The following is a 56,957-nucleotide window of genomic DNA, read 5'->3' on the forward strand; positions in this document are numbered from 1 at the left end:
GGCGTCGGTCGATATGACTTACGACTTCTGATCTCCGCCGAAGCTACTGACGCCATCGCGAGCAGGCTCACTCCCACAGTCGATCCGAGTTCAACCAAGCAACCCGGTCTCCTGTGGGAGCGGGCTTGCCCGCGATGGGGCCGCAAACCCGGTACAAAATCAACTGACTCACCCAATACCGCAGAGCGACTGACGTGGTGCCAAGTCAAATCATCTGCGGCAACTTGTCGAGCATCTTGTCCAGCGTGATCGGGTAGTCCCGCACCCGAATGCCCGTCGCGTTGTACACCGCATTGGCAATTGCCGCACTGACCCCGCAAATACCCAGCTCACCCACGCCCTTGGCTTTCATTGGCGATGAAACCGGATCGGTCTCGTCGAGGAAAATGACTTCCTGATGCGGGATGTCGGCGTGCACCGGCACCTCGTACCCGGCCAGGTCGTGGTTGACGAAAAAGCCCCGGCGCTTGTCGACCGCCAATTCTTCCATCAATGCCGCGCCGACGCCCATGGTCATGGCGCCGATCACCTGGCTGCGTGCCGAGGTCGGATTGAGGATGCGCCCGGCGGCACATACCGCGAGCATCCGCCGCACGCGGGTTTCGCCAGTGGCGCTGTCCACGGCGACTTCGACAAAGTGCGCGCCGAAGGTCGACTGCTGAAATTTTTTGCTTAGCTCGGCAAACTCGATCGAATCCTCGGTCACCAGTTCTCCGGCTTGCGCGGCCTCTTGCAGCGGCACGCGTTTATCGCCGGAACGGACTTCTCCTTCGGCGAACGTCGCATCGTCCAGGTTCACCGCAAGGCGTTGCGCAACGGCTTCGCGAAGTTTGATGCAAGCTGCATAGACGCCAGCAGTCGAACAGTTGCCACCGAACTGGCCACCGGAACCGGCCGACACCGGAAAGCTCGAATCGCCCAGACGCACCACGACCTTGTCGAGGCTGACACCCATCATCTCCGCCGCCGTCTGGCCAATGATGGTGTAGCTGCCGGTACCGATATCGGTCATGTCGGTTTCGACGGTGACGATACCTTGATCATTGAGCCGCACGCGAGCGCCGGATTTCACCAGCAAGTTGTTGCGGAAAGCGACGCCCATGCCCACGCCAATCAGCCAGCGACCCTCGCGCTGCGTACCCGGTTGCGCGTGACGTTTGCTCCAGCCGAAACGCTCGGCTCCGGTGCGCAGGCATTCGATCAAGTGGCGTTGCGAGAAGGGGCGTTGCGGATTGACCGGATCGACCTGGGTGTCGTTGAGGATGCGAAACTCCACCGGGTCGAGCTTCAACTTCTCCGCCATTTCGTCCATGGCAATTTCCAAAGCCATCATCCCCGGCGCTTCGCCCGGCGCACGCATGGCGTTGCCTTCCGGCAGATCAAGGGTCGACAGACGCATGGTCACCCGACGGTTTTCCCCGGCGTACAGCAACTTGCTGGGTTGCGAGGCCAGTTCGACTTTGCCGTCGGGCAAGCCACCGTTCCAGCCTTCGTGAGCCATGGCGGTGATCTTGCCATCGGCGGTGGCACCGATGCGGATGCGCTGGATGGTGGCGGGGCGGTGGGTCGAGTTGTTGAACATCAGTGGCCGCGCGAGCGCCACTTTCACCGGTCTGCCGGCCATGCGTGCACCGAGCGCCGCCAGCACCGCGTCGGCGCGGATGAACAGCTTGCCGCCGAAACCGCCGCCAATGTAAGGCGAAATCAGCCGCACATTCTGCTTCGGTATACCGAGGGTTGTCGCCAGATCGGTGACGGACCAGTCGATCATCTGATTGGAGGTCCACAAGGTCAGCTTGTCGCCGTCCCACGCCGCCATTGAAGCGAACGGCTCCATCATGGCGTGGGCCTGATCGGGCGTGGTGTAGGTCGCATCCAGTTGCACCGGTGCAGCGGCAAAAGCACCTTCGAAATCACCCTGCACGGTGTCGGGCATCTGATCCTTGGCTTCTTTGCCCGAATCGCGAGTAGCCGCGAGGTCGAACACGCCCTCGGCACGTACGTAGTTGACGGTGACCCGCTCGGCGGCGGCCCGTGCCTGTTCGAACGTTTCTGCCACCACCAGAGCGACGGCCTGGTGGTAGTGCTGGATGTCCGGCCCGGCAAGCAATTTCGCGGTGTTGTATTTGCCTTTGCCGAGCTTGCCGGCGTTGGCTGCGGTGACAATGGTGAGTACCCCCGGCGAAGCCTGGGCAATTTCAAGGTCCATCGAGGCGATGCGACCCTTGGCGATGGCCGAACCGATCACCACGCCATAGGCCTGGTTCGGTACGACGTCGTGATGCTCGTAGGCGTAATGCGCCGTGCCGGTGGTTTTCAGCGGGCCTTCGATACGGGTGGTGGCCTTGCCGACGACCTGCATTTGATCGATGGGGTTGGTGGTGGCTGGCGTGTCGAATTTCATGCGTGCTCCCTCGCTTGGGCCATCACCGCAGCGAGCGTGCGCTCGACCAGAGTCAGTTTGAAGGCGTTTTCGTGGGTGGGTGTCGCACCGGCGAGCAGCTTTTCGGTCAGTGCTTTCGCACCTTGTGGCATGGCCGACTCAGCGTTTTCGACACGCCATGGTTTATGCGCCACGCCACCGAGGGCGACGCGACCAGTACCATCTTTCTGAATGATTGCGCCGACCGAAATGAGGGCGAACGCATAGGAAGACCGATCCCGGACCTTCTGGTAAATGTGGGTGCCGCCAATTGGGGCGGGTAAGGTCACGGCGGTAATCAGTTCATGGACCGTCAGCGTGGTTTCGATATTCGGCGTGGTGCCGGGCAAACGATGCAGGTCGGCAATCGGAATGGCGCGTGTGCTGCCGTCAGGTTTTATCGTTTCGACTTGAGCATCGAGCGCGCGCATTGCCACGGCCATGTCGCTGGGGTGGGTGGCGATGCAGGCGTTGCTGACACCGATGATGCCGAGCTGTCGACTGACGCCGTCGATGGCTGCGCAGCCGCTGCCGGGCTGGCGTTTGTTGCAGGCCTGATGAGTGTCGTAAAAGTACGGGCAGCGGGTGCGTTGCAGCAGGTTGCCAGCGGTGGTGGCGACATTTCGCAACTGCCCGGAGGCGCCCGCGAGCAGGGCGCGTGCGAGCAAACCGTAGTCTTCGCGGATGCGCGGGTCGGCAGCGAGGTCGGTGTTTCTGACCAGAGCACCGATGCGCAGGCCGCCTTCTGACGTGGTTTCGATGCGGTCCAGGCCAATGCCGTTGACGTCGATCAGGTGCGTAGGCGTTTCGATGTCGAGCTTCATCAGGTCAAGCAGATTGGTACCACCGGCGATGAAACGCGATTCGCTGACCTGTGCGGCCAATGCCGCCGCCTCGGTCGGGGATTTTGCACGTATGTAGGTAAAGGGTCTCATGCGCTGACCTCTGCGACTTCGCTGATCGCTTCGATGATGTTGGAGTACGCCCCGCAACGGCAGATGTTGCCGCTCATGCGTTCCTGGATTTCACTGGCGATCAGCTTCGGTGGCTCGGTCAGGCTGGGGCTGGCATGGCTGGGAATGCCGTCGCGGATTTCCCCTAGCACCGCGACTGCCGAGCAGATCTGCCCCGGCGTGCAGTAACCGCATTGATAGCCGTCGTGCTTGATGAACGCGGCCTGCATGGGGTGCAGCTGTTGCGGGGTGCCGAGGCCTTCGATGGTGGTGATCTTCGAGCCCTCATGCATCACGGCCAGGGTCAGGCACGAATTGATCCGCCGACCATTGGCGATCACCGTACAGGCACCACATTGGCCGTGGTCGCAGCCTTTCTTGGTGCCGGTCAGATGCAGGTTCTCGCGTAGGGCATCGAGCAGGGTGGTGCGGGTATCGAGGTCAAGGGCGTGTTCTTTGTCATTCACCCAGATCTTCACCGCGGCTTTGATCGGCCGCGCGGCATTGGCGGCGGATGCCCGTGCAGAAATGAACGGTGGCAACGCCACGCTGGCCGCTGTCACCGCACCAACAATCAGGAATGTGCGTCGGGAAATCGTCATCAGGTCATTTCCTTTGCGTAATTTTTGCGTGCAGTGCCCTTCGGCACCTTTGCAGCCCTCATCAATAAGAGTGACCATTGAATGGATGAAAATGTTTATTCTTTTTTCGGCTATAGAGTCATGTGCCTGGTTCATGAATCCAGCAAAGGGCCGGAACGCGTTAAGATGGGCAGCCCACGCAAACCGTCCCGGAGCCCACGCCCGCAATGCCCCAGATCACGCACTTCAAAACCCCGTGCCCCGAGCACATCAATAGCCAGATCCTGCAGATGGTGGTCGACAACCTGACCGACATCAGCATGGTCGCGATACCGCCGAGCAACCTGCTGTACAACGTCTACCAGTACGCGATCGGCTATGAGGTGCACCTGTATCTGGAAGCGCTGAACGGGGCGAAAGGGATTGATGTGGAATTGATCGTCGCCACTGATCTGGACGATCCGGAACACGTCATCGGTTTCTTGCTGTACCTGCCGGTCAAAGACGATCCCGAGGCCTGCGGCGTGGCGTACATGGCGGTTCGGGCTGAGCATCGGCGCCAGGGCGTTGCGCGCCGGATGTTGCGGGAAATGGTCGGTCGCTATCCCTATGCCGAGCTGACCTGCGCTGTGGCCAAGGTGCCGTATTTCGAGGCGATGGGTTTCCAGGTGGTGGGCGTGCGCGCGACCCAGGTGCTGATGAACACCCGCGATCACGGCAGCGACGGCTTGATGGCGCTGCTGGATGTAGCGCCGATCTACAGCTCGCTGGAGGTGCGGCAGATTCACACGTACCTGCTGCAAAAACACGGAAAGCGGGCGATGGTCGATGCGGAGAAACAGCGGGACCGACATCTGGATCAGTTGACGCACAGGGCCAATGAATTTGTGCGTGGGCGATTGGGTGACGACGCGGTGCCGGCCAGTGGTCCGCGACTTCGGCTGGTATGACCACACCGCAATTCCCCTGTAGGAGTGAGCCTGCTCGCGATACCGGTCTTTCATTCAACACATGTGTTGACTGGTCTGGCCCCATCGCGAGCAGGCTCGCTCCCACATTGGGACTCAGGCCAACTTCACATTCATCGTAATCCGCGCCGTAAACACCTTCTTGCCTTCCACATCGTGAATGTCCACCGGCACCATCTTGTCGCCTTCGGTGCTCCAGTCCACCGCCTCGCCATCAGCCACCGCCGTCACATCGGTTTTGGCCTTGGCCAGGTATTCAACCGTCATGCCTTTCGGAATCCAGCGCGCACCGGCAGGGATGGACACGTCGGTCATCATCCCGGCGGCCAGCTCGGCGGCATTGCACATCGCAATCGCGTGCACGGTGCCCAGATGGTTGGTGATCTCCCTGGCAAACGGCACCAGCACGGTGGCTGAGTTTGGGCGCAAGTCCTTGACCAGCGGGTTGATGGTGGAGAAATAAGGCGCGACCTGACAGGCCATTTTGCTGAATGCTTCCGGGCCTGCGCTGTTGAACATGCTGAGGAACTGACTCATGTTGAAGTCTCTTCAGGGAGTTGGTTTGCGGAATATTGTTCCGTTACAGAATATTGTTCTGTTACGGAACAGTATTCTGTCGGCGCGAAATCTGTCAACCTGACGTCAGCCTCCACCATCGATTTTTTTGGACTGCACCGCGCATGGAAACTTCCGACCTACTCGAACGCTGCTACCCCGGCCGCCGCGCCGAACTCAAGCGCGACATTTTTCGCAAGGCCCTCAAACTGTTCAACGAGCAGGGGATCGAAGCCACGACCATCGAAATGATTCGCGCCGAGTGCGACACCAGCGTCGGCGCGATCTACCACCACTTCGGCAACAAGGAAGGCTTGGTGGCCGCGTTGTTTTTCACCGCACTGGATGATCAGGCCCGATTGCGCGACAGCTATCTCGCCGAGGCGCAGACCACCCAAGCGGGCGTGCAGGCGTTGGTGCACAGCTACGTGGATTGGGTCGATAGCCAACCCGAGTGGGCGCGGTTCCAGTATCACGCGCGATTTGCCGTGACCAAGGGACCGCTCAAGGACGAACTCGCCACCCGCAACAAAGCGCGCAACAAACTGCTTCTGGAGTGGTTGTTCAACCCCGAGCGCCAAGAGCAATTGGCGGGGGTTCCGGCTGAGTTGATGCTGTCGCTGATCATCGGCCAGGCCGACAGTTACTGCCGCGCGTGGTTGTCGGGGCGGGTCAAGGGCAGCCCGAAGGCTTATCGGGAATTGTTGGCGGAGGCAGCGTGGCGGTCGGTCGCCGCTACCGAAACCCAATGAAGATCCTCCCAATGAAACAGGGTGATTTTCAAAAGGTTAAAAAAGAGCCTCAAAGCTCTTTGATGGGGAGAAAGTGGAGCCTTTGAGGCTCAAGATGCGCATGAAGCAGGCGGTGAGCTTGATAGGGGTTCAATGCACTCACCACCTACGCAACGGCTTGGGCAAGCAAGCGGCTGCGCAGTTTCATCGTAGAAAGGTGGGGGTTTGCACTCAAGTACCGCTAGTCGCGTCCCCCCACAAGTGTCAGCTTCTGCGAGCTTGCTCACCCGGCCAACCGGCCTGTTTCAAGGCTTTGAGCAGCGTCTCGGCATCCAGCCCCGACACCGCGTGCCCGTTACCTTCCGTCGTTTCGGCGGCGAGCAGGGCGTTGATGATGGCTTCTTCCACCGCCTCGGTGGCCGCCAGGAACAATTCGCTGATGTGATCGTTATTGACCATGCTCAGGTTGCCGGTGGTCGGCGCGTTTTTGCTTTCATAGGCCGCTGGGGGTACGTGGTCGTTGCCGGTGGCGAAGGCGATGAAAATGTCGCCGCTGTGGTCTTCATTGCCACCCCCGGTACGGGCCAGACCGAGGCTGGCGCGTTGTGCCAGACGCGTACATTGGTGCGGCAGCAACGGCGCATCGGTGGCCAGGCAAACCACGATCGAACCCATGCCCGGATGCGGCAACGAGGCCCTGAGAAACGGCGAGTCGACCTGTTCCATGTAGCGCCCGACCGGGTAGCCATCGACGCGCAATTCGTTGCGGATGCCATGGTTGGCCTGGACGATGGCGCCGACGGTCCAGCCACCCTGGGCAGCGCTCAGCCGCCGCGAAGCAGTGCCGATGCCGCCCTTGAACTCATGGCAGATCATGCCGCTGCCACCACCGACATTGCCTTCGGCCACCGGACCGCCCACTGCCGAATGCACGGCTTCGGCCACATGCTCAGGCTTGACGTGAAAACCGTTGATGTCATTGAGCAAGCCGTCGTAGGTCTCCAGCACCACCGGCATGTTCCAGTAGAGTCGCCCGTCGTCCGGTTGCTGCTCACGGTCCACGGCGATCAGCGCATCACGCACCACGCCCAGGCTGTGGGTGTTGGTGAAGGCGATCGGGCTGGTCAGCAGACCGGCTTCGCGAATCCACTCAAGACCCGTGGCGTCGCCGTTGCCGTTGAGCACATGCACCCCGGCAAAACACGGTTGCTGGCTGGTGGAACCGGCACGGGGCTCGATCACGGTGACGCCGCTCAGGATGTCGCGACCGTTGGCGGTGCGACCGCGCACATTGCTGTGACCGACCCGTACGCCGGGCACGTCGGTGATGGCATTGAACGGGCCGGGTTGCAGTTGGCCGAACTGGATGTTCAGGTCGCGGGCACGTGGTTTCATGGGTTTTCTCATCTTCAAGTTCGTGGCAGAAAGTGGATCTAACACCCTGTAGGAGCTGCCGAAGGCTGCGATCTTTCGATCTTGATCTCAGGATCAAAAGATCGCAGCCTTCGGCAGCTCCTGCACAGGTCGGGGGTTATTGACCGTTTTTGATGGTGCTCCAGGCGCGTGTACGCAGGCGTTCGATCGCACGGGGCTGCGGTTGCAAAGTGAACAGCTTGGCGATCACCTCGGCGGTGGGGTAAATGTTCGGGTACTCGAGTACATCGGGCGACAGCAGCGCCGTGGCATCGAGGTTGGCGTTGGCGGTGAGCGCCAGTTGAGTGGCGGGTGCAATGACTTCCGGGCGCAGCAAATAATCGATGAAGGCCAGCCCCTGTTCCGGGTTGCTGCCGTCCTTGACCAAGACCAGATTGTCGGACCACAGCGGTGCCCCCTCGTCGGGAATGCTGTATTCGATTTTCACGCCCTTGGCGGCTTCCTGGGCGGCTTGCTTGGCACCGAACACGGTTCCGGACCATGCCAGGGCCACGCATATATCGCCGTTGGCCAGGTCGCTGCCAATCTTCGACGAGTTGAAGTAAGTGATGTGCGGGCGCAGCTTGAGCAGCAACGCTTCAGCTTTTTTGTAGTCAGCGGGGCTGCTGCTGTTGGGCGGCAGGCCAAGGTAGTGCAGGGCTATCGGCATGATCTCGGCGGGCGCGTCCAGAATCCCCACGCCACATTGACTGAGCTTGGCCAGGTTCTCTTCTTTGAACAGCAAGTCCCAAGAGTTCACGGGTGCCTGATCACCCAGGACCTCGCGAACCTTGTCAACGTTGTAACCAATGCCGTCGGTGCCCCACAGGTAGGGGATGGCGTACTGATTGTCCGGATCGTTCGCGCGCAGTTTCTCCAGGAGCACCGGATCGATGTGCTTCAGATTGGGTAGTTGACTGCGGTCGAGTTTCTGCAAGGCACCGGCCTTGATCAGGGTGGGCAGAATGAAGTTGCTGGCGACCACCACGTCGTAACCGCTATGGCCGGTCATCAACTTGGCCTCGAGCACTTCGCCGCTGTCAAAGGTGTCGTAAACGGGTTTGACCCCGGTATCGCGCTGGAAGTCCTTGAGGGTGGTCGGGCCTATGTAGTCGAACCAGTTGTAGACATGAACGGTGGGCTCGTTCGCTACCGCGGCCATGGTCCAGGTCGCCAGACAGGCGCCAAACCCCAGATTGAAATACGAGCGGTGACCACTCATGATGCGGCACTCCTGGCCTGCTGCGGCCGGTGATGTTCAGGAGCTTGCAGCGTATCGACCGGGGTGGCCGTTACCCATTCCCATCATGGGTTACTCGAAAGGGGTAGTGCGTGGACGCGTTGTTGAAAGAGTTGCCATTGCACCAAGGACTGGCGCGGGTATTTGGCGTATTGGGCGAAGACGGATTCTGGCGCGCACTGGTCGACACCCTGCGCTTGCTGGTGCCGCTGGACAACGCCTTGGTCGCGGTGATGCGACCGGGTCGAGTGCCGCGCCTGCTGATCGATTTCGACGCCAAGGGCAGCGGTGACGAGCACGAAGAACTGGCGGACTACCGCGCCGGCATGTACCTGCTCGACCCGTTTTATCTGGCCGTGTGTGCAGGTATCCATGACGGTTTGCACAGCCTCGATTCCGTGGCCCCGGACCAGTTCCAGCAGAGCGAGTACTACCTCAGTTACTTCCGTTCGGTGGTCGGTGGTGACGAGTTGCAGTTCATGCTCAACATCGACGGCGCAGTGCTCGGTCTGTCCCTGGGACGCTTGACACGCTTCAGCCTCGAAGAACAAGGCCGCCTGTTGTGCGTGCGCGACTGGGTGCTGGCTGCCATGCGCCGACACGTGCAATTGCTGCCACCGGAAGGGCCGGTCGCCGAAGCGGTGGCGGGGGATCTGGCAACCCTTTTGGATCGTTTCGACGCACGCCTGTCCGCGCGGGAAATCGAAACGGCGCGGCTGATTCTGCAAGGGTTCTCCAGCAAGGCCATCGCCCAGCAAATGGGCATCTCCCCGGAGACGGTGAAAGTGCACCGGCGCAATCTGTATCACAAGCTCAATGTGAACGGGCATGGGGAGTTGTTTGCGTTGGTGCTGCAACCGCGTTGAGATCAAGATCAAAAGATCGCAGCCTGCGGCAGCTCCTACAGGGGAATACAGTGTCCTGTAGGAGCTGCCGCAGGCTGCGATCTTTTGCTTTTCAGCTTTCGAGTTTGAACACCAACGCCTTCAACCCGCATTCCACATCGGCATCCGGAAACTCCGGCGGATTCTCCAGACGCTGTTCAAAGCGCAGACTCGGCGCTTCGCGAGTCACGCCGTCGATCAGGAAGTCGGCACCGAATGCGGGGTCGTTCATGCAGGCCAGTACAGTGCCGTTTTCAGCGAGTAGTTCCGGCAAGCGGCGCAGCACGCGCTGGTAGTCCTTGGTCAGCAAAAAGCTGCCTTTCTGAAACGACGGCGGGTCGATGATCACCAGGTCGTACGGGCCTTTGCCGATTACCTTGCCCCAGGACTTGAACAGGTCGTGGCCGAGGAAAGTGACCTGGCTCAGGTCATGTCCATTGAGCCGATGATTGTCGCGGCCACGGCTCAGGGCCGGGCTGGACATGTCGAGGTTGACCACGTGCGTCGCGCCGCCTTCGATGGCTGCTACCGAGAAGCCGCAGGTGTAGGCGAACAGGTTCAGCACCCGTTTACCCTCGGCGTTGGCTCGCACCCAATCGCGACCGTAGCGCATGTCGAGGAACAGCCCGGTGTTCTGCTTGCGACCCAGATCCACCCGATATTTCAGTCCGCCCTCGATGATGGTCATCTCTTCGATGACGTCGCCGAGCAGCCATTCGGTGGTGCTTTGCATCAGGTAGCGATGTTGCAGCAGCAAGGTGTGCGCACCGGATTGCGCCCATTGCGCTGACTGAGTGATCGTCATCAGCAACTGCTTCAGATCCTCCAGCTGCGCGGCTTCCGGCTCCTTGAACAACGCCACCAGCACCACGCCTTGCAGCCAGTCCACGGTCACTTGCTCCAACCCCGGCCAGCAACGGCCCCGGCCGTGGAACAGGCGGCGGGTTTCGGCGGGCGGTGTTGCCAGTGCCGTCAGCAGGTGGTCGTGAAGGGTGGAAAGGGCGTCTGCGTTCATGGGTCTGGGTCGGCAATTTGCGGGGGGCGGCATTTAACCATAGTTGCGCTTGTTACAGATCACACAAAACCCTGTGGGAGCGGGCTTGCCCGCGATAGCGGTGGATCAGACACCCTTTATGTTGAATGTGATGGCCTCATCGCGGGCAAGCCCGCTCCCACAGGTTTTGGAGTGTCCGGAGAGGGCAATTATCACGATTAATTTAACTTTACGTGAGGATTTGGCGATCTTCCGGCTCCCATACTCGGCTCCAACGAATAACAACAACCGGAGCCGGACATGTCGCAGTCAACTGCTTCACCCAAGGCCAGCCACCCACGCTGGCTGCGGCTCACCCACTGGCTGAACGCGTTGGCGGTGCTGGTGATGGTCACCAGCGGCTGGCGCATCTACAACGCCTCGCCGATTTACGATTTCAGTTTCCCCAAATCGATCACCCTCGGCGGTTGGCTAGGCGGCGCATTGCAATGGCACTTCGCGGCGATGTGGTTCCTGGCGATCAACGGCCTGATCTACCTCGCGTTCAACCTGTTCAGCGGACGCCTGAAACGACGCTTTTTCCCGGTTTCGCCCAAAGGCGTACTGCATGATCTGTGGGCCGCACTGCGCGGAAAACTCGGCCACGCCGACCTCAGTCATTACAACCAGGTCCAGCGCGTGGCGTACCTGTTCGTGATCGTCGACATCACCCTGCTGGTGCTCTCCGGGCTGGTGTTGTGGAAGTCGGTGCAGTTCCCGCTGTTGCGTGAATTGATGTGGGGTTATGAAGGCGCGCGTCGTGTGCACTTCTTCGCGATGGCGCTGTTGGTGGCCTTCGTGGCGGTGCATCTGCTGATGGTCGCGCTGGTTCCCAAAACGCTGTTGGCCATGATCGTCGGCCGCAAGGAGCACGTATGAAAAAGCCCATCCAAGGCTCCGGGCTGGACGAATCTTCCATCCTGACCGACGCCCGGAAAATCCTCGCGCCGCAGATCGAAGACCGCTCACGGCGCTCGTTCCTGCTGCGTGGCCTGACCCTCGGCGGTGTGGCGATGTTGTCCGGTTGCAACATCACCGACAACGACAGTGTCGAAACCGCGCTGTCGTCCATGTCGCGCTTCAACGACCGGGTGCAAGGCTGGCTGTTCAACCCCAACGCGATGGCGCCGACCTATCCGGCGTCAATGATCACTCGGCCATTTCCCTTCAATGCCTTCTACGGCATCGACGAAGCGCCAACGGTGGAGGAGGAGAGCTATCGCCTGGAAGTCACCGGCCTGGTCGCCGACAAACGTAGCTGGCGCCTCGAAGAACTGCGCGCCATGGCTCAGACCGACCAAATCACCCGGCACATTTGCGTCGAAGGCTGGAGCGCGATCGGCCGCTGGGGTGGTGTGCGATTCAGCGATTTCCTCAAGCGCATCGGCGCTGATACCGACGCCAAATACGTCGGTTTCAAATGCGCCGACGACTACTACACCAGCATCGACATGGCTACCGCGCTGCACGCGCAAACCTTGTTGGCGCTGACGTACGACGGCGCGGTGCTGCCACGCGAATACGGCTTCCCGATGAAGCTGCGCATGCCCACCAAGCTTGGCTACAAGAATCCCAAACACATTCAGGCGATTTTCGTCAGCAACACCTACAGCGGCGGCTACTGGGAAGACCAGGGCTACAACTGGTTCGGTGGCAGCTGATCAATCCCCGGAAAATTCACCCGTCCGTAACCTGAGCTTCAAGGAGTTTCATCATGAAAAAGTTGACCACCGTTGTTCTGTCCATGTGCCTGGCCGTTGGTGCCGCTAGCGTGTTCGCGGCTGACACCATGAGCAACGACAGCATGAGCAAGGATTCGATGTCCAAGGATGCCATGTCCAAAGACGCCATGAAGAAAGATGCGATGTCCAAGGATGCGATGTCCAAGGACGCGATGAAAAAAGACGAAATGAAGAAAGACTCGATGTCCAAGGACGGCATGAAAAAAGATGCCATGTCCAAAGATGCGATGAAGAAGGACGCCATGTCCCAGTAAACCCAAACACCCCGCGATCCCCTGTAGGAGCCGAGCTTGCTCGCGATGACGGTGTAACAGTCAACCTGTGTATTGGCTGACACACCGCCATCGCGAGCAAGCTCGGCTCCTACAGTTTTTTATCGCTCCTGAGGGGGTATGACCTGAACTCATACCCCCATGATTTTTTATGGTTACAGCCCCGCAAACCCCCAGTGTTAAAAAATCGCAAACCAGCTCATCAACAACAAAAAAGAGCGTTTGCAACCATGACTCATCATCACTGCCGCGTCTTCGCCAGCCACCTGCTGCGCTCTTCGATCCCAGACATTTGCCGCGCCAGGCCTTGTGCTTGCGTGTGCTGCTGATCACCCAAAAAACTCCCTGAAGAGTAACGACTCATGAAAGAACTCGACCTGTACATCGGTGAAGGCTTCGAAGGCCCGGGCGTGAACGCCGCGCACATCAACATCCTGATCGGCCCGCGCAACGGGCCCGCCGGGCAAGCGTTCGCCAACAGCCTGGCCTCGCCAAGCCAGGGCCATTGCCCGTTCATGGTGATCGCCCAGCCGAACATCCCGGTCAAGCCGATGACCCTTTACGTCAACAAAGCCGCGATCAGCAGCGACCTGCACGGCAATGCCACCTGGGGCGCGTCCCAGGCTGGTATCGCCAAGGCTGTGCTCGAAGCACTGCTCGACGGAACGTTGCCGCCGGAAGCCGAAGACGAGTGGGCCATCGTCACCGCCAACTGGGTCAATCCAGCCTGCGACGACCTCGATGCCGTGTACCTGAACAACTACAACGCCTGCCGCACCGCGATCCGCGCCGCCCTGACCGGCAAGCCGGAAACCGCGCAGCTCAAAGATGTGGTCAACCACATCAGCAACCCGTTCTACACGCCAAAAGCCTGAGGTCCGCGCCATGCAATACATCCGTTTGGGCAACTCCGGCCTTGAAGTTTCCCGTCTGTGCCTGGGCACCATGAACATGGGCACCCCGGACTGGAAACCGTGGATCTTCGATGAGAAGAAAAGCGAGCCGATCGTCAAGCACGCGCTGGACAACGGCGTGAACTTCATCGACCTCGCGGATTTCTATTCCGCCGGTGTCGGCGAGGAAGTGGTAGGGCGCATCGTCAAGCGTCTGGCCCGTCGCGAAGACCTGGTGATCACCACCAAGGTCGGCTACGGCACCCGCAGCGGCATCAACGCCAGCGGCCATTCGCGCAAGCACATCATGGACAGCATCGATGCTTCGCTCAAACGCCTGGACATGGATTACGTCGACGTCTTCATGCTGCACTACTTCGACGTCAACACCCCGGTCGAAGAGACCATGAGTGCGATGAACGACATCGTGCGCTCCGGCAAGGCGCGCTACATCGGCGTGTCGACCATGCTCACCGGGCAACTGGCAAAAATCCTCATGGCCTGCGAGCGCAACGGCTGGGTCAAGCCGATCAACATGCAGCTGCAACTGAACTGCGCCTACCGCGAAGAAGAACGCGAGATGATCCCGTTCTGCCGCGATCAGGGCCTTGGCGTTTCGGTGTTCAGCCCATTGGCTCGCGGCTTGCTGACCGGCGATGCAAAGTCGACCCGTAACCAGACCGACTTCTTCACCCAGCAAATGTACAGCGACGAAGCTTCCTTCGAAATCGCCCATTCGGTGCAACGCGTGGCCCGTGCGCGTGGCGTGTCCAACGCGCAAATCGCACAAGCGTGGGTGGCCAACCATCCGGGCGTGGATTGCATGCTGGTCGGCGCCGACACCACCGAACAATTCGACAGTGCCTTGGCGGCCCTGGAGACCAAACTCGACGCCGAAGAGCTGCATGAGCTGGAACGCAATTACACGCCGTGCGACGTGATCAACGATTACACCGCCGGCAAACGAATCCTGCGTTCGGCCCGACCGGGGCTGGAACGTTTCAACCTGACCGAGGCCGTGGCATGAGCGCGTTGATCCGTCACGGCAATTTCATCGATGGGCACTGGTTTACCGGCGAAGGGTCCAGCGTTGGCGCTACTTACCCGGTGCTGAACCCGGCCACTGGCGAGCTGATTGCCGACGTACAAAAGGCCGGTGCCGAAGAAACCAACCGGGCCATCGACGCCGCCAACCGCGCATTGCCGGCGTGGCGCAAATTGACAGCTAAAGAACGCAGCCAGCGCATCAAGCGCTGGGGTGAATTGATGCTTAGCAACCAGAAGGATCTGGCGACACTGCTCAGCCGCGAACAAGGCAAACCCCTGGCCGAAGCCATGGGTGAAGTGGTCTACGCGGCGAGCTTTCTGGAGTGGTTCGCCGAAGAAGCCAAGCGCGCTTATGGCGACGTGATCCCGAGCCACAAGGCCGATGCGCGGATCATCGTGGTCAAGGAAGCGATCGGTGTGGTTGCCGCTATCACCCCGTGGAACTTCCCGCTGGCGATGGTCACCCGCAAGGTCGGCCCGGCGCTCGCGGCCGGTTGCACGATGATTCTCAAGCCTTCGGAAGAGACACCACTGTCAGCCTTCGCTTTGGCGGTATTGGCGGAACAGGCCGGGATTCCGGCCGGTGTGTTCAACGTGGTGTCCGGCGACGCCGTGGCGATTGGCGGTGCGCTGCAAGCCTCCGGCGTCGTGCGCAAACTGTCGTTCACCGGTTCAACTCGCACCGGCAAGTTGCTGATGCGCCAGGCCGCCGACACCTTGAAAAAGGTCTCGCTGGAACTGGGCGGCAATGCGCCGTTCATTGTCTTCGACGACGCCGACATCGATGCCGCGGTGAAAGGCGCGATGGCTTCGAAATTCCGCAACACCGGGCAAACCTGCGTCTGCGTGAACCGCTTCTTCATTCAGGACGGCGTGTACGAAGCCTTCACCGGCAAACTCGCCGAAGCGGTGGCGGCGATGCGCGTGGGCAATGCGCTGGAAGGCGAAACCGAGCAAGGACCGCTGATCAATGCAGCGGCGCTGGCAAAGGTCGAGTTGCACGTGAGTGACGCGGTGGAGAAGGGCGCCAAGGTGCTTTGCGGCGGTCGCCGTCATGCGCTGGGCGGCACGTTCTACGAGCCAACCATCCTCGCCGAGGCCAGCAGCGAAATGCTGATCGCCCAGGACGAAACCTTCGGCCCGGTCGCCGCGTGTTTCCGTTTCAAGGATGAAGCCGAAGTGCTGCAACGGGCCAACGACACACCGTACGGCTTGTCGGCTTACTTCTACAGCCGCGACATCGGCCGCGTGTGGCGCATGGCCGAAGGCCTGGAAGCGGGCATGGTCGGGATCAACGAAGGGATCATTTCCACGGAAGTGGCACCTTTCGGTGGCATCAAGGAATCGGGCCTGGGTCGCGAAGGTTCGAAGTACGGTCTGGATGACTATCTGGAAATCAAATACCTGTTGATGGGTGGTCTCTAACACACGGCGTTCTCCCTGTAGGAGCAAGGCTTGCCCGCGATGACGGAGTATCAGTCGACACTTGTGGTACCTGACACTCCGCCATCGCGGGCAAGCCTTGCTCCTACAAAAAGCAAAGCGATCGGTTTCATTTCTCCGTCAATAACAACAATTGGAGACTTACATGTCCGTACAACCGGTAAAAATCGACGACCTGCCCATCGGGCGCTTTCACATCAAGATCGCCGGCCTGACCTTCGGCGCGCATTTTACCGACGGCTACATCCTCGGCCTGATCGGTATCGCTTTCACACTGCTGAGCCCGCAGATGCAACTGGATGCATTCTGGCAAGGCCTGATCGGTGCCTCGGCGCTGATTGGGCTGTTCCTCGGCAGCCTGTTTTTCGGCTGGATTTCCGACAAGGTCGGCCGGCAGAAAATCTTCCTGGTCAGCTTCGTGCTGATCACCATCGCCTCGGTGATGCAGTTCTATGTCGAGTCGGCCATGGCGCTGTTCCTCTGTCGCATACTGATCGGCATCGGCCTGGGCGGCGACTTCAGTGTCGGCCACGCCATGCTCGCCGAATTCGCACCGAAGAAACATCGCGGCGTATTGCTCGGCTCCTTCAGCGTGATCTGGACCTTCGGTTACGTCGCCGCGACTTTCGTCGGCACCGCGATGCTCAGCCTCGGCGACGATGCCTGGCGCTGGATGCTGGCGTCGTCGGCGATCCCGGCGGCGTTGATTCTGATCGCCCGCATCGGTACGCCGGAATCACCACGCTGGCTGGTTAATCAGGGGCGCATTGCCGAGGCCCGCGCAATCGTCAAAAAGTTTCTCGGCGACAACGTCGAACTCGACGAAACCCGCTCCACGGAAACCCGCTCCGGTTACGCGGTGCTGTTCAGCCCTGAATACCGCAAGCGCACGGCGTTCAACTGCCTGTTCTTCGTCTGCATCGTGATGCCGTACTTCGCCATCTACACCTTCCTGCCGTCGATCCTGCAGAAGATGGGCCTGGCCGAAGGCTTCGGCACTGAGCTGATGCTGAACATGCTGTTGATCCTCGGCGCGCTGATCGGCATCTGGTGCACCGTCAAGTTCACCCGGCGCGGGTTCCTGATCAACTCGTTCATCATCCTCGCAGTGGCGTTGTTTCTGCTGGCGGTGTTGCCGAGCAGTGCGGCGTGGTTGATGGTGTTGGTGTTTGGCTTGTTCACGTTGGTGTTGTCGGCGGTGAGCAACCTGGTCGGCGTGTTCCCGGCAGAGAGCTTCCCGACTGAAGTGCGCGCCAGCGGCATTGGTTTGGCCACGGCTGTGAGCCGACTGGGTTCAGCTGTCAGCACCTTTTTGCTGCCGGTGAGCGTGGCGGGCATCGGCCTGAGCCCGACCATGGGCATCCTCGCGGCGATCCTTGCGATTGGCGCGTTGCTGTCCTGGGCCTGGGCGCCGGAAACCAAATCGCTGACCTTGAGCCAGGCGTGCAAGGCGCAGAGTCCGGTGGAGGGTGGTTCGGTTTCCGTCGCGAAGGTCGCGCCGATCTGAAAGCCGCTTAGCCCCCTGTAGGAGCTGTCGAGTGAAACGAGGCTGCGATCTTTTGACTTTGATTTATGAAATCAAGATCAAAAGATCGCAGCCTGCGGCAGCTCCTACAGGGGATATCGGGGTGTCAGGGATTGCTGACTAAACCGAGCCACTCGGTAAACAACCGCACCTTCGACAACCCCCATTTGTCATTCGCCACATCCAGCCAATAACCATACGGCCCGATCACCTCGACAGGTGTGATCGGTAGCAGGCTGCCATTGGCCAGTTCCTTTTCGATCATCTGCCGGTCGATCACCGCCAGGCCGCCACCGGCCAGCGCGGTGTGGATCACCTGGTCCAGGGTGCTGAATTCCAGACCTTGCCCGGCGTCGACATCCTCCCGGCCCATCGCCGCCAGCCAGTTTTCCCAGACCTTCAGGCGCTTTCCGTTGTGCAGGATGTGTAGCAAGGGAAACTGTTGCAGGTCCGGCGGCTGACCGTCGATGAACAGCTCAGGGCTGGCCACGGCGATGTGCCGTTCCATCACCAGCAACTGACTGTGGCAATGGCTGTCCGCTTCGAGGCCGAAGCGAATGTGGCAGTCGATCTCGGCGAGGCTGTCGTGACTGGCCTGATGGGTCACGCTCAGGCTGATGTCGGGGTAGCGCTGGCAGAACGCGCGCAAGTGTGCCGACAACCAACGCGTGGCCCAGGTCGGCGGTGCGACGATCCGCAAGCGCTGACGCAGGTTGGGCACGCGCACCGCTTGCAGGGCACGCTCGATGTGATCGAAAGCATCGCTTAGATGAGGGGAAAGTGCGCTGCCGGCTTCAGTCAATGACAAGCCCTGAGGGGTACGGATGAACAGCGCCACGCCGAGGTAGTCTTCGAGCTGCTTGATCTGCCGGCTGACCGCGCCCTGGGTGACGTTCAGCCCCAGGGCTGCCTGGCTGAAACTGCGATGCCGCGCGACCTCTTCGAAGACACGCAGCATGTTGAGCGAGGGCAGTTGTCGCATGGGAGAGGGCTCGTTTTTGTCTTTGTGTTGTAGTGCCTATCTGACTATTGGCAAGGGGCTGATGCAAGTGTTGTTTGGGCTGACGCCATCGCTGGCAAGCCAGCTCCCACAGGGATCACTTAACCTGTGGGAGCTGGCTTGCCAGCGATAGCGATCTCAGGGGCACTAATGACCCGGATCAGAAGTAATAGCCAATGTTCATGTACAACTGATTCTCCCAATGATCCGTCCCGCCAGCCCCCAGACTCTGGGTGTAGCTGCTGCCGCCGATGTACGGATCGTTCTTGCCGAATATCCATTCAGTGGCGATCCACAGTTTGCTCAGGGAGAACGATGTGCCGAGGATCACCCGTTCCGAAGTCTCGAAGTCGCTGGCGGATTTGTCGAAGGCGCTGTAGTTCGCGTACAGCTTCACCCCGCTCACCTGATCGAACAGGTACTTGCCGGCCACGTCGTAACTGAGGTCCGCCACGTACAGATTGCCGCGGCTGGCAATGTTGTAGGTGCCGTCGTAACCGCCGAGGGTCACCACTTCGTCGCTGCCGGGATTGCGCGGCGACATCTGCTGCCGCGCCGCTTGCAACTGCACTTCCCACGGGCCGTTCTTGCCCAGGTAATGCACAGCCACGGCGTTGCGGCGGCCGTCGTCATTGGTGTCCCGATTCTGCAGGCTTGAAGTCAGGCCGGAGAGGCCGACCTCGGATTTCCACGGCCCCAGGTCCAGTGCCTTGGCCACGCGCAGCACCACGGTGTTGCGCTCCTCGTTGTCGCTGCCGTCGGCCACATAGCTGTCGGCTTCCGACACCACGCTGGAGTAAGTGACGCCATTGCTGGTGCCTTTGCCTTGCCACGCCGGGCGCAGGTAGTAACCGGCCTGAACGTTCCAGTCGCCCGATTGCTGGACGTATTTGGCGCCGACTTGTTGCACGTCTTCCAGGCCAATGACGTTGCCCAGGGTTTCGTAGAAGGTGCTGCCGAAGTAAGGCTGCAAACCGAACGGTACGGTGTTCAGGCCCACTTGCACCTGTTGCTCGGGGTTGAACTTGTAGCCGACCCACGCGAACTTGGCGAACTGGATATCGCCGTAATTCTTGGTGTACTGGTAGGGATAGGAACGGCCATAGAAGCGGTATTGGGCCTCACCGATCCAGCTGTCGGAGTTGTATTTGGCACTGAGGAACACCGTGTCCAGACCGAACTTCTGGATGTCGCGATCCGGATCGTAGTCCCAGCGGGCACGAACGGCGCCGCCGAGGTCAAGGTTGTCGGTGACTTGCACGGCCATGGCAGGGGCCGCAAAGGTGCAGAGTAGAGCGAGATACGAAGGGCTGAGGCGCAAAGAAGCGGGGAAGGGCATGTGGCAGCTCTCGGTTATTTTTTTATTAGAGATGCCGGCAAGTCTTGCGATCTGAGGTGCGTTGAACAAACGATTAAAAATCCGTTGAAACCTTCCTCGAACGCATGTTACTGAAAAAATCCTGTAGGACAATGTGCCGCTCCCATGTGATCCTTGCCGCCTCGTCACTGGTCCTGAGAGCCTTTCATGAAACGCAAAATGCCCGGCCTGAATGCGCTCAAAGCGTTCGAAGTGGCCGGTAGCACGGGCAGCTTCACCCGCGCCGCCGAGTTGCTAAACGTCACCCAGAGTGCCGTGAGCCGTCAGGTGCGGCAGCTGGAAGAACAGCTGGGCGAGAATCTGCTGGAGCGGCGCCATCATCACTTGGAGTTGACAAGCGCCGGCCGGGTATTGCTGCGGGCATTGCATCAATCCTTCGACAAGATCGAGCTGACTGTGCGCAGCATCCAGCAGAAATCTCACGCCAACCGCCTGCACATCAATGCGCCGCCGACCTTCACCAATCGCTGGCTGATGCCGCGTCTTGGGCGCTTGCGCGAGAAGCATCCGGAGCTGGAATTGAGCATCACCACCCGCTTGCAGGACAGCCTGGCGGAAACCAGTACGCTGGATTGCGCAATCCGTTTTGGCGACGGCGAATGGGATGGCCTGGACAGTTCGCTGCTGTTTCAGGAACGGCACATCGCGGTGTGCGCTCCCACGTTGTATGCGCGGGAATGGAGCGAGCAGGGCATCGACCTCAATCGCCTGACGCTGTTGCATGTGCTGGCTCGGGAAGACCAGCGTTACCTGACCTGGAAACACTGGCTGGACGCCGCGCGCATCAGCGGCGTCGACACCCAGGGCGGGTACGAATTCGACCTGCTCGACCTGGCCATTCGCGCCGCCATCGACGGCCTGGGCATCACCATCGCCGACTGGCACATGGTCGCGCCGGAACTGGCCAGCGGTCAGTTGACCCAAGTGCTCAACGTGCACGTCGAAGGCCATCAGTCGTATTGGCTGGTGACCCGCCCCGAGCAGTCGCTGCCGCAACTGCAGGTGTTCAGCCAGTGGTTGCAGGAGGAGATCTGGCTGGCGCAGCGGCAGTTGGAGCCTTCCACCGCCGCTACCTGAACACCACCAACCCCTGTAGGAGCCGAGCTTGCTCGCGATGGCGGCGGGTCAGCCGACATCTATGTTGGATGTCCTGACGCCATCGCGAGCAAGCTCAGCTCCTACAGGTAAAATTCATTTTTAGAATGTTACTCCGCTCAATAAATCGTTTGTCCAACACGCGCCGGACGCCAAGACTGCCCGGACTGGATAAAAACAACGATGGGCGATTCACATGCGACTCGAGCGAAACTTTGTTAACGGCCACTTCATCGAACCGGCCAGCGATGCGCTGATCGCGGTCTACAATCCTGCCACCGAAGCGTTGGTCGGCCACGTTTCGGCAGCGACCACCGACGAGGCAACAGCTGCCGTCGAAGCCGCAGCCGCTGCGCAGAAAACCTGGGGCAAACTCACCAGCATCGAACGCGCTGAGTACCTGCGTGCTTTTGCTGACGCACTTGAAGCCAACGCGGTGAACATAGGTGAGGCCCTGGCCGCCGAGTCCGGCAAGAGCGTCAGCGATGCCAGCAACGAAGCCCGTTACGCGGCGCAGATCACCCGTTACCACGCCGAGTGGGCGCGCCGCATCGAAGGCGAAATCATTCCCAGCGATAGCCCGAACGAAAACCTGTTCCTGCACCGCGAAGCGATTGGCGTGGTCGCCTGCCTGATCCCGTTCAACTACCCGGTTTACACCTTGCTGCGCAAAATCGCCCCGGCGCTGATTGCCGGCAACACCGTGGTGGTGCGCCCGAGCAACAACACGCCGACCTCTGCGTTCGAAATCGCCAAGGCCGTGCAGCAATCCGGTTTGCCGGCCGGCGTGGTCAACATCCTGACCATGGATCACGGCACTGCCGCCACGGTTTGCACCCATAGAGCCGTGGGCTTGATCACCCTGACCGGTAGCGTCAACGCCGGGCGCATCGTGCTCGATTACTGCAAGGCCAACATCGCCAAACCATCGCTGGAACTGGGCGGCAAGACACCGGCGATTATCGAGGCCGATGCCGATCTTGAAGCCGCCGCGAGCGCCATCGTCGCCTCAAAGACCACTCACTGCGGCCAGTTGTGTACGGCAGTCGAGCGGGTTTATGTGCAGGAAAGCGTCTACGAAAAATTCCTCGACCTGCTGAAAGCAAAAATCAGCGCCGTAAAATTCGGTGACCGCGTCACTGATGCGAGCCTGATGGGGCCGCTGGTCAACGCCAGTTCTCAGCAGAACATTCACGCCATGATCGAGCGCGCCATCGCCGACGGCGCGGTGCTGGAAAGCGGTGGTTTCATCCCGCCAGGCAAAGGCCATTTCTATCCGCCGACCCTGCTCAGCGGCTGCCGCCAGGACATGGAAATCATCCAGGAAGAAATCTTCGGCCCGGTGCTGCCGGTACTCAAATACCGCGACATCGACGAAGCCCTGGCCATGGCCAACGACCACCAGTTCGGCCTGTCTTCGGTGCTCTACACCGAGAACTACCGCACCGTGCAGAAAGTCGCCAATGCCATCGAGGCCGGCGAGTTGTACGTCAATCGCACCCCGGCCGATCCGTATCAGGGCTTCCACGCCGGCTGGAAACGCTCGGGCCTGGGCGGCGATGACGGCAAGCACGGCATGCTCGAATTCACCCAGACCCGACTTGTGGTGATGAAGTACTGATCCACCGGCAACACGCCTCACGTTGTACCCATAAAAACAATTAACACGGCCGCCCGGACCACCGGGCGCCAGAGGTCTACTCGATGTCCAAGCATGCATCCACTGCTGCCGCTGTTCAGGGTTCGAACGCGGGTACACAAAGCCACAGCGACAAGGGAAGTCGCTATTTCCAACTGATGCTGCTGGTGCTCGCCGCCGGTGCGATCTACCCGATCCTGTACCTGCGTCAGGTCTACCAGACCACCATGCTCGAAGTGTTCCAGATCAACCACAGCGAACTGGGTTATCTGTACTCGATGCTCGGGACGATTTTCCTGTTGTCCTATCTGCCCAGCGGCTGGCTGGCGGATCGCATTGCGCCGCGCTTCCTGATTTTCTTTTCGCTGGTAGCGACCGGCGCCCTCGGCCTGTGGTACTCCACCGCGCCGTCGATGACCGGTCTGATGATCATCTTCGGTTGCTGGGGCCTGACCACCGGCCTGACCTTCTGGGCCTCGGTGCTCAAGCGCGTGAAGATGATTGCCCAGCACTCCGAGCAGGGCCGCTTCTTCGGTATTCTCGATGGCGGTCGTGGTCTCGTCGAAGCCTTGCTGGCCACCGTTGCGCTGGGCCTGTTCGCCTTCGCCACTGAAACCCGTGGCGAATCGGCGGCCGAAGGTTTCAAGCACGTGGTCTACCTGTATGCCTTCACCTGTATCGCCATCGGCTGTGTGCTGGTGCTGATCAAGGACCCGAAGTCGATGGAAGAAACGGCGGCGGTGGAGAAAGGCAAGTTCAACCTGCTCAGCGACCTGACCACCCTGGTGAAAATCCCCGAGCTGTGGCTGGTCACCGCGATTGTGTTCTGCGGCTATCACATCTTCTGGGCCACCTACAGTTTCTCGGACTATCTGCAGGGCGGCGGAATGACCGCGGTCATGGCAGGCACCATCACCACCATCAAATTGTGGATGCGCCCGATTGGCGGCATCGGCGGCGGTTGGCTGGGTGACAAGTTCTCGAACATCTCGGTGCTGGTGGTGGCGTTGTTTCTCGCATCGCTGGCGATGGTCGGCCTGATCGTGTTCCCGGCGCTCAACAGCATGGGCTTGCTGATTGGCACGGTGATTTTCATCGGCCTGATGACTTACGCCATTCGCGGCCTGTACTGGGCGATCCTCGACACCTGCAACATTCCGCTGCGCATCACCGGCCTGGCCATCGGCATTGTCTCGGTGGTTGGTTACCTGCCGGACGCTTTCATTCCGTTGATCAACGGCTACCTCACCGAACATTTCCCCGGTGCCTTTGGTTACAAGCTGTATTTCGGCTACATCGCATTCGTTGGCTTGCTCGGGACTCTCGCGGCCCTGACCTTGCGCGCACGTATCAACCGTAAAACTTCGAACCGGACAGGTGCATAAGATGAAAATCGTCGCCCTTGAAACCCATATCGTCGCCGTACCACCGCCGCATATCGGCGGCATGTACTGGCTGTTCGTCAAGCTCAAGACCGACTGCGGCATCGAAGGCGTGGGCGAAATCTACGCCGCGACCTTCGGCCCAAAAGCCATGCTGCCGATCATCGAAGACGTGTTCGAACGCTACCTGCTCAACCATGACCCGCACCACATCGAGCGTTTTTTCCGCCAGGCTTATTCCAGCGGTTTCACCCAGCGCCCGGACCTGACCATGATGGGCGTGGTCAGCGGCCTGGAGATGGCCTGCTGGGACATCATCGGCAAAGCGGCGAACAAACCGGTTTATGAATTGTTGGGCGGCAAGGTCAACGAACGCCTGCGTTCCTACACCTACCTGTACCCGGTCAACAGCAAGGGCGAGTACGACTACGACGACCCCGACCTGGCCGCCGAGTGCGCCATCGAGAACATGAACAAAGGTTTCACCGCCGTGAAGTTCGACCCGGCAGGCCCGTACACCGCGTACTCCGGGCATCAGATCTCGCTGGAAGTGCTGGAACGCTGCGAAACCTTCTGCCGCAAGATCCGCGAAGCGGTGGGCGACAAGTGCGATTTGCTGTTCGGCACCCACGGGCAAATGGTGCCGTCCTCGGCGATTCGCCTGGCCAAGCGCCTGGAGAAATACGACCCGCTGTGGTTCGAAGAACCGGTGCCGCCGGGCCAGGAAGACGCCATGGCGCAAGTCGCGGCCAAGACCAGCATCCCGATTGCCACCGGCGAGCGCCTCACCACCAAGTACGAATTCTTCAAGCTGTTGCAGGCTGGCGGCGCATCGATTCTGCAAATGAACGTCGCCCGCTGCGGCGGCCTGCTGGAAGCGAAGAAAATCGCCAGCATGGCCGAAGCCTATTACGCACAAATCGCGCCGCATCTCTACAACGGGCCGATTGGCGCGGCGGCGAGCTTCCAGTTGGCGACCTGCACGCCGAACTTCCTGATCCAGGAAAGCATCATGACCTGGGGCGGTTTTCATGCCGAAGTCCTGACCAAGCCGCTGCAATGGGAGGACGGCTACATCATCCCGTCCACCGAGCCGGGCCTTGGCGTGGAGCTGAACATGGACGTGGTGCGAAAGCATTCGCCGTACACCGGCGAGCGTTTGCATCTGCAAATGGCACCGACCCCGGCGGATGTAAAAGACACATCGCCGGCCAAGGGCTGACACGAGAGGACGCATCCCCTGTAGGAGCTGCCGCAGGCTGCGATCTTTTGATCTTGCTTTTGAAAAATCAAAAGATCGCAGCCTCGTTGCACTCGACAGCTCCTACAGGGGAGGCGCGGTTTTTTTGTACAACGACTTACGCGGTAACCGTGCATGACATACGACTACATCATCGCTGGCGCTGGCGCCGCAGGCTGCGTTTTGGCCAATCGCCTCTCGGCCTCGGGAAAACACACGGTGCTGCTGCTGGAAGCGGGCGGGAAAGACAGTTCGCTGTGGTTCAAGATCCCGGTCGGCTTCGCCAAAATGTATTACAACCCGACCTTCAACTGGATGTACTACAGCCGTCCACAAAAACAGCTGAACAACCGTGAAATCTATGCTCCGCGCGGCAAGGTTCAGGGCGGTTCCGGCTCGATCAACGCCATGATCTACGTGCGCGGCCAGGCCCACGATTTTGACGACTGGGCGGCCAACGGCAACGACGGTTGGGGCTTCAAGGACGTGCTGCCGTACTTTCGCAAACTGGAAAACCATCCGCTGGGCGACAGCGAATACCACGGTAGCAGCGGCCCGATCAGCATCACCCCGATGAAGGGCCAGACCCATCCGATCTGCGATGTGTTCCTCAAGGGCTGCGATGAACTGGGTTATCCGCACAGTGACGACTTCAACGGACCGAAATTCGAAGGCGCGGGCATCTATGACGTCAACACCCGCAACGGCCAGCGCAGTTCCAGCAGTTTTGCCCATCTGCATCCGGCGCTGAGCCGGTCGAACCTGACCGTCGAGCATTACGCTCTGGTCGACCGCGTGCTGTTCGATGACCAGCAGCGTGCCACCGGGATATCCATTACCCAGCACGGCGTGGTGCGCACCTTCACCGCGAACAGGGAAGTGATTCTCTGCGCCGGTGCCGTGGACACTCCGAAGATTCTGCAATTGTCCGGTGTCGCCGATCAGGCGTTGTTGGCCAAACACAATATTCCTCTGGTCAAGCACCTGCCGGCGGTGGGGCAAAACCTGCAGGATCACCTGTGCGCCAGTTATTACTACAAGGCCAACATTCCGACGCTCAACGATGAACTGAGCTCGCTGTTCGGCCAGTTCAAGCTTGGCCTGAAGTATCTGTTTACCCGCAAGGGCGCACTGGCGATGAGCGTCAACCAGGCCGGTGGTTTCTTCCGGGGCGACGAGCAACAGGCCAACCCGAACCTGCAACTGTATTTCAACCCGCTGTCGTACCAGATCCCGAAAAACAACAAGGCCAGCCTCAAGCCCGAGCCGTACTCAGGCTTCCTGCTGTGCTTCAACCCGTGCCGGCCGACCAGTCGCGGGCATATCACCATTGCTTCGAAAAACCCGCGTGATGCAGCACTGATCGACCCGAATTACCTGAGCACCCAGAAGGATATCGACGAGGTGATCCAGGGCAGTCGCCTGATGCGCAAGATCATGCAGGCGCCGGCGCTCAAGGGTATTACCGTCGAAGAAGTGTTGCCCGGCCCGATGGTCGACAGCGACGAGCAAATGTTGCAGTACTTCCGCGAAAACAGCGGCTCGATCTATCACTTGTGCGGTTCGTGCGCGATGGGTTCGGATGAGCAGAAGTCGGTGGTCGACAAGCGTTTGAAGGTTCATGGCTTGAGCGGTTTGCGCATCGTCGATGCGTCGATTTTCCCTAACGTGACGTCCGGCAATACACACGCGGCGGTGCTGATGGTGGCGGAGAAGGGCGCTGACCTGATCCTCCAGGACGCCTGATTTCGTCGTCTTCCTGTATCAAAAATGAATTTCCGCCGAGTCCGCTGCTCATACCTGTAGGCAGCGGATTCAAGCCCGCGAAATCATAGGTGCAATCAGGGGGCGGCAAGGTCATGAGTCGAGTACCGACGTCGGACGGAGGTCTTCCAGGCGGGTTGATTCTGGTGGTTGAGGACGACCCGCTGATCCTGGAATTTCTCTGTGAAATTCTTCAGGACGAAGGTTTTTTGGTTGCGCCGCATATCAGCGCGGACGCCGCATCGGTGTACCTGCAACAGCACGCCAATCAGGTCGGGCTGTTGCTGACGGACATCACTATGCCCGGCACCCTCAACGGCGCGGACCTGGCCAACCAGTTCGGCGATCGCTGGCCGGACAAGCCGATCATGATCATGTCCGGCTACGAAACGCCGGAAAGCTCCGGCGTTCGTCATCAAGTGTCGTTCATCAAGAAACCCTGGGCGATCGGTTCGCTGCTGGACTGCGTAAACGGTGCGTTCGCGTCGAAGAAACTCCACTGATCGGCCGTGCCCTCAACCCCCTCGCAAATGCTACATTGCCCGGCACATCCGCCCCGGCACCTGCGAGGTTTCCCTTGTCCGCTCAACCCTCGGTCTTCAACACGCCATACCGCGCCTTCCTGTTCGACATGGACGGCACCATCCTCACCTCGATTGCCGCCGCTGAACGGGTCTGGACTCAATGGGCCGTGCGCCACGGTGTCGATGTCGAAACCTTGCTGCCGACCATTCACGGCGCCCGCGCCATCGATACCATCAAGCGCCTGGCGTTGCCCGGTATCGATGCCGAAGCAGAAGCGGCGTGGATCACCGAGGCGGAAATCGAAGATGTCGAAGGGGTTGAAGAGGTGACCGGCGCGGCGCAGTTTCTCAAGTCGTTGCCGGGTCATCAGTGGGCCATCGTCACCTCTGCACCGAGGACGCTGGCGTTGCGGCGCATGGCGGCGGCCGGGATTCCCGAGCCGGATGTGATGGTCACCGCAGAAGACGTCAGCGCCGGTAAACCTGATCCGGCAGGTTATCGGTTGGCCGCTCAAAGATTGGGTGTGCAGATCAGCGATTGTCTGGTGTTTGAAGATGCGACCGTGGGGATTCTTGCAGCTGAAGCGGCCGGAGCGGGTTTATTGATTGTGACGGCGACGCATGATGAGCCGATCGAGACGGCACATGCGACGTTGGCCAGTTATGACCTGGTTGTCGCGGAGGTAGGCGCCGACAGTTCGATTCACTTAAAACCTTTGTGAACGACATCAGATCCTGTGGGAGCGGGGTTGCCCGCGATAGCGATTTATCAGCCACATCGATGCTGGATGTGCCGACGCCATCGCGGGCAAGCCCGCTCCCACAGGTTTTGTGTTCATTCAGTAGATTCCGGGAATCAGCCGCCAGCTCCGTGCGCAGTAAGCCTCATATTCACCGCCAAACTGCGCCCGCAACAACGCCTCTTCCGAATGAATCCGCGCAATCAACGGGATCATCGTCAATGCCGCCAGCAGCAATCCAACCCCCGACCGAAATGCCAGCGCCCATCCCACGCCGATGACCACTATCCCCAGATAACTCGGGTTGCGCAGGTGCCGGTAAATTCCGTCGGTGACCAGTTGATGTCCCGGTTGAATCGCCACCAGTCCACTAAAGCGCTTGCCCAGCACAAACACCGGCCACAACCGCAGCGCACCGCCGATGATGAACAGCAGTGCCCCAAGCCAACGGATGCCTTCGCTGCCGAAGGTCCAGAAGTCGATGCGGTCGGTATAGGCCGGCAAGAAACCACTCAACAGTCCAAGCACGCCGAAGGCCGGAATCACCCAGCGGTTGGCGCGGTCTTCACGTTCGCCGGAACTCAGGTTGACCTCGGTGAACAGTGAGGCGATGGCCATGACCAGCGTCGCCAGCGCTACAATCACCAGCGCACCGTGGGAGAAAAAAGCAGAAAAACCACCCAGCCCCCAAATGGCCAGGCCGATATAGGCGAAGGTGGTGACGATGGCGAAAAACGCCAGTTTGGCTGAGATTTTCATGGCCGCTCCTACATTGATATCTCCGATCTTGCGCTACGTCGAATCACCTGCGGCGGCTGCCCGAACGCCCGCAAGAACGCTTCACGCATGCGGCGGCGGTCGCTGAAGCCGGTTTCCAGGGCGATCTGGTCGAGGGTCAGCCGCCCGCGTTCGAGCATTTGTCGCGCCGCTTCCAGGCGCAGGTTTTCGATAGCTTTTGCTGGCGACTGACCGGTTTCGGCGCGGAAGGCGCGGCTGAACTGTCTCGGGCTGAGACGCGCCACATCGGCCAATTGCTCAACCGATAATGCCTCGCAGAGGTGTTCTCGGGCGTAGCCCAGAACGGTCTGGATTCGGTCGGATTTAGGCTCCAGCTCCAACAGCGCCGAATGCTGCGACTGGCCACCGGCGCGGCGGTGGTACATCACCAGTTTCTGCGCTACCGAGCGGGCGAGTTCGGCGCCGTGGTCCTTTTCAACCATGGCCAGCGCCAGGTCGATACCGGCGGTCATACCCGCAGAGGTCCACACTGAGCCGTCGATCACATAGATGCGGTCGGCTTCCACTTTTATCGAGGGAAAGCGTTCTTGCAGTTGCCGCGCGTAGGCCCAATGCGTGGTCGCCCGCCGACCATCGAGCAAACCGGCCTGGGCCATGACGAAGGCACCGGAGCAGATCGACGCCGTGCGCCGCGCGGTATGGGCGCTGGCTCGCAAGTAATCGAGTACAGCTTCGGGCGCCTGTTCGAGGATGGCATCGCCGCCGACCACGATCACCGTATCGATCAACCGTTCGTCGAAGGCTTCGCTGCCGACCGTCAACCCGCCGGAAGCGCGCAACGTGCGCCCGTCCGCGGACAGCACGCGCACGTCATACAGCGTTTCGCCCGCGCTGAAATTGGCGTACTCGAACACCGGCATCGCCGCCAGCGACATCGACTGGAACCCCTCGAAAACCACAAACGCCACGGAAATCATCGTTATGTCCTCAAACGGCCATGTCCTAAAAACGTACTTTAAACGTCATTTGCGACGCGTGCGAGTCCCTTTATAACAACTCACACCCGGCGAACCTCTCGCCTCATCGTGAAGGAAATTGCACATGGCACTCTCATCCAAAGGCACCGCACTGATCACCGGCGCTTCATCAGGCATCGGCGCGGTGTATGCCGACCGTCTCGCCCGCCAGGGTTATGACCTGATTCTGGTGGCGCGCAGCCAGGCGAAACTCACCGCGTTGGCCAATCGTTTGAGCGATGCAACAGGGCGCAACGTGGAAGTGGTTACCGCTGATTTGAAAGAAAAAGCGGATTTGCTGCGGGTCGAACAGATCCTGCGCAACGACGCCAGCATCACGCTGCTGGTCAACAACGCCGGGGTCGGCGCGGTGATGCCGCTGCTGGCCAGCCCGGTGGATGACATGCAAGACATGATCACCCTCAACATCACCGCGCTGACACGCCTGGCGTATGCCGTGGTCCCCGGTTTCGTCGCCCGTGGCGCCGGGACCGTGATCAACATTGCTTCGATCGTCGCCATCGCCCCGGAAATTCTCAACGGCGTGTACGGCGGGACCAAGGCGTTTGTCCTGGCCTTGAGTCAGTCGATGCACCACGAGCTGGCCGACAAGGGCGTGCGTGTACAGGCCGTATTGCCGGGCGCCACCGCCACCGATTTCTGGAGCGAAGCCGGCCACCCGGTGGAAAACCTGCCGCAGGAAATCGTCATGGCGGTCGACGAGATGGTCGATGCCGCCTTGGTGGGTTTGGCAAGCGGGGAGGTGGTGACCATTCCGGGCCTGCACGACGGTGCACAGTGGGATCGCTACGAAGCCCAGCGTCAGGTGCTTTCCGGGTTGTTCGGTAGTTCCACGGCGGCGCCGCGTTATCATTGAATGGATTGTGTTCCAAAGGGCGTGCTCGCGAGCAGACTCGCTTGATGCAAGCAAAGTTGTACTTCCGTGCCAGGTGTTTCATCCGTGGAACACCTGTAACTCCTTGAAAATTATTTGCTAAAACCCCGCAATAAACCTCAAGCCTGGCCGATACAACCATCAGGCGCAGACGAATCCATTACAACAATGGCGCCCATCTGAAAGGGTGCGCGCCAATGCCCGCCATTCAGTGATTACGCAAGGACGCTCGCAGCCACCAACCCCCGAGAATCGTCCTATGTCATTGCGTAATCTGAATATCGCGCCTCGCGCTTTCCTGGGTTTTGCCTTCATTGCCTTGCTGGTCATCGTGCTCGGTGTGTTCGCCGTGAACCGCATGACCGTCATCCGCCAGGCCTCCATCGACATGGGCACCACACATCTGCCCAGTGTCGGCTTTCTCGGCAACATGACCGAGAACGTCCTGCGCATGCGAATTCTGTCGTTCCGGATTTTGGTCAACCGTGATCCGGCGGCCTTGCAGGAAGCCCAGACGCGTGTTGGCGTACTCGTCGACAAGCTGCGCAGCGCACAAGCCAGTTACGCCGCGCTGCCCGCCGGTGACGAAGAAGCGCAGCTGTACAAGACGTTCACCGTCACGCTGGACAGCTACATGCAAGCCCAGGCCCAGATGTTGGAGTCGTCGCGACAGAACAAACTGGATGAGATGCGCACGCTGATCAACACACGTATCAAGGACGGTACGGATCAGATGGGCGAGCAGTTGAACAAACTGGTGGCACTCAATGCGGACTATGCCAAAACCGCTTCGGCTGAAGCCGCTGACAACTACAACAGCGCTATCACCGGCATCATCGCGGTCGCGGTTATCGCAGCGTTGATGACCGTGCTGCTGGCCTGGCTCCTGACCCGCAGCATCGTCACACCGTTGAACCGTGCCGTGCTGGCAGCACAAACCATTGCCGAAGGTAATCTGCGTAACGTCATCGAAGTCGATGGCAAGGATGAGCCGGCGCGCTTGCTCGGCGCTTTGGCGACTATGCAGGCCAGCCTGCGCAAAACCATCGAACAGATCGCCGGTTCCGCCACGCAACTGGGCACCGCCGCCGAAGAGCTCAGCGCGGTGACGCAAGACGCGTCCCGTGGCCTGCAACAGCAGAACAACGAAATCGAACAGGCCGCCACCGCCGTCAATGAAATGACCGCCGCCGTGGAAGAAGTGGCGCGCAATGCAGTGTCTACATCCGAAGCCTCGAACCAGTCGACCCAGGCCGCCCGCGAGGGTCGTGACCGGGTGGTGCAAACCGTCGACGCGATCCAGACCATGACCCATGACGTGCACAACACCTCGCTGATGATCGAAGGCCTGGCGGCTCAGGGACGCGACATCGGCAAGGTGCTGGACGTGATCCGTGCAATCGCCGAGCAAACCAACCTGCTGGCGCTGAACGCAGCCATCGAAGCGGCCCGTGCCGGTGAAGCCGGGCGTGGTTTTGCCGTGGTGGCGGACGAAGTTCGGGCGCTGGCCCATCGCACTGCGCAATCGACCCAGGAAATCGAGAAGATGGTCGCCGGCATCCAGAACGGCACCGGTGAAGCGGTGGCGTCGATGCAGCAAAGCAATCAACGCACGCAAAACACCCTGGAACTGGCCCGCGCCGCCGGTGTGGCGCTGGAGCAGATCACCCAGTCGATCCATTTGATCAACGAGCGAAATCTGGTGATCGCCAGTGCCTCGGAGGAGCAGGCGCAGGTGTCCCGCGAAGTCGACCGCAACCTGGTGAACATCCGCGACCTGGCCACGCAGTCCGCTGCCGGTGCCAACCAGACCAGCACCGCCACCCATGAACTGTCGCGTCTGGCGGTGGATTTGAATGCGCTGGTGGCGCGGTTTGTCGTGTAAGCAATACTCGTCGGCCCGGCCGGTTTTATGTCCATGACGGAATCCAGTCTGGCGGATAAGGATGGGTGGCGTAGAAATGACGCATCTGCGCCAGATCACGTTCAAACCAATCGTTGATCCAGCGCTTGTATTGCTCGTGTGCCGAGTACTGGATGGATGGCTGTTGCAGGCAGTCAAATACGGCTTGCGCAGCCTGCATGCCGCTCATCAACGCCTTGAGTACGCCGTGGGACGCGGCCGGGTCGAGCAGGCTCGCCGCATCGCCCACCATGAAATAGCCTGCACCGGCCGTTTCCGTGCTCAGGCGCCAGGACACGTCGGCGCCCAGCACCGGGTCTGACTGAGGCAAGCCGCACAAGGCGTCAGGCACGGTTCGGGGCGTGGACGCGCCTTCGCTGAAATACAGGCGCGTCCAGTGCAGGCGATGACTCTCGACTTGTGCCACCCACGTCCAGCCGTCGGCATCGGCCTGCAAGCGCGGAGCGTGCGCATAAGTCTCAAGGTTGCCAATGAGATAACCATACCGGGCCACCAGCAGCGGTGAACAACGGCGAACCGTCAGTTGGTGTTGGCGGTTCAACCAGCCCGCAACGCCACTGGCGTCGATCACGTAGGCGCTCAATAACGGGCCTTTGTCGGTTTCCACGCCAATCACCCGGCGGTCGTGGGTGAGCAGGCGCTTGGCCTGACACGGTTGCAATACGCTGACGCCCAGCGCTGCGGCACGCTGCAACAATGCACTGTCCAGTGAGGTTCTGGCGATTTGAAATCCCTGCCACTGCGCTGAGTCGTCACCGCCAAAACCAATGAAGCGCGGCGGGCCGTCCCAGTGCACCCACTGGCCGGAAAAACGTACCGCGCCTGATGCACACAAATGTGCGACTCCGAGCTGCTCCAGCAACGGTTCGATGGCCGGATGCAGGCTTTCACCAGGACGAAACCGCGGAAATCTCTGGCGCTCTACCAGTGCCACGCGCAAGCCGCGCTGCGCGCAGCTGATCGCCGTTGCACACCCCGCCGGGCCTGCGCCGATCACCAGCGCATCAAAGGGCTTCAAGCGCGATCTGCCAAGGTCGGTCTCCATACTTGACCAGCATCGCCCGCTCACTGACCAGCAGGTTTACCTGGCGTTCGATGTCGACGTAGCGCAGTTTGAAATCAGTCTTTGGAGTCCAGCTGCTGCCGCGTTTGTATACGTGATAGCGATGGATCCAGCCGTTGAGCGTCAGCCCGGCTTGTTGCTCGGCGGTATCGAGTTCGGCATCCGGTCTCTGTATCAGGCGAAATGATAACAATGGCCAATTATTGCGCCGAGCGGGGTCGGTTCCAGCCTCAAGCACGTTGTACACACGGTGCATCGAGAGCACCCGGTCATGGTATTGCCGCTGCGTGATGCGACCGGTCAGTTGCAGGGAAAAGCGTCCATCGAGGGCCACCTGGGTGTAGTCGGTGTATTCGTAGGCACGGTAGCGAACGATCGTCCGCCCTTCGTGCGAGATCAGTTGTGGCCCTTGTTGATTGTCCCAGGCCGTTGCCCCGTGCTGACCGATTTCCTCATCGGTCAGCGGGATGATGCTGTGCAGGCTCGATCGCGGCTCAAAGGTGCGGGCAGAATCCGGCGCCACGCCTGGCCAGTAGGAACCCAGCGCCGCGCAAATGCGCACGTCTTCGGTAAAAGGGCTGGCCATCTGGTAGCCGGACAGGGAAAACGGTCCGCCCATGGGCGGGTATCGCCCGACTTCCCAGCCAGGGCCAAAGATCCCTGCGGCGGCGTCCGGCAACGAAGAAGGGCGGTCAACGCTGGTGTGGTTTTTTGAGGGCGATGACTTGGATTTGGTCCGGCGCGGCAACGCAACAATGGCCGTGACGCCACGGTCTTGTGCCGAAAATAGCTGGTCTTTCAGGCTCGGGTTTGCGCTGTAGCGAACGTTCGACAACGCCTCCAGGCGGGCATGCCAGATGTTTGGATCGGGCAGGGTGGGTTGCGCATTTGCCCAGCGCATGAGTTGCCGCTGATTGCACAGCGGAAAGAAATCCGGTGCGCCAATCACCGAGTATGCCGCGATCGAGGGCAAAAATTTTTGCAGGGCCGGGCAGCGTGCGCGGACCCAGCCATCGGCAGTATTGTCGTGATATTGCAGAGCGCGATAACCGCCTTGTTTTACCAGTTCCGCCACACCCTCTCGATCATTCAGATCCTCGAAGCGACCTTCCTCATCCAGCGTGTGTCGACCATGCACCATACCGGCGGTGCCGGCCGGCATCCGGAAGGACAAAGGCTGGCCCTCGTGGCTGGCCGCCTCCACCAGTCTGGGTGTGGCTTTCGGCAGTAGCAGGCCCTGGCCCAGATCTTCCGGAGTTGCCCAGTGCGCGAGATTTTCGGTGACGACAAAGGGCGGTTGGCTGATCTGCGGTTCCTGCCAACCGGTTCCGCTGTGGCGCAGATGGATGTGGCGCAACTTCTCGTTGATCTGATGGTTGTCCAGGTCCAGCGTCAGGTCCATTCCGACCAGACACTGTGAACCGTTGAACAATTTATGCAGCGGCACCCAGAAATCCAGTTCCGTATCCCCTGACTGAGCGTCCATCGGCCCAAAGCTTTCGGGATCACCTGTGTGTTGCATGGCGATGTAGGCGCTGTACCGCACCGGCATGATCCGGATGCCAAACGGGTCGTCGTCGACAAATGGCAGAAAGCAACGCAATTGCGCATCGTAGCGGCAGACAGCGGTGCCCACCCGAGCGATGCCGGTGCGCGAGAAGCACAGGTCGGCGTGTTCACCGTGCACGGTTTGGGCGGCGTTGCGGTATTCACTGGCAAACACCACCACCGCCAAGGGCCTGCCCTCAGCCTGTTTGCGTAAGCGCTCAAGGGAGGTGCGGCTGGCGGCATAAACGAAATCGAGCACGGTTTCAATTTCGGCGGGCGTGGGGAACAGGCGCAACGGTTGGCCGGCTTCGTCGTGGGTCACTTCAGGTGAGGCCAGCGCGTGATAGAGCAGGCTATAGGCCGGTTGAGCGGGTTCAATCGCGCGGTTGCCGGTGCTGGCGAAATCTTCGAATCCGCGCAAGCGGCGGTCGATGGTCAGTGGTTTGATCAGTTCGGCGCCAAGGGGGACTGCCGTGATGTCCAGGCCGTGGGCCAGCAGCAAGGAGCGCCAGCCACCGGGGGCCAGTCGTGAGCACAGACCGGTAATCTGTTGGAGCAGGTCCATGGCGGTTTTTCCGTCATCCTGAAGAGTGGCCTATCCCACAGGATGTCGGGCGCGCCAGCTACTGTCAGATATGCCAGTAGTGACGAGCGGTCGGCGCTTCAATCCTTTATTGCACGGAAAAGAAATACCGCGTCATGTGAAAGAAGATCGGCGCGGCGAAGCAGATCGAGTCCATGCGATCGAGCATGCCGCCGTGCCCCTTGATCATGGTGCCCCAGTCTTTGGCGCTCAGGCTGCGCTTGATCGCGGACATGACCAAGCCACCGAGAAAACCCATCACCACGATCACCAGCGACATCAACAGCGACTGCCAGAAGGTGAACGGAGTCATCCAGAACATGCAGCCGCCGATCAGCGTGGCGGACAGCCCGCCGCCCACCAGGCCTTCCACGGTTTTCGACGGGCTCACCAGCGGCGCGACCTTGTGTTTGCCGAAGAGCTTGCCGAAGACGTACTGCAACACGTCGCTCAACTGCACGACGAACACCAGATAGAACAGCAGCAGCGCGTTCTGCCCGGTGAACCCTTGCAGGTCCAGCAGCAACAGAGCCGGTGCGTGGCTGATGCAGTAGACGCAGATCATCACGCCCCACTGGATCTTCGCCGTTCGTTCCAGAAAGGCTTCGGTGTCCTGGCTCAACACCGCAATCGCCGGCAGCAGCAGGAAGGCATACACCGGAATCAGCAACGTGAACATCGAATACCAGTGGGTGCCGATCAATAGGTACTGAAGCGGGATCAGGATGAAAAACGCCGAGAACAGTGCGTTGTGGTCGCCCAGCGTCGTCGGGGTCAGGGTGATGAACTCCCTGAGGGCGAACAGGGAAATGAAACCGAACAACACCACCGTTGCATTCGGGCCCAGCAACCAGGACACGAAGAAGATGATGACCATGCCCCACCAGGCGTTCACGCGCTGGTTGAGGTTTTCGATGGTGGAAATCGCGCCTTCGCTCGTGGCGCGTTTGGCCAGCACCCGACCGATCACCGAAGCGACCGCCAACAGGCAGGCAATCGCAAAAAAGAACCAGAGGAATTTTTGCTCAAGACTCATTTCGACAGCCTCACGATGGCGTCACGCGCCCGCTCCAGGAACACCTGTTTGTCCTCGCCGACAAATCGTGGAAGAGGATTGCCGATGCGAATTGTGCAGATGATCGGCAGGGGCACGTGCTTGCCCTTGGGCATGGAACGATGCAGGTTTTCCAGGTAGATCGGCACCAGGTCGACATCGGGAAAGGTTTCGCTGAGCCGATAGATCCCTGATTTGAATTCCCCCGGCAGGGCCTGGCTGGAGCGCGTGCCCTCGGGAAAAATGATGATCGAATCACCGGCCCGCACTACATCGAAAATCGGCTCCAGCACATTACTGCCCGGCGAAGGATTGCGCTCGATCAGCACGGCATTCAAGCCTTGCTGAGAGATGTAGGAGAGAAACCGGTTCTTGCCCCAGTAATCGGCGGCGGCAACCGGTTTCACATTGATCCGCGCTTCGGCGGGCAGGGCCGCCATGATCGCCAGGGTGTCCATGTGGCTGGTGTGGTTGGCGTAATAGATGCGCTGACGGGTCAGATCAGGCGGGCCTTCCCAGCGGGCGGTGACGCCGATCAACAGCCGCAGCACCGCGATCAGCGCATTACTGATCCACATGGTTGGCCTCCTTCAGTTGTCTGGAGATCGCCAGGGTGCGCGTGATGCACGTGGCTGCGGCGCCGATGGCAATGACGATCAGCGTCAGCATCAGCACGTAGTGGCTGGCATAGAGATGGAATTCGATGGCATTGAGCACCAGGCCGGCAGTCATCACGGCCATCCGGTGCTGCTTGGCCATCGGGCCCATGAAATTCTGCTTCAGGCCGATGGAGCCGCCGAACACCCGGACATACGCCGTGAGCGCAGCGGCCAGGGCGGCAAACCAGCCGAGTTCCGGCTCCCAGAGGGCATAACCGAGTCCGACGATCAGCAGGCTGTCGGCGATACGGTCGGGAAATTCGTTGTACAGGCTGCCGATGTCGGACTGCTTGCCGCCTTCGATGGCGACCATCCCGTCGAAGAGATTGCACAGCAGGCGCAGTTGAATGGCGACGGCGCAGCAGATCGACCCGGCGACACCGTTATCGATGTTCAGCGCAATGGCACCCGCGAGTGCAAAGAAAATGCTGGCGACGGAGATCTGATTGGGTGAAATGTCGCGTTTCACCAACAGGTCGGTTATGCGTTTAGCCCAACCTGTGGAGCGCGCACTGATGGGTCTTCGGTTGTCATCCATCACTCAGTGTCCCTGTCGCGAGGTTTCACTAAGCGTATATGCAATCAGCGGCTTTACCGGATTTTCCTGTTCGGTCACCTGTAGCAGCTGGCGAAGCCTGCGTTCGGCTGCGTAGCAGTCGTGAAACCCGCGCACGGGATTTGCCTGACACACCGCGGCGCATGAATTTGCGACTGCTACGCAGCCGAACGCAGGCTTCGCCAGCTGCTACAAGTGCGTGGTGTGGTGGTTATGTTTTCTTCAGGATGAGCTCGGCACACAACCCGCCACCTTCACGATTACTCAACGTCAACGATCCCCCGATCGCCAACGCCAGTTGCTGTGCGATGGCCAACCCCAACCCGGTGCCGCCAGTGCTGCGGTTGCGCGAATTTTCCACGCGGTAGAACGGTTCCATGACCTGGGCCAGTTCCGCTTCGGCGATCCCCGGACCACGGTCCATGACCTTCACCGAGACGCTGCCGTCGGCTGTCTTTTCCACCTGCAACTCGGCGGCGCCGGCAAATTTGAGGGCATTGTCGGTCAGGTTCACCAGCACCCGCCGCAAGGCGTGAGGGCGGGTATCGATGACCGTGGCGCTTTTGCCGCTCAGCTGCACTTCCTTGCCCACGTCCTGATAGTCGAACACCAGGCTGTCGAGGAAAGAGTCCAGGTCGGTGCGACGGCTTTCTTCGGTGGCGCCATGCACGCTGCGGGCATAGGCCACGCCTTCGCGCACCAGATGTTCCATCTCGCCGAGGTCGTTCCACAGTTTGTCTTTTTCCACGCAGTCGTCCATGAACTCGGCGCGCAGTTTCATCCGGGTGATCGGCGTTTGCAGGTCATGGGAAATCGCCGCCAGCAGTTGCATGCGTTCTTTGAGGTAAGCCGCGATCCGCGCCTGCATGGCATTGAAGGCTTTCGCTGCATGGGCCACTTCGGTCGGGCCTTTTTCGTCCAGCAGCACCGGGTGGGTATTGGGGTCGAGGGTGTCCACGGCTTCGGCGAGGCGGGTGAGAGGGCGGATGGCGATCCGCACGGCCAGCCAGGTGCAGGCGATCATCAACGCCAATTGCCCGAGCAAGACAATCGGCAACCAAGGTGACAGCGGCTGCATTGAAGGTCGCACGTCGATGGTCAGCGGGGCGCCGTCGGCCAGCTTCAGGTGGACCTGGAAGTGTTTGCGCGGTCCGGGAATCTCAGTAAAGGTCATCGGGTAGTCCTTGCCGATGGCGTCCTTGATCGAGGCCATCGCAATGGGGGCTTCGGGCATGTCTGTGTTCATGGATGTGCCAGGTGAGCCCTCATCCAACAAGTAGCGGTAATTGCGCCGATCCAGTTGTTGCAGCCAACTCATGCGCTCTTCGGCCGGTAAGCGGTCGAGGATGGCGATGGACGTCGAGACGTCGGTTTCCAGGTTGCCCAGCATGGTGTTTTTCGCGTTTTCATAGCGCTCGTAATACTGCGCACCGAAGGACAGCGCCTGGGCTAGGATCAGGCCGATCAAAAAAATCAGTGACAGCCGCGAAGCCAGGGTGCGCGGCCAGCGCATCGACAGGTTCATGCTGGTGCCCCCACGATTTCCACCGGCAGCGAAAACACATAACCCTCGCTGCGCACGGTCTTGATGTAGGCCGGTTCACGGGCGTCGTCCAGCAACCGCTGGCGCAGGCGGCTGACCAACAAGTCGATGGAGCGATCGAACAGGTCAGCGTCGCGGCCCTGGGTCAGGTTGAGCAACTGGTCACGGTTGAGCACCCGCTGCGGGTGATCGAGAAATACGCGCAGCAAGCGGTATTCCGCGCCGCTTAAGGCGACCATGGTGCCGTCGCCGTCGAGCAGGTGCCGGGCCGAGGTGTCCAGCTGCCAGCGCCCGAAGGCCAGCAGGCGACTGCTTTCGGTGACCACCAGATTCGGCGGCAACATCCGCGTACGGCGCAGGACCGCGTTGATCCGCGCCAGCAGTTCACGGGCGGCGAAAGGTTTGACCAGGTAATCGTCGGCACCCATTTCCAGGCCGATGATGCGGTCGGTTTCATCGTTGCGCGCGGTGAGCATCAATACGGGCGTGGCCTTGTGTTTGCCGGAGCGCAGTTCGCGGCACAGCATCAGGCCGTCGTCGCCCGGCATCATGATGTCCAGCACGATCAGGTCCACCGGGGTGGATTCGAGGAAGGTGCGCATCTGTCGACCGTCCGCCACGACCGTGGTGCGCAGGCCGTTCTTCTTCAGGTAGTTGCCCACCAGTTCGCGGATCTCGCGGTCATCATCAACGATGAGAATGTGATCGACGTGTTCCATGGGGACTTGCCTCTGTAAATGGGGGATGTCGCACAGTCTATCGAGCCTTTTCCCGCTCGCCCGCAGGGGTTTGTATTGCAGTGTATCTGGCTTGTCGGTGGATACACACCGAGGTAAAAAAGCGATTTTTCAGGGGTTTTGTATCGCTCTGTATCCCGACCCGGTTCTGATACGTACCGATTTACACGCGCCTGTTTCCGACACATGCGGGATACCTCGCAAGCTTTAAATAGGTTCCATCGAGGCAAGCCCAGCTGCCTCTACCCAACTAACGATTGACCTATTCGAACCTTGAGGAAACCGCCATGAACACCAAAGCCATCTACGCCGCTTGCCTGTTTGCAGCCCTGAACATCTGCACCTTGTCGGCCCGCGCCGAAGCCGATGTCAGCGCCAAACCCTACACCTACGGCACGCAACTGGACATCAAAAAAGTGGTGTCGTTGAAGCAGGACGCGACGCCTTCCTGCGGGGTGGTGGATGCCCAACTGACTTACCTGGACTCCCACAGCAAAACCCAGGTTCTGGACTACCGCAAGATTTCCGATAGCTGCACCTCGGATAACTGAGTCCAGCGATCAGCCATTGCGCATCCCCTTTGAAGCGAGGAACACCACCATGAACAACATCAGCCGATTCCTGACCGCCATTGCCTTCTCCGCCGCCGGTGCCGCGGCCCACGCCAGCGGCGCTGTAGAACAAAGCGCTTGCGGCAGCAGCACCTGCTTTCAGTTGACGCCGGTGGCAGAGAAGGGCGGTGACGCCTTCCTCGCCGAAAACGGCTCCAGACATACGCCGCAGGGCAAGTGGCTGGATGGTCAGACGGCCTGAGGCCAGAACACCACCGATCCCCTGTGGGAGCTGGCTTGCCAGCGATGACGGTGGCACACCCGGCCCAAGTGTCACAGTCAAACCGCTATCGCTGGCAAGCCAGCTCCCACAGGGGGCTGTGTGATGGATGCCTCCCGACAATTTCAAAGGTGATCCCCATGTTTCTCATCGCTTTCCTGGGCGGCATATTGACCGTCCTCAGTCCGTGCATCCTGCCGGTCGTGCCGTTCCTGTTTGCCGGTGCCGACCGCACACGCTCATCGATCCTGCTGACCCTCGGCGGCATGGCCCTGACGTTTGCCCTGGTCGCCAGCCTGGCCGTGGTCAGCAGCGAGTGGGTGATACAAGCGAGCAACGCCGGCCGCCATGTGGCCCTGATCGTGATGGTGCTGTTTGCCCTGTCGCTGATTTCCGCCCGGGTTGGTGACTGGCTGGCGCGTCCGTTCGTGATGCTGGGCAATCGCCTGGACCCGAACAGCCGCAAAGCGTCCGGCCCGCTGAAGTCGCTGATGATCGGCGTCGCCACAGGCCTGCTCTGGGCGCCGTGCGCCGGGCCGATCCTTGGCGTGATCCTCACCGGCGCCATGCTGCAAGGCGCGAACGCCGGCACCAGTCTGTTGCTGGTGGCTTACGGTCTCGGCAGTGCGTTGTCACTGGGCGTGCTGATCTTCACCGGTCGCCGTTTGGTCAATCGCTTGAAACCGTCGATTCCGGTCACTGGCTGGTTGCGTCGCGGTGCTGGTGTTGCGGTGTTGGCCGGTGCAGCAGTGATCTCCACTGGTGCCGATAGCGTGTTGCTCGCCGGCACTTCGTCGCAGGGTGTCAGCAGTGTCGAGAAAGGTGTGCTGGAAACCGTGCCGAAAGTCGTCGACTACTTCGTCAGCAAGGTCAAGGCCGAGTCCATGGACAACGCCCAGGGCGCCATGCCTTCGCTGAACGGCGCCGTGCAATGGCTGAATTCGCCGGAGCTGACCAACGAGTCGCTCAAAGGAAAAGTGGTGCTGGTGGACTTCTGGACCTTCGACTGCATCAACTGCAAGCACACCCTGCCGTACGTCAAGGACTGGGCGAAGAAGTATGAGAAGGATGGTTTGGTGGTGATCGGTGTGCACACCCCTGAGTACGGGTTCGAACGCATCATCGATAACGTCAAGGACAAGGTGAAGGAATACGGCATCACCTATCCGGTGGCAATCGACAACAACTACGCGATCTGGCGCAACTTCGACAACCAGTACTGGCCTGCGCATTACCTGATCGACGCCAAGGGTCAGGTACGTTTCACCCACTTTGGTGAAGGTCGCTACGACACTCAGGAGCAGATGATCCAGCAGTTGCTGGAAGAGGCCAAGGCTGACGCCAAGGCCAGCGCTCCAGCGGCTTGAAGTCAAAAGATCGCAGCCTGCGGCAGCTCCTACAGGAAACGCGTTGCCCCTGTAGGAGCTGCCGCAGGCTGCGATCTTCTTGAGATATCAATGGCTCACTTCACCGTGGGCCATTGAGCGATTCTCCTGACTGCGCCGCCACGCCGCTGGCGGCGCTCCATATTCGCGACGAAATGCCCGGCTGAACGCCGTGTCAGTCTGGTAACCCACCTCTTCGGCGATGCGGATCAAGGAACTGTTACTGCTGCGTAACAGGTTCGCCGCCAGCAACATGCGCCATTGCGTCAGGTACTGCATCGGCGAAACCCCGACCAATTGTTGAAAGCGTTCCGCGAGAACGGATCGGGAGGTGCCGGCGGTGCGCGCCAGTTCATCCAGGGTCCAGGTGTGGCAGGGTGTTTTGTGCAAGGCATTGAGGGCGGCGCCGACGATCCGGTCGCTCACGCCCGCGAGCCAACCGGTGCGGCCCTTGCCGTGTTCGTGCATGTACAGGCGCAGCACTTCGATGAACAACACCTCGGCCAGTTTGGCCAACACGCCTTCGCCGCCAGGCCTGGGCGAGCGGGCTTCGGCCAAGGCATAACGCACTGAAGATTCCAGCCAGATACCTGCATTCGAACCGCGCACGTTGACCCGCACCACCGGCGGCAGACCGGTCAACAACATCCCCGCCAACCGCGTATCACACGCCAGATAACCGCACACCAGCCGCGTGACTGCGCCGCCACCGCCATAGCTCAATTGCCGTGGCCGGCGCGCCAGCACTTTATCCAGCCGTCCACCGCTGGCCGGTGTCAGTCCGGGTTGGGAACTCATGCGGTGGGCATCGCCCTGGGGAAATACCACAACGTCTCCAGCACTCAATCGCAGCGGCGGGTCATCCCCCAGTTCAACGTAACACTCGCCCTCGGTGATCAAGTGAAAGATCACCACCCGCTCGGCGTTTGGCTCCAGAAAGGGTGCAGCCGTGTCAGCACTCGGCGACTGATAGCACCAGGGCGCGGTGAACCGGGCGTTGATGAAAATCGCGCCGACCAGGCGGACGACACGCAGGGTCTGTGACAGGGCATCCATGGTGGTTTTCCCGTGCGGACGGATGTTCTCGATTGTGAGCCTGTTGCAGCCATCCGTGAAACCGCCGGACGATCGGACAGTGCTGGCCGACGATCGGGCAGGACGCCATCGTCTCGCGGCGCGATAGTTGACGCACAGGGTCTGCCGACCCTGTCATCAATAACAAGAATGAGAGGTTGCCATGCCTAAGTTCGTCATAGAACGCGAGATTCCAGGTGCTGGAACACTGTCAGAAAGGGATTTGAAAGCCGCTTCGCAAAAGTCCTGCAGGACCTTGCGCGATTTGCCGGAGGTGCAGTGGCTGCAGAGTTATGTCACCGGTGACAAGCTCTACTGCGTGTACATCGCGCCGAGCGAAGAACAGATCCAGGAACATGCCCGGCTGAGTGGTTTCCCGGCCAATCGCGTTTCCCAGGTCATGAACATCATCGATCCCACCACGGCGGAGTAAGTGTGCGCCCGGTAACTGATCCGTGTTTCAACCCAGAGATCGTCTCCATGAGTACACCCATTGATCTTACTGCCTTGAAAAACCGTCAGATGGCCGCTTGGGCCAGTGGCGACTACGCCGTGATCGGCACGACCTTGCAGATTGTCGGCGAGCAACTGGCCGAAGCCTGCGACTTGCTGTGCGATGAGCAAGTGCTCGATGTCGCCGCCGGCAATGGCAATGCCACACTGGCCGCTGCGCGCCGGGGTTGCCTGGTAACCTCGACCGACTATGTGGCCGCACTGCTCGAACGCGGCGAAGACCGGGCGAGGGCTGAGCGCCTCAACGTGACGTTTCAAGTGGCCGATGCCGAAGCGCTGCCTTTTGACGATGCCAGTTTCGACGCCGTGCTTTCGACTTTCGGCGTGATGTTCACCCCGGACCAGCCCAAGGCTGCGGCGGAGCTGGCGCGGGTCTGTCGGCCGGGCGGCCGGATCGGCCTGGCCAACTGGACACCGGAAGGTTTCGTCGGCCAGATGTTCAAGACCCTCGGCCGGCACATGCCACCACCACCCGGCGCGCAACCGCCCTCGCAGTGGGGCACCGAAGCCTGGTTGCACACGCAGTTCGACGAGCGCAATTTCCTGGTCCAGGTGACGCGCAAGACCTTCAACTTCCGTTATCGCTCCTCGGCGCATTTCATCGACACCTTCCGCACCTGGTACGGCCCGGTGCACAAGGCATTCGCGGCACTGCCACCGGAAAGCGCCCTGGCCCTGGAAAATGACCTGGCTGACCTCATCAACCGTTCGAACCGGGCGGGCGACAAGTCGCTGGTGGTGCCGAGTGAGTATCTGGAGGTGGTGATCACACGGCGTTAAAGCACAACACAACCCTTGTAGGAGCTGTCGAGTGAAACGAGGCTGCGATCTTTTGATCTTGTGCTGTAAAGATCGCAGCCTCGTTTCACTCGACAGCTCCTACAGGGATCGCGTGACGCGAATCACTCATCCAGCAGCCGCTCGGTATACACCACCCAAACATAGAATCTCCCACAGGGGGTTGTGGTGTTTTGGAGTTATGAAGTGTTCTGTGAGAGGACCGCCAGCAGATCAAGCAACTGGCTGGCGGCGGGTTCGTTCATTTCAGCCGCGATCCGTCGAACCACTCCAGCGCCGTGCGCCAGAAGCAGATCCCCAGAAAGTACGCCGACATCAGCAGCCACAGGCCCATCACCAGTGGGTTGATCACCGGATGATTGATCACCAGCGACAGACTGCACAGCAGCCAGATGGCGGTCACGGCAATGTTGATCGGCATGAAGCGGCGCACGCGGAACGGGTGCAGGAATTTCATCCGGGTCAGCGTCAGCAGGGCCAGGCCGATCACGGTGAGAAAAGTGATCCACGGCGACGGCGCGATGATGTACAGGCACAGCGCAACCACGTTCCACGCGGCGGGAAAGCCCTGAAAGTAGTTGTCTTTGCTTTTCATGTTGACGTTGCAGAAGCAGAACAGCGACGACACCAGAATCAGCGACACCGTCAGCAGCAGCGTGTAGTCCGGCAACGGGATATAGCGATAGATGAACAGCGCCGGAATGAATACATAGGTCAGGTAATCGATCACCAGATCGAGAATCGAACCGTCGAAGCTCGGCAGCACCGACTGCACATTGACCTTGCGCGCCAATGCGCCGTCCAGCCCGTCGACGATCAGGGCCACGCCCAGCCACAGCAGGCAATTGGTGGGCTGGTTATCGAGCAGGGCGAGGGTGGCGAGGAAAGCGGTGACCACGCCGGTCGCGGTAAAACCATGGGCACCCCATGCTTTGAGCCTGGCGATGTGTAGAGTTGAAATCACGGGGGCGTTCTCCAGAAAGTGAAGCAAGCCAGTCATCGCCCTCATCTGGCGGGCGGCGGCAAACCGGTTCGGGTTGCAGGTATCGACCGGGTATCCGGGAATAAGGTTCACCACCTATGAATCTTAGCTGGGCCGTAAAAAATTACCCCGGATAAATCTGCGGAGTGTCAGCCAAACGGTGGTGGCGCAATTGCCGGCGAGGTCTATCGTTGCCTGACGGATCACTCCCTTCGATGAGGACGTCGTCATGAACACCAGCGATCTGCTCGAACAATTACTGCGGGCCGGCCAGGGCTCGATGGCGCAACAGGGCGGCGGTGGGGCGTCGGCTCAAGGTGGCCTCGGTGACCTGGGCGGGTTGCTCGGTGGCCTGCTCGGTGGCGGTGGCGGCGCCAGCAGTCGCGGGGCCGGTGGAATGGGTGGCTTGGGCGGATTGCTCGGCGGCCTGCTCGGTGGCGGTTCGCCGATGAGCGGTGGTGCACCGCAATCGCGTTCCGGCGGCGGCACCAATTACGCAGCGCTCGCGTCCCTGGGGATGATGGCGTTTCAGGCGTATCAGGCTTGGCAGCGCAGTCAGGCCACCGCGCCTCAGGAAACCCCACGCACGGCTGATCTTTTGGCGGGGCCGGAACTGGAGGACCATAGCCATGCAATCCTGCGTGCATTGATAGCGGCGGCCAAGGCCGATGGCCGGATCGATGAGGCCGAGAAACACATGATCAGCGCTGAAATCGGTAAGCACACTGATGATCCGCAATTGCAGCAGTGGCTTGATGATGAAGTCGCCAAACCGCTGGATCCTGCCGATGTGGCGCAGTCGGCGACTGACCCCGGCATGGCTGCCGAAATGTACCTGGCCAGCGTGATGCTGGTGGACGATCAGCAGGACGCCGAGCGCAGCTATCTGGATGAATTGGCGGCGGCGCTGGGCATTGATCCGGATTTGCAGGTGCATCTGGAGCAGCAGGCCAAGGGCGGGGCTGTTTGATTATGTATCCGTGAGGATAAGGTCGGCTGCCAGGACGCCATCGCGGGCAAGCCCGCTCCCACAGGTAACCGAGGTTGTACGCAAAATCTGTTACCACCACCGATCCCTGTGGGAGCTGGCTTGCCAGCGATGAACGATGACGCGGTCAACCTGCCGGTGAATCCGGTTTCGGCACCAGAAACGTCACACCAAAACGCTCGGCCACTTCGAAGATCCGCGGTAGGTCCTCGGGCACCTTGAACTGGTCCATCGCCGTAAAAAACTGCCCGCCGCGAGGGTCGGAGACCACGCCGATCATCTTCGCGGTGGTGCTGATGTTCTTGTAGTCATGTATCGATCCAGCCGGGATATGCACGTAGCCCCCTGCTGAAACGGTGGTGGATTTGCCTTCCACGGTCACTTCGACCTGGCCGTCGACCACGTAGAACGCCTCGTCCCAAGGGTGAAAGTGCGGTGGCGGGCCGCCCCCTTGCACGCCTTCCTGGATATGCATTTCAAAGGGTTTGCTCATATCGCCGCCAGCAAGGACCGTGATCGTCTCGCCAACGACGTTGACCGCTGCCGGTGGGGCTTGGAGGATGTGAACCGTGCGCATGATTGCTCTCCGGGGGATGAGGCAGCACCCGCTGATTGTATGCGCTTGAACGGCGGTCGACAGCCGTGCTGCAGGGCCGTTGGTCCGGGTAATTTTGACGACAATGGAATTTTTCGGCTGATGACTCGCTCTGCTGAGGGAGGGAAGTGCTGATTCAGCACCCTGCAGCGACCCGCAGGTGAGCCATGAACAAGAATCTCGATGACTACAACCGCATGCGCGATTTTTCGGCGACGTCGGAACCGGCCGCCGTCAAACGCACGGGCAGAAAAAGCGCCAAGGATCACGCCTTGCAGTTCTGCATCCAGAAGCACGACGCCTCGCGCCTGCATTACGACTTTCGCCTGGAGCTCGATGGCGCGCTCAAGAGCTGGGCGGTGCCCAAGGGGCCGTCGCTGGACCCCAAGGTCAAGCGCCTGGCGGTGCACGTCGAAGATCATCCGCTGGACTACGCCAGCTTCGAAGGCAGCATCCCCGAAGGCCATTACGGTGCGGGCGATGTGATTGTCTGGGACCGTGGCGTGTGGATTCCCCAGGAGGATCCGGCCAAGGCCTATGCCAAGGGCAAGCTCAAGTTCGAGCTGCAAGGCGAGAAACTCGAAGGCCTGTGGAACCTGGTGCGCACCCACATGCCGGGCAAGCAGGAACAGTGGTTTCTGATCAAACATCAGGACGGCGCCGCGCGACCGGAAAGCGATTACGACGTGGTCAGCGCCGAACCCGACAGTGTGCTCAGCGAGCGCACCATCGTCGCCAAATCGCCCAAGGCTGCCAAACCCAAAGCCATCAAGAAACCGGCGGCCCCGCAGAAGGAAAAGTCTGCTCCCCTCACTGGCGCGCGCAAAGCCAAATTGCCGGAGCAGATCAAACCGGAACTGGCGACACTGGTGGAAAAGGCACCCGACGGTCAGTGGAGCTACGAGGTCAAATTCGATGGCTATCGGATCATGGCGCGTATCGACCATGACGAGGTCAAACTCTTCACCCGTAACGGCCACGACTGGACTCACAAATTGCCCGGTCAAGCCAAGGCGTTGGCCGGCCTGGGCCTGGAATCGGCGTGGCTTGATGGTGAAATGGTGGTGGCGAACGAAGAGGGCGTGCCGGACTTTCAGGCGCTGCAAAACGCTTTCGAAGCCGGGCGCAGCGGCAACATTGTTTATTACCTGTTCGATCTGCCGTACCTCAATGGCGTCGATCTGCGCGAGGTGCCGGTGGAGGAGCGTCGCGCCGCGTTGGCGACGGTACTCAAAGCCACAAAAGATCCGTTGCTGCGCTTTTCCGATGCCTTTGGCGAGGACCCGGAAGCTCTGCTCAACAGTGCGTGCCAGATGCGCATGGAAGGCCTGATCGGCAAGCGCCTCGGATCGCCTTACGTGTCCCGGCGTAGCAGCGACTGGATCAAGCTCAAGTGCAAGCTTCGCCAGGAATTTGTGATCGTCGGCTTCACTGATCCAAAGGGTTCGCGCAGTGCTTTTGGTGCGTTGCTGCTGGGCCTGCATGACCGCGACAGTGGCGAGTTGCGCTACGCCGGCAAAGTCGGCACCGGCTTCACTGAAGCCACATTGAACACCATCCATGCGCAACTCAAGCCCTTGCAAACGAAAAAACCGGCCGTGGTCAATCCGCCCAGTGGACCCGAAGTCAGGGGCGTGCATTGGCTCAAACCGACCCTGCTGGCGGAAGTGGCTTTTGCCGAAATGACCAAGGACGGCTCGGTTCGGCATGCGGTGTTCCATGGCCTGCGTGACGACAAACCCGCCACAGAAATCACAGAGGAGCGTGCCACCGACATGAAAACCGCCTCCGCGACAAAGCCAACCGCCAAGCCATCCACTGTGAAAAAGAAAGCAGAAGCTGCGCCTTCTCAGGTCGGCCTGGACCAGGGCAAGGTGCGCATCACTCACCCGGACCGGGTCATCGACGCCACGAGCGGCACCACCAAAGTGCAACTGGCGGAGTACTACGCCAGCGTCGCCGAGTGGATTCTGCCGCAGCTCAAGGACCGCCCGGTGGCGCTGGTGCGTGCGCCGGACGGCATTGCCGGCGAACTGTTTTTCCAGAAAAACGCCGAGCGCCTGGCGATCCCCGGCATCACTACGCTGGACCAGAAGCTTACGGGGCAGCCGATGATGGTCATCAACAACGCCGAAGCACTGGTCGGCGCGGTGCAGATGAGCACCGTGGAGCTGCACACCTGGAACGCCACCTCAGACAATCTCGACAAGCCCGACCGCTTTGTCCTCGACCTCGACCCGGACCCGGCGCTGCCGTGGAAGCGCATGATTGAAGCCACGCAGTTGACCCTGTCGGTGCTGGATGAATTGGGACTCAAGGCCTTTCTCAAGACCAGCGGCGGCAAGGGCATTCACCTGGTGGTGCCGCTGACCCGCAAGCTCGGTTGGGATGAGGTCAAGGACTTTAGCCACGCCATTGTCAGCCACATGGCGAAGCTGTTGCCGGAGCGTTTCTCCGCGGTGTCGGGGCCGAAGAACCGGGTGGGGCGGATCTTCATCGATTACCTGCGCAACGGGTTGGGCGCCACCACCATCTGCGCCTACGCCGCACGCACCCGCGAAGGGCTGCCGGTGTCGGTGCCGATCTACCGTGAAGAGGTGGCCGAGCTCACGGGCGGCAATCAGTGGAACATACACAATGTGCATGAGCGCCTGGCCGAAGTGGGCGACGGGCCGTGGGCGGATTTGAAGAAAACCCGGCAGACGATTACTGCCGAAATGCGGCGGCGGGTCGGGATGAAGAAGACGTGAATGTGTAGGAGCTGCTGCAGGCTGCGATCTTTTGATTTCAGAAAGCAAGATCAAAAAATCGCAGCCTGCGGCAGCTCCTGCATTGAGCGTGTATTACTTGATGAACGCCTGGAAGTCAGAGCCCAGCTTGTCGATCGCCGCCTTGAAGTCCTGCGCGGTGATTTTCTGTTTGTCATTGTCCAGCGTGGTGCCGAACACCTTGCGCACGACCTTGGCCATGGTCTGGTTGTTTTTCGCGTCGATGAATTCGGCCTCGATATACAACTCGGTGTTTTCATCCCGGATGCCGGTAGCCGCGGAAACACCGCCCACAACCGCTGCGATAGGCACCACTTCATACCAGTGCATGCCCTCAGGCGAGGCGCTTACCCCGGTTATCGCTGCACGCATGACCAGGGTTTTTGCGCCTGCCGGCGCAGCGCTCGGGCTGGAAACGACCCGATAGTGCTGGCCAAGCGTGGCCTTGGCCTTGTTGCTCATGTAGTTCTGGATGTCATTGAGCGTCTGCTGGTTAACCCGTTCATTGGGCTTGGGCGCCGGGTACATTTCCAGACGGGTGAAGGCCACGGTGTCATAGGCATGCGGGTTCCACGACGGGCTCACCCAGCGCATCGCCGTTCCGCCGCTTGGGGTGCTGACTTCTTGCAGGTTGTTGTAGTTGGACAGGTAGCCGGAGTACTGCTCCTTCTCGGTGACTTTCGAGGTGCAACCCCCGAGCAGGAGCCCGGTCAGTGCGGCGCCGATGAGCAAGTTTCGGGACAGGTTCATAGTGCGGTGTGCTCCTTGAGTAGTCGTTTAAGCGTAGTCAGATAATCAGAAACGCCAAGTCATGTTTCCGGTCACTGTTTGAATCCAGGCGTTGTCGAACTGGCCGGAAAGTCGATTGCCCGACAACGATTTGCTTTGGTCCACTTCCATGTCGCCCATCCAGATCATGGCCCAACTGAGGTTGACGTCAGTGTCCCTGTTCAGAGCATAGGTGGCTCCCGTCGCGATGCGCCAGGATTCGGCCATGGGCACAATCACCGAGCGCTTGCTGTCAGAAACAGCGCTGCTGTCGTAAGCCACGCCGAAGTTCCACAGCAGTTGCGGGGTTGCCTGATATTGCCCGCCGAGCGACAAATGCCAGGTGTCCTTGAAGCCTGCATCGACATCGGTCGACACGGCATTGTTGGCCGAGGTGTCGACCTGTGCACCGATTTCGCCGAACTCTGACCAGTCCTGCCAGTTGACCGAGGCGAGCAATGCCCATTGTTGGTCCAGTTGCTGGAACAGGCTCAGGGTCAGGGTTTGCGGAACGGTCATGTCGAGTTGGGTCTTGGCGCCATCCAGACGGTTGAGCAACGGTCCGTTGCCCTTGATGTCCAGGCCGTCCTCGAACTCCAGATCGACCTTGCTGGTGTAGGTCAGACCGATGCGGGTGCCCGGTTGAGGCGCGTAGATCACCCCCACATTGGCGCCGAAGCCCCAGTCCTTGTCCTTGTATTTGAACTGGCCGTCTTCGCGTTCGGTAAAGCCGAACGGCGACCGATCGATCGCGGTCTGGGCCTGCAGCATGCCGTACATGGCTTTTACTCCGACGCCGATCGACCATTGCTCATTGAAGCGATACGCCACACTGGGCACCAACGACAAACCGAGCAGGCTGGAGTTTTGCGAGAAATAGCGCCCGGACCATTCGTTGTCGTAATTGACGGCCAGGCCGAAGTCGCCGTACTGGCCGAAGCCGACGCTCCAGTGATCGTCCAGTTCATGGCTGATGAAAAAACTGCCACCAGGCATTGGATCAAGGGCACCGCCACTGCCGCTGCCCGCCACGTTAGTGTTGTCGTCGCGATCGAACTTGAGGTTGCCGTACAGTACCTGCAAACCACCGGTGATCTGCGTGCCCGGTAGATAGCTCAAGCCCGCCGGGTTTGACGCTATCGTCGAGGGCCCTTGTGCCCGGGCAGCGGCGCCGGCGTTGGCGAGCCCGATGTTATCCGTGCCGATTTCGTAGAGCATGATGCCGCCGGCATGAGCTTGCTGGCAGCACAGGGCAAGCACCGTAAGGGCGGGCAGGGAGGTTGTCTTGATCTGCATGGCGTTACCTCAGCAAATGTCCTTTTTCCCTGAGGGTGGCCGGTCGCGGCCACCCGTGATCGGGCTGATTACTTGCCCATGGCCGCCCGGGCCGCCTCGATCTTGGCCTTGACCGAGTCGAGGTTGAAGCTTGCACCTTTTTGCATGGGCGGAAATTCAATCGCGGTTTCGGCCAGCTTGGCCACTTGTTGTTGCACGAATACGAAACGCCAGAACTGGAACTTGAACCAGTCGAAATACTGCGTCGAACCGTTGGCCGCCTGATGCTGCGGCCAGCCGGCACGCTCGAACGGGTCCAGGCGCAGGTTGGTCAGTACAGGCACGTCGATACTGACCTTGGCTCCCAGCCAGCCGTCAGGCTGATCGATGAAGCGGTACTTGTAGTCGTCGATCCGTACCGCACCCAGTGAGCTCTCGCCGAAGTAGAAGATTTCATGGCGATTGGAAGGGCCCTTGCCGGTGATCATCGGCGTCTGGTCATAGCCATCTAGATGCACTTTGTAGGTGGTGTCGCCCAGTTGCTTGCCCTTGAGCAGTTCTGTGGTGATGTTCGGGTTACCAGCCGCCGCGACCAGCGTCGGGAACCAGTCCAGACCGGACATGATGCCGTTGTTGATCTGGTTCGCCGGTACTTTGCCCGGCCAGCGAATGATCGCCGGAACGCGGAAGCCACCTTCCATCACCGTGCCTTTACCCATGGCAAACGGTGTTTGCCCGCCATCCGGCCAAGTGAAGTTTTCCGCCCCGTTGTCGGTGGTGAAAATCACGATGGTGTTGTCATCCATGCCGTCTTTTTTCAGCTTGGCCATGACGTCACCGACGATGTCGTCGATCTGTGCCATGCCGGCCTCTTGCTCCGACCAGCCGTTTTCCGCATTGCGCATGGCTTGGTACTTGTCGGAAAGGTGGGTGACGATGTGCATGCGGGTCGGGTTGAGCCAGACGAAGAACGGTTTGTTGTCCTGTTTGGCCTTGTCGATAAAGCTGAAGGCCTTGTCACGGATTTCGTCGTCGACGGTTTTCATCCGCTCCGGATACAGCGTGCCGGCGTCTTCGATTTTCTGCTTGCCCACTTTGCCCCAGCGCGGCATCACGGTCGTATCGTCAGTGCTGCTTGCCCAGCTGTGCACCATGTTGCGCGGGCCGACGGTCGCCAGCAGCGCTTGCGGGTAATTGGGGTGCGCCGGATCTTCCATGGCGTCGAGGTGATAGAGGTAGCCGAAGAATTCGTCGAACCCGTGCACGGTGGGCAGGAATTCATTGAGGTCGCCCAAGTGGTTCTTGCCGAACTGGCCGGTGGAATAGCCCATGGATTTCAGGGCTGTGGCAATGGTCACGGCTTGCGCGGGAATGCCGATGGGAGAGCCGGCCTGGCCTACTGTTGTCATGCCGGTACGGATCGGCAATTCACCGGTGATGAAATTGGCGCGCCCGGCGGTGCAACTGGCCTCGGCGTAATAGTCGGTAAAGCGCATGCCTTCGGCGGCAAGTTGATCGAGGTTGGGGGTTCTGCCGGCCATCATGCCCTGGTTGTAGACGCCGATATTGGACCAGCCAATGTCGTCGCCCATGATCACCACGATGTTGGGTGCCTTGTCGGCGGCATGGCTCATGCCGGGAAGCATGATTGCGGACATCAGTATGGGTACGGCGAGTATTGACGATAACGTTGTTCGGTTCATGTCGAGCTCCTGCGTACTAACGTTAGTACTCTGAGACGAACCCCCGAGCGCCATTGATTTTGGGAACCCCCGCGAAGAGCGTAGGTTCGAATGGCGAAATTTCCAGTTATTGGCAACCTGTGTTTCAGCTCGCTTACACAGGGGCCGGCGCCGGGAAAAGGTGCCAGCCCGGTACATCGCGGGTCAGAATCGGTAGTTCAAACCCAGCGTCAGTGAGCGTTCTGGTGCCGGTTGACGACCCCATGGGCTGGTGTCGATGCCACGGAAGTAATACTCGCGGTTGAACAGGTTGCTGACCCCGGCCGAGGCGGTCAGGACGCTGTGGTCCTGCAACTTGAATTCCCGTTCGATCGCGGTGTTCCACACCCAGTACGCCGGGAGTTTGCCCACGGACGCGGTGGCATCTTCGTCACCTGAGTTGGCGGCGTCGGTGTAGGCACTGCTGACGAACAATCCATCCAAGCTGTAGGTCCAGTGCTCGGCAAAATGATAACGGCCGTCGATGTTGAACTGGTTGCGCGACGCGTACGGCACTTCGTTGTCCTTGAAGGCGCCGTTGCGCTGTTTGGCATCGAGGTAGGCGTAGCTGGCGTGCAGGTCGAGATCGGGCAGCGCCGAAGGAGTCCAGAACACTTCGGTCTCGATCCCCTGATGGCGGGTGCTGCCGAGGTTGACGAAGCGGTCGGTGGTGGCGTTGTAGACGATCTGATCGCTGAAATCGATGCGGTACACACCGAAGTCCACGCGCAGACCTTGCCACGGCGTGTAACGCACGCCGGTTTCGTAGTTCCAGGCGAGTTCGGCGCCGACGTCGCCTTCCTTGACGATCTGCGTGACCTGCGGCGGGCGCAGGGATTTTTGTGCGTTGGCGTAGACGAACCAGTCATCGCTGGCCTGGTAACCCACGGTCAGGCCCGGCAGCCATTCCTCGGATTTGTTTTCATTCTTGAAGCCGGTGATGCCGTCGTCGTAGTTCATCGTTGCGTTTTCGTAGCGCACGCCCGGCGTGATCGTCAGGCGATTGTCGAGCAGGCCGATGGCGTTGCTGAGGTAGAACGCCTTGGCTTCGTCGTCGAAGGTCCAGTCGCGGAACGGCGTGGTTCTTCCCGTGGCGAGGCTTTCGCGGTTGACCTTGTAGTCGATGTCTTCACGCACGTAACGCGCGCCCAGCAACCATGTCTGACTGAGTTGTTCGCCGTCGATGCTCATGCTCAGGCGCGGTTCGCTGCCCCAGACCTTGAAGTCACGCGGGCCATCCTGCTTGGTCACCGCCGCGCCGTCGGGGGTGAAGGGCAGGCCGACAACGAAGTTGCGGTAACTGTTGTGGGCGAAGTTGGTCCAGCTGAACTCCACCGAATCGAACGGGCCCATCGCGCCGAGCTGCTGGGTGTAGGTGCCCCAGACCCGGTCGGTGTCACCTTCGAATCGGTCCAGCGGTCTTGTCGACTGGCGCGGGTCGTCCTTGTAGTCCTTGACGCTGAGGGCACCGGCCAGGTCCATGTCGGCTTTGTAGCGCTGCACGCCGAAGCTCAGGTCGCGGTCATCGTCGATGTTCCATTGGCCGCGCAGGCGATAGTTCTGGATGTCGCTGTCGGAATGCTCGCGGGCGGTGTCGCCGTTGATGGTGTTGAGGTCCAGTTGCAGGCCGATGTTGTCGGTCAAGTAGCCGCCGGTGCCGAGGTAGGTGTCCCACATTTGGTGACCACCGGCGTTGAACGTGGTGCGTTCCTGCAGGGTGGTTTCCCATTCACGGGGAATCGGCTTGCTGATGAAGTTGATCACGCCGCCGACGTTGTTCGGGCCGTATTGCACGGCGGCGCCACCACGCACGACATCGATGCGGTCGACGGTCGCCAGGGTCACCGGGAACAGCGACAACCCGGTCTGGCCATACGGCGCCAAAGCAAGAGGAATGCCGTCGGACAAGGCTTGCACCCGGCCGCTGCGGCTTTCATACAGGCCGCGCACGGAAATCTGCGGCAGGGCGCCAGTGCCGGTTTCGTCGAAGATTTTTACGCTGGGCACCCGTTGCAAGGCATCGTCGACGCCACGCACGCTGGCTTTGTGCAGGTCGGCTTCCTTGACCATCGAGCGACTGCCTGCGTAGGTGAGGATTTCCGGATCGGTCGCGCCACCGAGCACGTCGCCACGGATCACCATCGGTGCGATGTATTCGGGTTCGGCAGGCTTGGCGGCGGCAGGTCCCTGGGTTTGCGCCGGAACGACAATGAAAGTGTGCTCGTCGCGAACCTGTGATTGCAGGCCGCTGTGGTCGAGCAGTTGCGACAATGCCTGTTGTGGCGTGTAGCTGCCCTTGAGGGCCTTGGTGGTTTTGCCCGTCGTGAGGTCGCTGGCAAAGATTATCTGCACCGACGATTGCCGCGCCAGGGCATTGAGTGCCTTGTCCAGGCTGGTGCTTGGCAGGTCGAGATCGACCTTTTCCTGCGCTTGGGCCGGTGTCGCAAGGGCGAACAACAGGCTGGCGGCGAGGGCGGAC

52 protein-coding genes (2 of these 52 cut by a window edge) are annotated in these 56,957 nt (G+C 60.4%); 27 read left to right on the top strand and 25 right to left on the bottom strand.

Annotation, left to right across the window (positions count from 1 at the left end):
* Nucleotides 1-31: the 3' end of a TonB-dependent siderophore receptor gene (locus ACM110_RS15070; RefSeq protein ID WP_416128384.1), read on the top strand. 2,456 nt of this gene lie to the left of the window's left edge; only the last 31 of its 2,487 coding nucleotides appear in the window; the start codon falls outside the window, past its left edge; the stop codon is at nucleotides 29-31.
* Nucleotides 32-205: 174 nt separating this feature from the next.
* On the opposite strand, the gene paoC is transcribed toward ACM110_RS15070, so the two are convergent.
* Genes paoC through paoA form a run of 3 tightly spaced genes read right to left on the bottom strand, consistent with a single transcriptional unit; the run spans nucleotide 206 to nucleotide 3,977 of the window.
* Nucleotides 206-2,404, bottom strand: a complete 2,199-nt coding sequence (gene paoC / locus ACM110_RS15075) for an aldehyde oxidoreductase molybdenum-binding subunit PaoC (protein ID WP_416128385.1) — start codon at nucleotides 2,402-2,404, stop codon at nucleotides 206-208.
* Nucleotides 2,401-3,357: an FAD binding domain-containing protein gene (locus ACM110_RS15080; RefSeq protein WP_416128386.1), complete on the bottom strand. Its 957-nt coding sequence runs from the start codon at nucleotides 3,355-3,357 to the stop codon at nucleotides 2,401-2,403. The genes paoC and ACM110_RS15080 overlap by 4 nt, the downstream gene beginning before the upstream one ends.
* Nucleotides 3,354-3,977, bottom strand: a complete 624-nt coding sequence (paoA, locus tag ACM110_RS15085) for an aldehyde dehydrogenase iron-sulfur subunit PaoA (protein ID WP_416128387.1) — start codon at nucleotides 3,975-3,977, stop codon at nucleotides 3,354-3,356. Before paoA ends, ACM110_RS15080 begins: the two co-directional genes overlap by 4 nt.
* Before the next feature lie 206 nt (nucleotides 3,978-4,183).
* Here paoA and ACM110_RS15090 point away from each other — a divergent pair, with 206 nt between their 5' ends.
* On the top strand, nucleotides 4,184-4,906 hold the full coding sequence (locus ACM110_RS15090) for a GNAT family N-acetyltransferase (protein ID WP_416128388.1): 723 nt from the start codon (nucleotides 4,184-4,186) through the stop codon (nucleotides 4,904-4,906).
* A 114-nt stretch (nucleotides 4,907-5,020) separates the two neighbouring features.
* Here ACM110_RS15090 and ACM110_RS15095 read toward each other — a convergent pair whose 3' ends face one another.
* Nucleotides 5,021-5,461, bottom strand: a complete 441-nt coding sequence (locus ACM110_RS15095; protein WP_416128389.1) for a hotdog fold domain-containing protein — start codon at nucleotides 5,459-5,461, stop codon at nucleotides 5,021-5,023.
* Between the two features lie 143 nt (nucleotides 5,462-5,604).
* Between ACM110_RS15095 and ACM110_RS15100 the strand changes: the two genes are divergently transcribed.
* Complete coding sequence (locus ACM110_RS15100; protein ID WP_416128390.1) at nucleotides 5,605-6,231, top strand: TetR/AcrR family transcriptional regulator; 627 nt, start codon at nucleotides 5,605-5,607, stop codon at nucleotides 6,229-6,231.
* A gap of 243 nt (nucleotides 6,232-6,474) precedes the next feature.
* Here the strand turns inward: ACM110_RS15100 and ACM110_RS15105 are convergent, their stop codons facing one another.
* Nucleotides 6,475-7,605, bottom strand: coding sequence for a P1 family peptidase (locus ACM110_RS15105; RefSeq protein WP_416128391.1), 1,131 nt, complete (start codon nucleotides 7,603-7,605; stop codon nucleotides 6,475-6,477).
* A gap of 136 nt (nucleotides 7,606-7,741) precedes the next feature.
* Nucleotides 7,742-8,845 carry a polyamine ABC transporter substrate-binding protein gene (locus tag ACM110_RS15110; RefSeq protein WP_416128392.1) on the bottom strand — a complete coding sequence of 368 codons (1,104 nt, stop codon included), beginning with the start codon at nucleotides 8,843-8,845 and terminating at the stop codon, nucleotides 7,742-7,744.
* A 110-nt stretch (nucleotides 8,846-8,955) separates the two neighbouring features.
* Between ACM110_RS15110 and ACM110_RS15115 the strand changes: the two genes are divergently transcribed.
* Nucleotides 8,956-9,729, top strand: a complete 774-nt coding sequence (locus ACM110_RS15115) for a helix-turn-helix transcriptional regulator (protein ID WP_416128393.1) — start codon at nucleotides 8,956-8,958, stop codon at nucleotides 9,727-9,729.
* A 91-nt stretch (nucleotides 9,730-9,820) separates the two neighbouring features.
* Here the strand turns inward: ACM110_RS15115 and ACM110_RS15120 are convergent, their stop codons facing one another.
* On the bottom strand, nucleotides 9,821-10,762 hold the full coding sequence (locus ACM110_RS15120) for a class I SAM-dependent methyltransferase (RefSeq protein WP_416128394.1): 942 nt from the start codon (nucleotides 10,760-10,762) through the stop codon (nucleotides 9,821-9,823).
* 279 nt (nucleotides 10,763-11,041) lie between these two features.
* On the opposite strand from ACM110_RS15120, the gene ACM110_RS15125 reads away from it, so the two are divergent.
* The 7 genes from ACM110_RS15125 to ACM110_RS15155 all read left to right on the top strand — a co-directional run bounded on the left by ACM110_RS15125 (nucleotide 11,042) and on the right by ACM110_RS15155 (nucleotide 17,684).
* Nucleotides 11,042-11,659, top strand: coding sequence for a cytochrome b/b6 domain-containing protein (locus ACM110_RS15125; protein ID WP_416128395.1), 618 nt, complete (start codon nucleotides 11,042-11,044; stop codon nucleotides 11,657-11,659).
* A complete protein-coding gene (locus ACM110_RS15130) occupies nucleotides 11,656-12,441 on the top strand; it encodes a molybdopterin-dependent oxidoreductase (protein WP_416128396.1) in 786 nt (261 codons plus the stop codon). Before ACM110_RS15125 ends, ACM110_RS15130 begins: the two co-directional genes overlap by 4 nt.
* 53 nt (nucleotides 12,442-12,494) lie before the next feature.
* Complete coding sequence (locus ACM110_RS15135; RefSeq protein WP_416128397.1) at nucleotides 12,495-12,776, top strand: pentapeptide MXKDX repeat protein; 282 nt, start codon at nucleotides 12,495-12,497, stop codon at nucleotides 12,774-12,776.
* Between the two features lie 380 nt (nucleotides 12,777-13,156).
* Nucleotides 13,157-13,669 carry a formaldehyde-activating enzyme gene (gene fae / locus ACM110_RS15140; protein WP_007950493.1) on the top strand — a complete coding sequence of 171 codons (513 nt, stop codon included), beginning with the start codon at nucleotides 13,157-13,159 and terminating at the stop codon, nucleotides 13,667-13,669.
* Nucleotides 13,670-13,679: 10 nt separating this feature from the next.
* Nucleotides 13,680-14,714 (top strand): aldo/keto reductase, encoded by a 1,035-nt coding sequence (locus ACM110_RS15145; RefSeq protein WP_416128398.1) that lies wholly within the window; start codon nucleotides 13,680-13,682, stop codon nucleotides 14,712-14,714.
* On the top strand, nucleotides 14,711-16,159 hold the full coding sequence (locus tag ACM110_RS15150) for an NAD-dependent succinate-semialdehyde dehydrogenase (RefSeq protein WP_416128399.1): 1,449 nt from the start codon (nucleotides 14,711-14,713) through the stop codon (nucleotides 16,157-16,159). The genes ACM110_RS15145 and ACM110_RS15150 overlap by 4 nt, the downstream gene beginning before the upstream one ends.
* Before the next feature lie 163 nt (nucleotides 16,160-16,322).
* Nucleotides 16,323-17,684: an MFS transporter gene (locus ACM110_RS15155; RefSeq protein WP_416128400.1), complete on the top strand. Its 1,362-nt coding sequence runs from the start codon at nucleotides 16,323-16,325 to the stop codon at nucleotides 17,682-17,684.
* Between the two features lie 124 nt (nucleotides 17,685-17,808).
* On the opposite strand, the gene ACM110_RS15160 is transcribed toward ACM110_RS15155, so the two are convergent.
* Nucleotides 17,809-18,684, bottom strand: a complete 876-nt coding sequence (locus tag ACM110_RS15160; protein ID WP_416128401.1) for a LysR substrate-binding domain-containing protein — start codon at nucleotides 18,682-18,684, stop codon at nucleotides 17,809-17,811.
* A gap of 178 nt (nucleotides 18,685-18,862) precedes the next feature.
* Nucleotides 18,863-20,041, bottom strand: coding sequence for a hypothetical protein (locus ACM110_RS15165; RefSeq protein ID WP_416128402.1), 1,179 nt, complete (start codon nucleotides 20,039-20,041; stop codon nucleotides 18,863-18,865).
* Between the two features lie 186 nt (nucleotides 20,042-20,227).
* Between ACM110_RS15165 and ACM110_RS15170 the strand changes: the two genes are divergently transcribed.
* From ACM110_RS15170 to ACM110_RS15200, 7 genes are all read left to right on the top strand, one after another.
* Complete coding sequence (locus ACM110_RS15170) at nucleotides 20,228-21,157, top strand: LysR substrate-binding domain-containing protein (protein ID WP_416128403.1); 930 nt, start codon at nucleotides 20,228-20,230, stop codon at nucleotides 21,155-21,157.
* Nucleotides 21,158-21,371: 214 nt separating this feature from the next.
* On the top strand, nucleotides 21,372-22,796 hold the full coding sequence (aldA, locus tag ACM110_RS15175) for an aldehyde dehydrogenase (protein ID WP_416128404.1): 1,425 nt from the start codon (nucleotides 21,372-21,374) through the stop codon (nucleotides 22,794-22,796).
* A gap of 83 nt (nucleotides 22,797-22,879) precedes the next feature.
* Entirely contained in the window at nucleotides 22,880-24,199 is a 1,320-nt protein-coding gene (locus ACM110_RS15180; RefSeq protein WP_416128405.1) for an MFS transporter, read from the top strand.
* 1 nt (nucleotide 24,200) lies between these two features.
* Complete coding sequence (locus tag ACM110_RS15185) at nucleotides 24,201-25,418, top strand: mandelate racemase/muconate lactonizing enzyme family protein (protein WP_416128406.1); 1,218 nt, start codon at nucleotides 24,201-24,203, stop codon at nucleotides 25,416-25,418.
* Between the two features lie 153 nt (nucleotides 25,419-25,571).
* On the top strand, nucleotides 25,572-27,182 hold the full coding sequence (locus ACM110_RS15190; protein WP_416128407.1) for a GMC family oxidoreductase: 1,611 nt from the start codon (nucleotides 25,572-25,574) through the stop codon (nucleotides 27,180-27,182).
* A 113-nt stretch (nucleotides 27,183-27,295) separates the two neighbouring features.
* On the top strand, nucleotides 27,296-27,703 hold the full coding sequence (locus ACM110_RS15195) for a response regulator (RefSeq protein ID WP_416128408.1): 408 nt from the start codon (nucleotides 27,296-27,298) through the stop codon (nucleotides 27,701-27,703).
* Nucleotides 27,704-27,777: 74 nt separating this feature from the next.
* Nucleotides 27,778-28,446, top strand: coding sequence for an HAD-IA family hydrolase (locus tag ACM110_RS15200; protein WP_416128409.1), 669 nt, complete (start codon nucleotides 27,778-27,780; stop codon nucleotides 28,444-28,446).
* Nucleotides 28,447-28,563: 117 nt separating this feature from the next.
* On the opposite strand, the gene ACM110_RS15205 is transcribed toward ACM110_RS15200, so the two are convergent.
* A complete protein-coding gene (locus ACM110_RS15205; protein ID WP_416128410.1) occupies nucleotides 28,564-29,223 on the bottom strand; it encodes a methyltransferase family protein in 660 nt (219 codons plus the stop codon).
* A gap of 8 nt (nucleotides 29,224-29,231) precedes the next feature.
* Complete coding sequence (locus tag ACM110_RS15210) at nucleotides 29,232-30,179, bottom strand: GlxA family transcriptional regulator (protein ID WP_416128411.1); 948 nt, start codon at nucleotides 30,177-30,179, stop codon at nucleotides 29,232-29,234.
* Nucleotides 30,180-30,303: 124 nt separating this feature from the next.
* On the opposite strand from ACM110_RS15210, the gene ACM110_RS15215 reads away from it, so the two are divergent.
* Nucleotides 30,304-31,095 (top strand): SDR family NAD(P)-dependent oxidoreductase, encoded by a 792-nt coding sequence (locus ACM110_RS15215; protein ID WP_416128412.1) that lies wholly within the window; start codon nucleotides 30,304-30,306, stop codon nucleotides 31,093-31,095.
* A 277-nt stretch (nucleotides 31,096-31,372) separates the two neighbouring features.
* Entirely contained in the window at nucleotides 31,373-32,998 is a 1,626-nt protein-coding gene (locus tag ACM110_RS15220; RefSeq protein ID WP_416128413.1) for a methyl-accepting chemotaxis protein, read from the top strand.
* 25 nt (nucleotides 32,999-33,023) lie between these two features.
* On the opposite strand, the gene ACM110_RS15225 is transcribed toward ACM110_RS15220, so the two are convergent.
* From ACM110_RS15225 to ACM110_RS15255, 7 genes are all read right to left on the bottom strand, one after another.
* Complete coding sequence (locus tag ACM110_RS15225) at nucleotides 33,024-34,055, bottom strand: NAD(P)/FAD-dependent oxidoreductase (protein ID WP_416128414.1); 1,032 nt, start codon at nucleotides 34,053-34,055, stop codon at nucleotides 33,024-33,026.
* Nucleotides 34,042-36,213, bottom strand: a complete 2,172-nt coding sequence (locus ACM110_RS15230) for a hypothetical protein (protein WP_416128415.1) — start codon at nucleotides 36,211-36,213, stop codon at nucleotides 34,042-34,044. Before ACM110_RS15230 ends, ACM110_RS15225 begins: the two co-directional genes overlap by 14 nt.
* Before the next feature lie 106 nt (nucleotides 36,214-36,319).
* On the bottom strand, nucleotides 36,320-37,267 hold the full coding sequence (locus tag ACM110_RS15235) for a phosphatidate cytidylyltransferase (RefSeq protein WP_416128416.1): 948 nt from the start codon (nucleotides 37,265-37,267) through the stop codon (nucleotides 36,320-36,322).
* Nucleotides 37,264-37,863, bottom strand: a complete 600-nt coding sequence (locus tag ACM110_RS15240; protein ID WP_416128417.1) for a lysophospholipid acyltransferase family protein — start codon at nucleotides 37,861-37,863, stop codon at nucleotides 37,264-37,266. The genes ACM110_RS15235 and ACM110_RS15240 overlap by 4 nt, the downstream gene beginning before the upstream one ends.
* Nucleotides 37,850-38,482 (bottom strand): CDP-alcohol phosphatidyltransferase family protein, encoded by a 633-nt coding sequence (locus ACM110_RS15245; RefSeq protein WP_416128418.1) that lies wholly within the window; start codon nucleotides 38,480-38,482, stop codon nucleotides 37,850-37,852. Before ACM110_RS15245 ends, ACM110_RS15240 begins: the two co-directional genes overlap by 14 nt.
* Before the next feature lie 229 nt (nucleotides 38,483-38,711).
* Nucleotides 38,712-40,025, bottom strand: a complete 1,314-nt coding sequence (locus ACM110_RS15250; RefSeq protein WP_416128419.1) for an ATP-binding protein — start codon at nucleotides 40,023-40,025, stop codon at nucleotides 38,712-38,714.
* Nucleotides 40,022-40,762 (bottom strand): response regulator, encoded by a 741-nt coding sequence (locus ACM110_RS15255; RefSeq protein WP_056856876.1) that lies wholly within the window; start codon nucleotides 40,760-40,762, stop codon nucleotides 40,022-40,024. The genes ACM110_RS15250 and ACM110_RS15255 overlap by 4 nt, the downstream gene beginning before the upstream one ends.
* A gap of 305 nt (nucleotides 40,763-41,067) precedes the next feature.
* On the opposite strand from ACM110_RS15255, the gene ACM110_RS15260 reads away from it, so the two are divergent.
* From ACM110_RS15260 to ACM110_RS15270, 3 genes are all read left to right on the top strand, one after another.
* Entirely contained in the window at nucleotides 41,068-41,331 is a 264-nt protein-coding gene (locus tag ACM110_RS15260; RefSeq protein ID WP_338581644.1) for a DUF2790 domain-containing protein, read from the top strand.
* A gap of 49 nt (nucleotides 41,332-41,380) precedes the next feature.
* On the top strand, nucleotides 41,381-41,593 hold the full coding sequence (locus ACM110_RS15265) for a hypothetical protein (RefSeq protein ID WP_416128420.1): 213 nt from the start codon (nucleotides 41,381-41,383) through the stop codon (nucleotides 41,591-41,593).
* Nucleotides 41,594-41,751: 158 nt separating this feature from the next.
* Nucleotides 41,752-42,978 (top strand): cytochrome c biogenesis protein DipZ, encoded by a 1,227-nt coding sequence (locus tag ACM110_RS15270; RefSeq protein ID WP_416128421.1) that lies wholly within the window; start codon nucleotides 41,752-41,754, stop codon nucleotides 42,976-42,978.
* 87 nt (nucleotides 42,979-43,065) lie between these two features.
* On the opposite strand, the gene ACM110_RS15275 is transcribed toward ACM110_RS15270, so the two are convergent.
* Entirely contained in the window at nucleotides 43,066-44,052 is a 987-nt protein-coding gene (locus tag ACM110_RS15275; RefSeq protein ID WP_416128422.1) for an AraC family transcriptional regulator, read from the bottom strand.
* Between the two features lie 181 nt (nucleotides 44,053-44,233).
* Here ACM110_RS15275 and ACM110_RS15280 point away from each other — a divergent pair, with 181 nt between their 5' ends.
* Both ACM110_RS15280 and ACM110_RS15285 read left to right on the top strand, forming a co-directional pair.
* Nucleotides 44,234-44,503 carry a DUF4242 domain-containing protein gene (locus ACM110_RS15280; protein WP_338581640.1) on the top strand — a complete coding sequence of 90 codons (270 nt, stop codon included), beginning with the start codon at nucleotides 44,234-44,236 and terminating at the stop codon, nucleotides 44,501-44,503.
* A gap of 47 nt (nucleotides 44,504-44,550) precedes the next feature.
* Entirely contained in the window at nucleotides 44,551-45,363 is an 813-nt protein-coding gene (locus ACM110_RS15285) for a class I SAM-dependent methyltransferase (RefSeq protein WP_416128423.1), read from the top strand.
* A gap of 259 nt (nucleotides 45,364-45,622) precedes the next feature.
* On the opposite strand, the gene pcsA is transcribed toward ACM110_RS15285, so the two are convergent.
* Nucleotides 45,623-46,345, bottom strand: a complete 723-nt coding sequence (gene pcsA, locus ACM110_RS15290; protein ID WP_095193515.1) for a phosphatidylcholine synthase — start codon at nucleotides 46,343-46,345, stop codon at nucleotides 45,623-45,625.
* A gap of 247 nt (nucleotides 46,346-46,592) precedes the next feature.
* Between pcsA and ACM110_RS15295 the strand changes: the two genes are divergently transcribed.
* Nucleotides 46,593-47,333 carry a tellurite resistance TerB family protein gene (locus ACM110_RS15295; RefSeq protein WP_416128424.1) on the top strand — a complete coding sequence of 247 codons (741 nt, stop codon included), beginning with the start codon at nucleotides 46,593-46,595 and terminating at the stop codon, nucleotides 47,331-47,333.
* Between the two features lie 145 nt (nucleotides 47,334-47,478).
* Here ACM110_RS15295 and ACM110_RS15300 read toward each other — a convergent pair whose 3' ends face one another.
* On the bottom strand, nucleotides 47,479-47,928 hold the full coding sequence (locus ACM110_RS15300) for a cupin domain-containing protein (protein ID WP_416128425.1): 450 nt from the start codon (nucleotides 47,926-47,928) through the stop codon (nucleotides 47,479-47,481).
* Between the two features lie 185 nt (nucleotides 47,929-48,113).
* On the opposite strand from ACM110_RS15300, the gene ligD reads away from it, so the two are divergent.
* Nucleotides 48,114-50,696: a DNA ligase D gene (ligD, locus tag ACM110_RS15305; RefSeq protein WP_416128426.1), complete on the top strand. Its 2,583-nt coding sequence runs from the start codon at nucleotides 48,114-48,116 to the stop codon at nucleotides 50,694-50,696.
* Between the two features lie 93 nt (nucleotides 50,697-50,789).
* Here the strand turns inward: ligD and ACM110_RS15310 are convergent, their stop codons facing one another.
* The 4 genes from ACM110_RS15310 to ACM110_RS15325 all read right to left on the bottom strand — a co-directional run.
* Complete coding sequence (locus ACM110_RS15310; protein WP_416128427.1) at nucleotides 50,790-51,464, bottom strand: DUF3313 domain-containing protein; 675 nt, start codon at nucleotides 51,462-51,464, stop codon at nucleotides 50,790-50,792.
* 45 nt (nucleotides 51,465-51,509) lie between these two features.
* Complete coding sequence (locus ACM110_RS15315) at nucleotides 51,510-52,778, bottom strand: OmpP1/FadL family transporter (protein WP_416128428.1); 1,269 nt, start codon at nucleotides 52,776-52,778, stop codon at nucleotides 51,510-51,512.
* A 68-nt stretch (nucleotides 52,779-52,846) separates the two neighbouring features.
* Nucleotides 52,847-54,460 carry an arylsulfatase gene (locus ACM110_RS15320; RefSeq protein WP_416128429.1) on the bottom strand — a complete coding sequence of 538 codons (1,614 nt, stop codon included), beginning with the start codon at nucleotides 54,458-54,460 and terminating at the stop codon, nucleotides 52,847-52,849.
* Between the two features lie 183 nt (nucleotides 54,461-54,643).
* Nucleotides 54,644-56,957, bottom strand: the 3' portion of a protein-coding gene (locus ACM110_RS15325) for a TonB-dependent siderophore receptor (protein ID WP_416128430.1). It continues 26 nt past the right edge of the window; only the last 2,314 of its 2,340 coding nucleotides appear in the window; its start codon lies off the right edge, out of view; it ends in the stop codon at nucleotides 54,644-54,646.

Source organism: Pseudomonas sp. NFX98 (genome assembly GCF_047784845.1).
In the GTDB taxonomy this organism is placed as follows: Bacteria; Pseudomonadota; Gammaproteobacteria; order Pseudomonadales; family Pseudomonadaceae; genus Aquipseudomonas.

Bases quoted from the DNA above. Each gene is read 5' to 3' on its own strand.
- paoC (WP_416128385.1), bottom strand. From the start codon at position 2,404: ATGAAATTCGACACGCCAGCCACCACCAACCCCATCGATCAAATGCAG.
- ACM110_RS15080 (WP_416128386.1), bottom strand. From the start codon at position 3,357: ATGAGACCCTTTACCTACATACGTGCAAAATCCCCGACCGAGGCGGCG.
- paoA (WP_416128387.1), bottom strand. From the start codon at position 3,977: ATGACGATTTCCCGACGCACATTCCTGATTGTTGGTGCGGTGACAGCG.
- ACM110_RS15090 (WP_416128388.1), top strand. From the start codon at position 4,184: ATGCCCCAGATCACGCACTTCAAAACCCCGTGCCCCGAGCACATCAAT.
- ACM110_RS15095 (WP_416128389.1), bottom strand. From the start codon at position 5,461: ATGAGTCAGTTCCTCAGCATGTTCAACAGCGCAGGCCCGGAAGCATTC.
- ACM110_RS15100 (WP_416128390.1), top strand. From the start codon at position 5,605: ATGGAAACTTCCGACCTACTCGAACGCTGCTACCCCGGCCGCCGCGCC.
- ACM110_RS15105 (WP_416128391.1), bottom strand. From the start codon at position 7,605: ATGAAACCACGTGCCCGCGACCTGAACATCCAGTTCGGCCAACTGCAA.
- ACM110_RS15110 (WP_416128392.1), bottom strand. From the start codon at position 8,845: ATGAGTGGTCACCGCTCGTATTTCAATCTGGGGTTTGGCGCCTGTCTG.
- ACM110_RS15120 (WP_416128394.1), bottom strand. From the start codon at position 10,762: ATGAACGCAGACGCCCTTTCCACCCTTCACGACCACCTGCTGACGGCA.
- ACM110_RS15125 (WP_416128395.1), top strand. From the start codon at position 11,042: ATGTCGCAGTCAACTGCTTCACCCAAGGCCAGCCACCCACGCTGGCTG.
- ACM110_RS15130 (WP_416128396.1), top strand. From the start codon at position 11,656: ATGAAAAAGCCCATCCAAGGCTCCGGGCTGGACGAATCTTCCATCCTG.
- ACM110_RS15135 (WP_416128397.1), top strand. From the start codon at position 12,495: ATGAAAAAGTTGACCACCGTTGTTCTGTCCATGTGCCTGGCCGTTGGT.
- fae (WP_007950493.1), top strand. From the start codon at position 13,157: ATGAAAGAACTCGACCTGTACATCGGTGAAGGCTTCGAAGGCCCGGGC.
- ACM110_RS15145 (WP_416128398.1), top strand. From the start codon at position 13,680: ATGCAATACATCCGTTTGGGCAACTCCGGCCTTGAAGTTTCCCGTCTG.
- ACM110_RS15150 (WP_416128399.1), top strand. From the start codon at position 14,711: ATGAGCGCGTTGATCCGTCACGGCAATTTCATCGATGGGCACTGGTTT.
- ACM110_RS15155 (WP_416128400.1), top strand. From the start codon at position 16,323: ATGTCCGTACAACCGGTAAAAATCGACGACCTGCCCATCGGGCGCTTT.
- ACM110_RS15160 (WP_416128401.1), bottom strand. From the start codon at position 18,684: ATGCGACAACTGCCCTCGCTCAACATGCTGCGTGTCTTCGAAGAGGTC.
- ACM110_RS15165 (WP_416128402.1), bottom strand. From the start codon at position 20,041: ATGCCCTTCCCCGCTTCTTTGCGCCTCAGCCCTTCGTATCTCGCTCTA.
- ACM110_RS15170 (WP_416128403.1), top strand. From the start codon at position 20,228: ATGAAACGCAAAATGCCCGGCCTGAATGCGCTCAAAGCGTTCGAAGTG.
- aldA (WP_416128404.1), top strand. From the start codon at position 21,372: ATGCGACTCGAGCGAAACTTTGTTAACGGCCACTTCATCGAACCGGCC.
- ACM110_RS15180 (WP_416128405.1), top strand. From the start codon at position 22,880: ATGTCCAAGCATGCATCCACTGCTGCCGCTGTTCAGGGTTCGAACGCG.
- ACM110_RS15185 (WP_416128406.1), top strand. From the start codon at position 24,201: ATGAAAATCGTCGCCCTTGAAACCCATATCGTCGCCGTACCACCGCCG.
- ACM110_RS15190 (WP_416128407.1), top strand. From the start codon at position 25,572: ATGACATACGACTACATCATCGCTGGCGCTGGCGCCGCAGGCTGCGTT.
- ACM110_RS15195 (WP_416128408.1), top strand. From the start codon at position 27,296: ATGAGTCGAGTACCGACGTCGGACGGAGGTCTTCCAGGCGGGTTGATT.
- ACM110_RS15205 (WP_416128410.1), bottom strand. From the start codon at position 29,223: ATGAAAATCTCAGCCAAACTGGCGTTTTTCGCCATCGTCACCACCTTC.
- ACM110_RS15210 (WP_416128411.1), bottom strand. From the start codon at position 30,179: ATGATTTCCGTGGCGTTTGTGGTTTTCGAGGGGTTCCAGTCGATGTCG.
- ACM110_RS15215 (WP_416128412.1), top strand. From the start codon at position 30,304: ATGGCACTCTCATCCAAAGGCACCGCACTGATCACCGGCGCTTCATCA.
- ACM110_RS15220 (WP_416128413.1), top strand. From the start codon at position 31,373: ATGTCATTGCGTAATCTGAATATCGCGCCTCGCGCTTTCCTGGGTTTT.
- ACM110_RS15230 (WP_416128415.1), bottom strand. From the start codon at position 36,213: ATGGACCTGCTCCAACAGATTACCGGTCTGTGCTCACGACTGGCCCCC.
- ACM110_RS15235 (WP_416128416.1), bottom strand. From the start codon at position 37,267: ATGAGTCTTGAGCAAAAATTCCTCTGGTTCTTTTTTGCGATTGCCTGC.
- ACM110_RS15240 (WP_416128417.1), bottom strand. From the start codon at position 37,863: ATGTGGATCAGTAATGCGCTGATCGCGGTGCTGCGGCTGTTGATCGGC.
- ACM110_RS15245 (WP_416128418.1), bottom strand. From the start codon at position 38,482: ATGGATGACAACCGAAGACCCATCAGTGCGCGCTCCACAGGTTGGGCT.
- ACM110_RS15250 (WP_416128419.1), bottom strand. From the start codon at position 40,025: ATGAACCTGTCGATGCGCTGGCCGCGCACCCTGGCTTCGCGGCTGTCA.
- ACM110_RS15255 (WP_056856876.1), bottom strand. From the start codon at position 40,762: ATGGAACACGTCGATCACATTCTCATCGTTGATGATGACCGCGAGATC.
- ACM110_RS15260 (WP_338581644.1), top strand. From the start codon at position 41,068: ATGAACACCAAAGCCATCTACGCCGCTTGCCTGTTTGCAGCCCTGAAC.
- ACM110_RS15265 (WP_416128420.1), top strand. From the start codon at position 41,381: ATGAACAACATCAGCCGATTCCTGACCGCCATTGCCTTCTCCGCCGCC.
- ACM110_RS15270 (WP_416128421.1), top strand. From the start codon at position 41,752: ATGTTTCTCATCGCTTTCCTGGGCGGCATATTGACCGTCCTCAGTCCG.
- ACM110_RS15275 (WP_416128422.1), bottom strand. From the start codon at position 44,052: ATGGATGCCCTGTCACAGACCCTGCGTGTCGTCCGCCTGGTCGGCGCG.
- ACM110_RS15280 (WP_338581640.1), top strand. From the start codon at position 44,234: ATGCCTAAGTTCGTCATAGAACGCGAGATTCCAGGTGCTGGAACACTG.
- ACM110_RS15285 (WP_416128423.1), top strand. From the start codon at position 44,551: ATGAGTACACCCATTGATCTTACTGCCTTGAAAAACCGTCAGATGGCC.
- ACM110_RS15295 (WP_416128424.1), top strand. From the start codon at position 46,593: ATGAACACCAGCGATCTGCTCGAACAATTACTGCGGGCCGGCCAGGGC.
- ACM110_RS15300 (WP_416128425.1), bottom strand. From the start codon at position 47,928: ATGCGCACGGTTCACATCCTCCAAGCCCCACCGGCAGCGGTCAACGTC.
- ligD (WP_416128426.1), top strand. From the start codon at position 48,114: ATGAACAAGAATCTCGATGACTACAACCGCATGCGCGATTTTTCGGCG.
- ACM110_RS15310 (WP_416128427.1), bottom strand. From the start codon at position 51,464: ATGAACCTGTCCCGAAACTTGCTCATCGGCGCCGCACTGACCGGGCTC.
- ACM110_RS15315 (WP_416128428.1), bottom strand. From the start codon at position 52,778: ATGCAGATCAAGACAACCTCCCTGCCCGCCCTTACGGTGCTTGCCCTG.
- ACM110_RS15320 (WP_416128429.1), bottom strand. From the start codon at position 54,460: ATGAACCGAACAACGTTATCGTCAATACTCGCCGTACCCATACTGATG.